Origin of the sequence: Kosakonia sp. 1610 (assembly GCF_050435845.1) — a bacterium.
Taxonomy (GTDB): Bacteria; Pseudomonadota; Gammaproteobacteria; order Enterobacterales; family Enterobacteriaceae; genus Kosakonia; species Kosakonia cowanii.
Genome location: NZ_JBNDKZ010000012.1, coordinates 56,153 through 106,106, shown reverse-complemented (window position 1 = coordinate 106,106; position 49,954 = coordinate 56,153). Strand labels below are relative to the sequence as shown.

46 protein-coding genes and 5 pseudogenes are annotated in these 49,954 nt (G+C 48.5%); 26 read left to right on the top strand and 25 right to left on the bottom strand.

Features of this window, described 5'->3' with window-relative positions; all coding sequences use genetic code 11:
* The 4 genes and pseudogenes from ABIC80_RS22085 to ABIC80_RS22070 form a co-directional block, all read left to right on the top strand.
* Positions 1 to 184: pseudogene (locus tag ABIC80_RS22085) on the top strand (hypothetical protein); the annotation flags it as partial.
* A 3-nt stretch (positions 185 to 187) separates the two neighbouring features.
* Positions 188 to 764 (top strand): annotated as a pseudogene (locus ABIC80_RS22080) (RHS repeat-associated core domain-containing protein); the annotation flags it as partial.
* A gap of 17 nt (positions 765 to 781) precedes the next feature.
* Entirely contained in the window at positions 782 to 1,120 is a 339-nt protein-coding gene (locus ABIC80_RS22075) for a hypothetical protein (RefSeq protein WP_429178585.1), read from the top strand.
* Between the two features lies 1 nt (position 1,121).
* A complete protein-coding gene (locus tag ABIC80_RS22070; RefSeq protein ID WP_429178580.1) occupies positions 1,122 to 1,673 on the top strand; it encodes a hypothetical protein in 552 nt (183 codons plus the stop codon).
* A 448-nt stretch (positions 1,674 to 2,121) separates the two neighbouring features.
* Here ABIC80_RS22070 and ABIC80_RS22065 read toward each other — a convergent pair whose 3' ends face one another.
* The 6 genes from ABIC80_RS22065 to ABIC80_RS22040 all read right to left on the bottom strand — a co-directional run bounded on the left by ABIC80_RS22065 (position 2,122) and on the right by ABIC80_RS22040 (position 7,263).
* On the bottom strand, positions 2,122 to 2,682 hold the full coding sequence (locus ABIC80_RS22065) for a pentapeptide repeat-containing protein (RefSeq protein WP_429178579.1): 561 nt from the start codon (positions 2,680 to 2,682) through the stop codon (positions 2,122 to 2,124).
* A 3-nt stretch (positions 2,683 to 2,685) separates the two neighbouring features.
* The gene (locus ABIC80_RS22060; RefSeq protein ID WP_429178578.1) at positions 2,686 to 3,414 is read right to left on the bottom strand and encodes an ATP-binding cassette domain-containing protein; all 729 of its coding nucleotides are present in this window, start codon (positions 3,412 to 3,414) and stop codon (positions 2,686 to 2,688) included.
* A 731-nt stretch (positions 3,415 to 4,145) separates the two neighbouring features.
* Entirely contained in the window at positions 4,146 to 5,333 is a 1,188-nt protein-coding gene (locus tag ABIC80_RS22055) for a YcaO-like family protein (protein ID WP_429178577.1), read from the bottom strand.
* Positions 5,326 to 6,132, bottom strand: coding sequence for a SagB/ThcOx family dehydrogenase (locus tag ABIC80_RS22050; RefSeq protein WP_277170595.1), 807 nt, complete (start codon positions 6,130 to 6,132; stop codon positions 5,326 to 5,328). The genes ABIC80_RS22055 and ABIC80_RS22050 overlap by 8 nt, the downstream gene beginning before the upstream one ends.
* 1 nt (position 6,133) lies before the next feature.
* A complete protein-coding gene (locus ABIC80_RS22045; RefSeq protein ID WP_277170594.1) occupies positions 6,134 to 6,988 on the bottom strand; it encodes an McbB family protein in 855 nt (284 codons plus the stop codon).
* A 62-nt stretch (positions 6,989 to 7,050) separates the two neighbouring features.
* Complete coding sequence (locus ABIC80_RS22040; protein WP_429178576.1) at positions 7,051 to 7,263, bottom strand: microcin B17 family TOMM; 213 nt, start codon at positions 7,261 to 7,263, stop codon at positions 7,051 to 7,053.
* A gap of 240 nt (positions 7,264 to 7,503) precedes the next feature.
* Here ABIC80_RS22040 and ABIC80_RS22035 point away from each other — a divergent pair.
* A pseudogene (locus ABIC80_RS22035) lies at positions 7,504 to 8,622 on the top strand (RHS repeat domain-containing protein); the annotation flags it as partial.
* On the top strand, positions 8,619 to 8,987 hold the full coding sequence (locus tag ABIC80_RS22030) for a hypothetical protein (RefSeq protein ID WP_429178575.1): 369 nt from the start codon (positions 8,619 to 8,621) through the stop codon (positions 8,985 to 8,987). The pseudogene ABIC80_RS22035 and the gene ABIC80_RS22030, both read left to right, overlap by 4 nt.
* A gap of 850 nt (positions 8,988 to 9,837) precedes the next feature.
* Here the strand turns inward: ABIC80_RS22030 and ABIC80_RS22025 are convergent.
* Both ABIC80_RS22025 and ABIC80_RS22020 read right to left on the bottom strand, forming a co-directional pair.
* Positions 9,838 to 11,160, bottom strand: a complete 1,323-nt coding sequence (locus tag ABIC80_RS22025) for a 6-phospho-alpha-glucosidase (RefSeq protein WP_429178574.1) — start codon at positions 11,158 to 11,160, stop codon at positions 9,838 to 9,840.
* On the bottom strand, positions 11,157 to 12,779 hold the full coding sequence (locus ABIC80_RS22020; RefSeq protein WP_429178573.1) for an alpha-glucoside-specific PTS transporter subunit IIBC: 1,623 nt from the start codon (positions 12,777 to 12,779) through the stop codon (positions 11,157 to 11,159). The genes ABIC80_RS22025 and ABIC80_RS22020 overlap by 4 nt, the downstream gene beginning before the upstream one ends.
* Before the next feature lie 222 nt (positions 12,780 to 13,001).
* Here ABIC80_RS22020 and ABIC80_RS22015 point away from each other — a divergent pair, with 222 nt between their 5' ends.
* Positions 13,002 to 13,706, top strand: a complete 705-nt coding sequence (locus ABIC80_RS22015) for a GntR family transcriptional regulator (protein WP_429178572.1) — start codon at positions 13,002 to 13,004, stop codon at positions 13,704 to 13,706.
* Between the two features lie 103 nt (positions 13,707 to 13,809).
* Here the strand turns inward: ABIC80_RS22015 and ABIC80_RS22010 are convergent, their stop codons facing one another.
* Both ABIC80_RS22010 and ABIC80_RS22005 read right to left on the bottom strand, forming a co-directional pair.
* Positions 13,810 to 14,748 carry a GGDEF domain-containing protein gene (locus ABIC80_RS22010; protein WP_429178571.1) on the bottom strand — a complete coding sequence of 313 codons (939 nt, stop codon included), beginning with the start codon at positions 14,746 to 14,748 and terminating at the stop codon, positions 13,810 to 13,812.
* A 307-nt stretch (positions 14,749 to 15,055) separates the two neighbouring features.
* On the bottom strand, positions 15,056 to 16,855 hold the full coding sequence (locus ABIC80_RS22005; protein WP_429178570.1) for a glycoside hydrolase family 13 protein: 1,800 nt from the start codon (positions 16,853 to 16,855) through the stop codon (positions 15,056 to 15,058).
* 1,192 nt (positions 16,856 to 18,047) lie between these two features.
* On the opposite strand from ABIC80_RS22005, the gene ABIC80_RS22000 reads away from it, so the two are divergent.
* Positions 18,048 to 18,260, top strand: coding sequence for a hypothetical protein (locus ABIC80_RS22000; RefSeq protein ID WP_429178569.1), 213 nt, complete (start codon positions 18,048 to 18,050; stop codon positions 18,258 to 18,260).
* Between the two features lie 773 nt (positions 18,261 to 19,033).
* Here the strand turns inward: ABIC80_RS22000 and ABIC80_RS21995 are convergent.
* The 7 genes from ABIC80_RS21995 to ABIC80_RS21965 form a co-directional block, all read right to left on the bottom strand.
* Complete coding sequence (locus tag ABIC80_RS21995; protein ID WP_429178568.1) at positions 19,034 to 19,222, bottom strand: hypothetical protein; 189 nt, start codon at positions 19,220 to 19,222, stop codon at positions 19,034 to 19,036.
* Between the two features lie 74 nt (positions 19,223 to 19,296).
* Positions 19,297 to 20,076, bottom strand: a complete 780-nt coding sequence (locus ABIC80_RS21990) for a TraX family protein (RefSeq protein WP_429178567.1) — start codon at positions 20,074 to 20,076, stop codon at positions 19,297 to 19,299.
* A 385-nt stretch (positions 20,077 to 20,461) separates the two neighbouring features.
* Positions 20,462 to 21,142, bottom strand: coding sequence for an SOS response-associated peptidase family protein (locus ABIC80_RS21985; RefSeq protein WP_429178566.1), 681 nt, complete (start codon positions 21,140 to 21,142; stop codon positions 20,462 to 20,464).
* 522 nt (positions 21,143 to 21,664) lie between these two features.
* Complete coding sequence (locus tag ABIC80_RS21980) at positions 21,665 to 22,150, bottom strand: hypothetical protein (protein WP_429178565.1); 486 nt, start codon at positions 22,148 to 22,150, stop codon at positions 21,665 to 21,667.
* An 84-nt stretch (positions 22,151 to 22,234) separates the two neighbouring features.
* Positions 22,235 to 22,651, bottom strand: coding sequence for a type II toxin-antitoxin system VapC family toxin (locus ABIC80_RS21975; protein ID WP_200134435.1), 417 nt, complete (start codon positions 22,649 to 22,651; stop codon positions 22,235 to 22,237).
* The gene (gene vapB, locus ABIC80_RS21970) at positions 22,648 to 22,878 is read right to left on the bottom strand and encodes a type II toxin-antitoxin system VapB family antitoxin (RefSeq protein WP_429178564.1); all 231 of its coding nucleotides are present in this window, start codon (positions 22,876 to 22,878) and stop codon (positions 22,648 to 22,650) included. The genes ABIC80_RS21975 and vapB overlap by 4 nt, the downstream gene beginning before the upstream one ends.
* A 154-nt stretch (positions 22,879 to 23,032) precedes the next feature.
* A complete protein-coding gene (locus ABIC80_RS21965) occupies positions 23,033 to 23,668 on the bottom strand; it encodes a DUF6884 domain-containing protein (protein WP_429178563.1) in 636 nt (211 codons plus the stop codon).
* A 158-nt stretch (positions 23,669 to 23,826) separates the two neighbouring features.
* On the opposite strand from ABIC80_RS21965, the gene ABIC80_RS21960 reads away from it, so the two are divergent.
* Complete coding sequence (locus ABIC80_RS21960) at positions 23,827 to 24,180, top strand: YebF family protein (protein ID WP_429178562.1); 354 nt, start codon at positions 23,827 to 23,829, stop codon at positions 24,178 to 24,180.
* Positions 24,181 to 24,204: 24 nt separating this feature from the next.
* Here the strand turns inward: ABIC80_RS21960 and ABIC80_RS21955 are convergent, their stop codons facing one another.
* Entirely contained in the window at positions 24,205 to 25,020 is an 816-nt protein-coding gene (locus ABIC80_RS21955) for a lipid II-degrading bacteriocin (protein WP_429178561.1), read from the bottom strand.
* 338 nt (positions 25,021 to 25,358) lie between these two features.
* On the opposite strand from ABIC80_RS21955, the gene ABIC80_RS21950 reads away from it, so the two are divergent.
* On the top strand, positions 25,359 to 25,571 hold the full coding sequence (locus ABIC80_RS21950; RefSeq protein ID WP_429178560.1) for a hypothetical protein: 213 nt from the start codon (positions 25,359 to 25,361) through the stop codon (positions 25,569 to 25,571).
* A gap of 163 nt (positions 25,572 to 25,734) precedes the next feature.
* Here the strand turns inward: ABIC80_RS21950 and ABIC80_RS21945 are convergent.
* Positions 25,735 to 25,862, bottom strand: a pseudogene (locus tag ABIC80_RS21945) (type II toxin-antitoxin system VapB family antitoxin); the annotation flags it as partial.
* Positions 25,863 to 26,232: 370 nt separating this feature from the next.
* Here ABIC80_RS21945 and ppl point away from each other — a divergent pair.
* Positions 26,233 to 28,914 carry an anti-phage protein Ppl gene (gene ppl, locus ABIC80_RS21940; RefSeq protein WP_429178559.1) on the top strand — a complete coding sequence of 894 codons (2,682 nt, stop codon included), beginning with the start codon at positions 26,233 to 26,235 and terminating at the stop codon, positions 28,912 to 28,914.
* Between the two features lie 128 nt (positions 28,915 to 29,042).
* On the opposite strand, the gene ABIC80_RS21935 is transcribed toward ppl, so the two are convergent.
* The gene (locus tag ABIC80_RS21935) at positions 29,043 to 31,310 is read right to left on the bottom strand and encodes a KAP family P-loop NTPase fold protein (RefSeq protein ID WP_429178558.1); all 2,268 of its coding nucleotides are present in this window, start codon (positions 31,308 to 31,310) and stop codon (positions 29,043 to 29,045) included.
* A 1-nt stretch (position 31,311) separates the two neighbouring features.
* The gene (gene pifC, locus ABIC80_RS21930) at positions 31,312 to 32,400 is read right to left on the bottom strand and encodes a transcriptional repressor PifC (protein WP_429178584.1); all 1,089 of its coding nucleotides are present in this window, start codon (positions 32,398 to 32,400) and stop codon (positions 31,312 to 31,314) included.
* Between the two features lie 565 nt (positions 32,401 to 32,965).
* Between pifC and ABIC80_RS21925 the strand changes: the two genes are divergently transcribed.
* The 7 genes and pseudogenes from ABIC80_RS21925 to ABIC80_RS21895 all read left to right on the top strand — a co-directional run bounded on the left by ABIC80_RS21925 (position 32,966) and on the right by ABIC80_RS21895 (position 35,782).
* Positions 32,966 to 33,268, top strand: coding sequence for a hypothetical protein (locus tag ABIC80_RS21925; protein ID WP_429178557.1), 303 nt, complete (start codon positions 32,966 to 32,968; stop codon positions 33,266 to 33,268).
* 62 nt (positions 33,269 to 33,330) lie between these two features.
* Complete coding sequence (locus ABIC80_RS21920) at positions 33,331 to 33,702, top strand: hypothetical protein (protein WP_429178556.1); 372 nt, start codon at positions 33,331 to 33,333, stop codon at positions 33,700 to 33,702.
* Positions 33,702 to 33,895 (top strand): annotated as a pseudogene (locus ABIC80_RS21915) (hypothetical protein); the annotation flags it as partial. The gene ABIC80_RS21920 and the pseudogene ABIC80_RS21915, both read left to right, overlap by 1 nt.
* A 30-nt stretch (positions 33,896 to 33,925) precedes the next feature.
* Entirely contained in the window at positions 33,926 to 34,261 is a 336-nt protein-coding gene (locus ABIC80_RS21910; protein ID WP_429178555.1) for a hypothetical protein, read from the top strand.
* Between the two features lie 66 nt (positions 34,262 to 34,327).
* Complete coding sequence (locus tag ABIC80_RS21905) at positions 34,328 to 34,630, top strand: hypothetical protein (protein WP_429178554.1); 303 nt, start codon at positions 34,328 to 34,330, stop codon at positions 34,628 to 34,630.
* A gap of 38 nt (positions 34,631 to 34,668) precedes the next feature.
* Positions 34,669 to 34,935, top strand: coding sequence for a hypothetical protein (locus tag ABIC80_RS21900; protein ID WP_429178553.1), 267 nt, complete (start codon positions 34,669 to 34,671; stop codon positions 34,933 to 34,935).
* A gap of 61 nt (positions 34,936 to 34,996) precedes the next feature.
* Positions 34,997 to 35,782 (top strand): site-specific integrase, encoded by a 786-nt coding sequence (locus ABIC80_RS21895; protein WP_429178552.1) that lies wholly within the window; start codon positions 34,997 to 34,999, stop codon positions 35,780 to 35,782.
* A gap of 76 nt (positions 35,783 to 35,858) precedes the next feature.
* On the opposite strand, the gene ABIC80_RS21890 is transcribed toward ABIC80_RS21895, so the two are convergent.
* Positions 35,859 to 36,302 carry a DUF6386 family protein gene (locus ABIC80_RS21890; RefSeq protein ID WP_429178551.1) on the bottom strand — a complete coding sequence of 148 codons (444 nt, stop codon included), beginning with the start codon at positions 36,300 to 36,302 and terminating at the stop codon, positions 35,859 to 35,861.
* 143 nt (positions 36,303 to 36,445) lie between these two features.
* On the opposite strand from ABIC80_RS21890, the gene ABIC80_RS21885 reads away from it, so the two are divergent.
* Positions 36,446 to 37,777, top strand: a complete 1,332-nt coding sequence (locus ABIC80_RS21885) for a hypothetical protein (protein ID WP_429178550.1) — start codon at positions 36,446 to 36,448, stop codon at positions 37,775 to 37,777.
* Between the two features lie 755 nt (positions 37,778 to 38,532).
* Here ABIC80_RS21885 and ABIC80_RS21880 read toward each other — a convergent pair.
* Positions 38,533 to 39,513 carry a RepB family plasmid replication initiator protein gene (locus ABIC80_RS21880; RefSeq protein ID WP_042716117.1) on the bottom strand — a complete coding sequence of 327 codons (981 nt, stop codon included), beginning with the start codon at positions 39,511 to 39,513 and terminating at the stop codon, positions 38,533 to 38,535.
* A gap of 669 nt (positions 39,514 to 40,182) precedes the next feature.
* Between ABIC80_RS21880 and ABIC80_RS21875 the strand changes: the two genes are divergently transcribed.
* Positions 40,183 to 41,379 (top strand): AAA family ATPase, encoded by a 1,197-nt coding sequence (locus ABIC80_RS21875; RefSeq protein WP_369811801.1) that lies wholly within the window; start codon positions 40,183 to 40,185, stop codon positions 41,377 to 41,379.
* Between the two features lie 7 nt (positions 41,380 to 41,386).
* Positions 41,387 to 42,364 carry a ParB family protein gene (locus ABIC80_RS21870; protein WP_429178549.1) on the top strand — a complete coding sequence of 326 codons (978 nt, stop codon included), beginning with the start codon at positions 41,387 to 41,389 and terminating at the stop codon, positions 42,362 to 42,364.
* Positions 42,365 to 43,344: 980 nt separating this feature from the next.
* Here ABIC80_RS21870 and umuC read toward each other — a convergent pair.
* Both umuC and umuD read right to left on the bottom strand, forming a co-directional pair.
* Positions 43,345 to 44,619, bottom strand: a complete 1,275-nt coding sequence (umuC, locus tag ABIC80_RS21865; RefSeq protein WP_429178548.1) for a translesion error-prone DNA polymerase V subunit UmuC — start codon at positions 44,617 to 44,619, stop codon at positions 43,345 to 43,347.
* Complete coding sequence (gene umuD, locus ABIC80_RS21860) at positions 44,607 to 45,050, bottom strand: translesion error-prone DNA polymerase V autoproteolytic subunit (protein WP_232045628.1); 444 nt, start codon at positions 45,048 to 45,050, stop codon at positions 44,607 to 44,609. Before umuD ends, umuC begins: the two co-directional genes overlap by 13 nt.
* A 233-nt stretch (positions 45,051 to 45,283) precedes the next feature.
* Here umuD and parM point away from each other — a divergent pair, with 233 nt between their 5' ends.
* The 5 genes from parM (at position 45,284) to ABIC80_RS21835 (ending at position 49,699) form a co-directional block, all read left to right on the top strand.
* Positions 45,284 to 46,255, top strand: a complete 972-nt coding sequence (parM, locus tag ABIC80_RS21855; RefSeq protein WP_429178547.1) for a plasmid segregation protein ParM domain-containing protein — start codon at positions 45,284 to 45,286, stop codon at positions 46,253 to 46,255.
* Positions 46,256 to 46,257: 2 nt separating this feature from the next.
* The gene (locus tag ABIC80_RS21850) at positions 46,258 to 46,932 is read left to right on the top strand and encodes a plasmid partitioning/stability family protein (protein WP_429178546.1); all 675 of its coding nucleotides are present in this window, start codon (positions 46,258 to 46,260) and stop codon (positions 46,930 to 46,932) included.
* A gap of 8 nt (positions 46,933 to 46,940) precedes the next feature.
* The gene (locus tag ABIC80_RS21845) at positions 46,941 to 47,204 is read left to right on the top strand and encodes a hypothetical protein (protein WP_429178545.1); all 264 of its coding nucleotides are present in this window, start codon (positions 46,941 to 46,943) and stop codon (positions 47,202 to 47,204) included.
* A gap of 1,191 nt (positions 47,205 to 48,395) precedes the next feature.
* Positions 48,396 to 48,932, top strand: coding sequence for a type II toxin-antitoxin system RelB/DinJ family antitoxin (locus ABIC80_RS21840; protein WP_429178544.1), 537 nt, complete (start codon positions 48,396 to 48,398; stop codon positions 48,930 to 48,932).
* Between the two features lie 299 nt (positions 48,933 to 49,231).
* On the top strand, positions 49,232 to 49,699 hold the full coding sequence (locus tag ABIC80_RS21835) for a hypothetical protein (RefSeq protein WP_429178543.1): 468 nt from the start codon (positions 49,232 to 49,234) through the stop codon (positions 49,697 to 49,699).
* Positions 49,700 to 49,954: the final 255 nt, after the last annotated feature.

Here is a 49,954-nt window from a genome sequence, read left to right as displayed (position 1 = left end):
TCGTCAGGGAGGAGAACGAAATCAACGGTTACATCAAATCTGCAGTGGCAGCGTGGCTATCTACGACGGGATTATGATGATGACCACCATGACTCAGCTGGGCGTGCTTAGTGGCACTATCATTATAGTTAATGGCGTTAACACCATTTCCTGTGCAGCTGCACGCACCCTACTTGCCCGCTGAACGGGGCCGCAGGGACGCTTTGAAGCTCACTATGATTATGACGCGCTCGGCAGGCGCATCCGCAAGACGGTCACCACCGGGCACGGCACCCGTGAAACGCGTTTTCTCTGGCAGGGTTACCGCCTGTTGCAGGAGCAGCATGAAGGCGGGCAGTGCAGCACCTGTATTTATGACCCGAATGAGGCCTGGAGCCCGCTGGCGCGGATTGACCATCTGCGTGAGGACAGGACCGGGGAGATATTCTGGTTCAGTACCGACCTGAACGGCGCACCGCTGGAACTGACAGACGAAGAAGGCAGCCTCCGCTGGAGCGGGCAGTACGGCAGCTTCGGCGAAGTTCGGCATCAGACCGACGGCTTCACGCGGCTGGCACAGCACACCACGCTTACGCACCAGCCCCTGCGCTATGCCGGGCAGTATGCTGACAGCGAAACCGGCCTGCACTACAATTTGTTCCGCTATTAAGACACACAGACCGGACGGTTCATCGTTCAGGACCCGATTGGATTAAGTGGTGGGTGGAATCTGTACCAGTACGCGCCAAATCCACTAGGGTGGATTGATGCGTTAGGCCTGACACTGACAAAATTTCAGGAAATGGTCAGGGAAGTACACAGCTTGCTTGATGAATATGTCCAGGGTCGTAAAACTACTGCTATAGGTGTAGACAGCAGCGGTAACTATCATCTCGCATCCAGCGAACGTATTGTACCTCCTGTGCAGCGTGTATGGGCGAAAGAAAATAACGTGAATGTTATCAGAGGCGATGCACATGCCGAGGAGACTACAATGAAAAATGTCTCCGACATTGAGCATATCGACGCATCAAGAAGAGTCTGCCTTGATTGCGAAGGATTAATGCATGAGCATGGTGTGACAACCGATACACCGAAATCAGGAAAACGCAGCCGCAACAGGCTTAAAGGGTGTCCTTAACATGATTCTTGATAAATATATCCCTGAATATATCAATATCCTGAAAGGATTTTCAGAAAGAGAGAAGATTATTGTCGCGCTCTGTAACCTCCAGCGGCAGGTAATTTGCTTAGAAAAATTCGATAAATATTACAATGAAAATCTGTCGAGCGATTTCAGAACCAGTCTGGACAGACTGGTCAATTATCTTTCAGGTGCGAGCATTGATCTGGAAGACGTGAAAAAAAAGGCAATGCTTGGCCCAGACAGTGATGATTACCCAGAAACTGAAGGCAATGTTGCTCAAAATGCATTCGGTGCGTTGTATTACTTATGTAAATACATTAGTAGTACAAATGACATGGATTTATTCCAGTCACTTGATAAGTCCTTTGAGAGCACAGACGTCCTTAAGTATGATGAGGGAACACAAGAAGAGGAAGATGAATATTTCGGTGAAGAAGCTACAAACCTTGAGTTACTTATCGAAAAGGTAAAGCAAAGCCCGACAGCGTCTATTGAAAATATAAAAGACCTTATGGTTTTTGCACAGCAGAAAAGTATAAAGATCTAAATAGGTTTAACTACCTGTTTACAGTCATGCTTTTTCTTTAAAGTGCATTATCGAGAGCGCGAGATTTTGTCTTATTGCAATAGCGAAGCCTGTTCAAAAAACAGGCTTAACGTACATTCATTATGTCCAGCGTCATTTGTGACCTTTGATGACCAAGAGCGCAATGAGCGCAGCGACTGAAGACAATCGTCCTAGTGGTTGTATGAATAAACGTTGCCAGCGAGAAAGCCAGAACCAATCTGGACAGGCCGTAACTGGTGAAATACAGGAGCCAGCTCATCTCATTTGAAATAGATAAATTGTCTATTAATCTTACATAAAAATATTTGTACAATTAACTTAAATTTGTTAATCAACCTTCTTAATATCATCATTTATGACGATGATTGAAAGTGTAAACAGCTTAAGTAAATGTCGCACCGAGTGAATTCGCAATATCCAACCAGAATCATGAAATAACAATCCCCATCCTTTTGAGGATTTTTGAGCCTGCATCTTGAGGGATCCTTATAGAAATAATCTTATTTATTTCGTGATTTAAGTCAAGACCATCAGTCAATGAAAAATCACAATTAGATAGATCACAATGCCTGAACTCGGTATTGCAAAACTCCGAACCGGTAAAATAAGATTTACGAAGATCGGTTTCTTCAAACAAGCAATCCCTGAAGCTGGTAGATAAAAAGCTCGATTTCTGCAGTCGCAAGCCGACTAACTCAATAAATCTCACTTCGCAGTTATTAAGAGAAAATGTACAGGGAAACATAATGTCAGATGCGTTAATCCCCTGCAGTAAGCATTTTTCAAACTCACAATCGAGAAGTTTAAAAAAATCGAGCTTCAGGCTTTTCAATGAACAGTTTATAAAACGACACTTTTCAAACTCACAATCACGAAGATTTACATTATCTAATTGAATACGTTCAAATATACAATTATAGTAGCTAGCATTCAAAACTCTTGTCTCATTCAGTTGTCGCTTTGTTATTTTCTTACCAGTAATCTCCATCAATTAACTCCTTGGCCCCATGATTTCTTTGATAAAAGCCTTTTCTGGCGTAGATTCGTTGTTCGCTTGAATGAAAGCGTCCATATCAGTATACCGCTTAATACTATTCTTCGACAACATGTAGAATGGAATACACCCTCTGGTAAGCTCATCAAATATATGTGTTGAGAAAAAAACAGTTTTCCCATCAGCGGTAATTTCGTTAATAAGATCCCACAGCATCATCCTGTATTGAATGTCAATACCAACAGTTGGTTCATCAAGCAAAAAGAAGCGGGCATTCTTACAGAGAGTTAACATTAGTGATATTATCAACCATCTTTTTTCACCATAACTCACCGTATATGTCCTTTTATGCCTTATTTTTTCATACCGGATAAAAAAATCATCATTCCACTTACTGTTAAGTTGTGCCCACGCCTGCTTTTTTGTCAATTTATTAAAACAGCAAATTAAATCGAAAACTTCTTCATTCCTGAGCGTCCCGGAAAGATTTATTACCTGAGGCAGGCTTACCATTTCATCACCAGCAAAGTAACGTTTGACAGTTCCTTCATAATCGCCGATCCCCCCCTTGATTATGTTAAAGAGAGTGGTTTTTCCAGCTCCATTTTCTCCAAGCAGACCTATCAGCCCCCCCTGCTCTATTTCAAGCGACAAGTTATTGAATATGGGGGGATGGCCTTTATATGAAAAGTTAAGGGAGTTAATCTCTAAAAGTGGTATGGTCATTGAGAGCTCCACACAGGTTCTGTTTTGAAGGTCAGAGCTGAAATCAGACTTATAATGAACATTAGACTATAGACGAAAATAGTGATAAAAGATAACTCAAGGTTAGGCTGGAGAAGTGTGGAGTATATGGTAATCGGATTTATGAGGTTAATCCAGTAAACGAGTCCGTCATTATATCTTAATGATACGATCCCTAAAACCATACACACCGTTATCAACACGGAATAGATAGTACTGGCCGTCTGAAAAGTCACACGTAATGATGCCATAAACGTCAAGGAAATCATCATTATCACATTTATGCATATTGTTTTTAAAATTAGTACAGCCGTCTGAGAGTCTGGCAGCGCCTGGAAGCCAATGAGTACGACTGTAATAAAAAATAATATATATAGAACTGACATGATAAGGGAGGCCATCAACTGAGAACGGATAAACAATAACCGGCCTTCCATACTGTGCACAAACGTAGCAATAAAACCACTTTCTCTTCTGCCTGTCAGATACAGACAGTAATTAAAAAGAACAACAGAAAATGAAATATAACCTAAGAACCAAGATACCTGGTGCCCCAGCCATAAGGTATCGCCGAAATGCCGTTCAATTTCGTCAAAATGAAGAAAAAAGAACAATACGGTAGGAGACATAATTGTCCATATTATGCTAAAAGGTGTTCTAATTTGTTCCATTAGAAAAATAACTGTCATTCTTAATGTCGCCACAATATATCCTTATGGAAAGGGAACCATTTTAGACTCTCTTTTTTTAATACCGTTTCCGGCACGGTATAGTTTATTGTTAAGATTTATTGCTCCTGAACCATTCATATGAAGGAAAAAGTCAGGACTTATTATCTTTGTATACCAGACAAGATGGTCGCTCATTCTTTCTCTTGCATAGTATACAAAAATATTACCAGATATTTTCTCGAGATAGCTAAGCAAGTCATCTTCTAAAGTATGGTTTTCAAGAGACATTATGACACCCGGATGCCGCAGCGTGGTATTTTCGCACAAATCAGTAAATGACTCATATTTATTGCATGACATAAAATGGCGCTGATAGCTGTCAATGATATCCTCATCGGTATAGCCCCCAATAAGGAAGTTGTGCATACATATATATGATTGCCATAGCTCTGTTACAGATTTACACAGGGCTTTTTCCAGACTACCGGCATAGGATAATCCGGTACTATATTTTATCTGACTGACTTTATTTGTTGTACCATAAAGCGTCAGAACTGCGTGTCCTGGTGCTCCGGGTAGGGTGATGTCGAAAATTTTCAGTTTGCCTTCGGATCTGAGGGCTAATAAAATTTCGTCTATATAATTGATCCCTGTTTTAATTTCTCCGTAAATTTCATTATTTGCTGTTCCCTGCAACCAATATAGCAGTAACGATTGCCTTTCCATAAACTCGCATAGGGCACCGTCCATAGCATCGTTTAAATTACCATGAAAGCTACATCCGCATGTATCTCTGTCAGGATAAAATATCAGGTCATCAGCGGCTGTAATATTGTCGAGAGCAATAATAACTGCTGGTATTTCTTGTGTCTCCAGACTAAACAGATTGAAGGCGCGAGTGGTCTTGAATCTGTGGGTTCTGACCGCCTCCTCTGTCAATGAGGAAGTCTGAACAAACGCTTCTGTAAAAGCATCTGCTGCTGAAGGAGCCATCATTTCGCTTAATGTTTTTTCATCTCCAGCTACGATCTCATTAAAAAAATGGCGGCGTTCAAAGTATTCACCTATGGCTCCCTGTATCGACTTCAGTGTTTCACCAGCAGCACTGGCTGGCGCAATTCGCTCGTAGTCCCATACCTGGGAAAAGGTGGGCATGTTTCGGTTCAGCTTTGGACTCATCACCATTGTGGCGGGCCATGCAGACATCAGGTTACTATAGACATTAATCATCGATGACATCTCCAAAAAACTGAACAATCAGCGGTGCGGCTGTCCTCTGGTCAACATTCATGGTTTTTGCTACGTATGAATCAGTAAATCCCGCCCATACGCGGTTCCTCAGCCCTATTTGATCTGCAACCAATCCCGCGTTCTGATACATTGAACCTGCTTCCATTAAGGCCATTCTGTAACCTCTGTACCGATACTTAAACAAAGCTTTTTCAAAAATGACGTAATAGACAAGAGCAAAATGGGGTCTGCCGAGACGTTCTGCATCTCCACCGGACAAGCTTCGGTAAAGCTCCTGAGTATCACACGCAGCGACCTGCTCTAATGCCCGGCTTAGTGGCAAATAGTGATAAACGTTAGTTCCGGTCTGCCAGTTTTCTGTGTTTTCAGACAATCGGCATAAAAAAACCTCAACCGGGTACTGAGCACCTCCTGAAGGATAAGGTCGCCTGACAGAGGCTGGATCAGGAGAACTGAACGCATTAATGAGCAGCTTTTCAATAGTGCGAACAGAACATTTATTTCTGTCGTCAAAGCCGATTCCGGATAGATATCTTTCCCTGCTGAAATGAAGTGAAGGGGAGATATTCACTGCTGAACTGAAGCCTGGCCTGAAAAGAATTTCTTTATTTTCAAATTTCTCAAGATGGGCCGTCGGTACTGCGGAAACAAAAGTTCTTTCAGAGAATTCTGGGAGGGAGGCAAAATTCCCTCTGACATGAAAATCCTTCACATTATCCAGAACTTCAGGGTCAGTGTAATGTGTTACTTCCACCAAAGAGAGTTCATGTTTTGACATTTTATCTCTCCACGCAACCACAAGCCTGCCAGTGAATAACCGGCTCTTTACTCAGAACGCAGGTAATTAAATCTGCACTCACAGAGGACATGAAGGTGTCTACATGACTTTTAACGAGTGAGGTGCCTATCAGTTCCTGAAGCCGACGTTTGATCAAATGCTGGCTGAACCCTCGTTCTGACTCACTTAAAGCCAGAGCTGGCAGCGCCATTTGGTGTTTTTTCATTAATTTAAGTAGATTGGCCCAAGACATTTCATTGCGCCTGAAACTTTTTTCTTCCCTGTTTAACCACCTCTCAATGTGGCAAAAATGACATGGAGTTCCAAGCTCTGGCGAATATACCCCATCTATTCTGAACGACTCTTTAAGGTAATAGCTTTGTATGAACGCAACCCCATGATTTTTTTCTAATTTCTTGTAAACGGACTGGATAATCTCTGGATCATATTTTTCAAAGTGCATCCAGATTAATGTTGAGGTGGGTAAAACAAAATCTAGTTCTTGTACGTCCAGGACATGAGAAAGCAAAATCCCATCAGCTTCCCATTGGTTGTGTGAATTCCTGAAAAGGTGTGGAACATCGCTTATTATGACTGAATGTTCCCAGAGAGCCGATGATTTAGTTTTGTTTATCACGCCAGTTGTTACAAGGAATTCTTTGCCTTTGTCTTTGTCTATACCCTCATAATCCAGTAGTTCGTTAAGGTAGGATTCAGAGATAATACCCCGCCGGGTATGCAGGTTTTCGAGGATTTTTTTCATTCCCTCATGGGAAATGTCTACCGAAGAAATGTAGGTGATGAGTAAAGTTTTTGTATTTCTGGAAATTATCTCAAATGGCAGAATATTCAGCATATTAATCCCTTTTGAATATCAGGGAGCACCATGCTCCCTGACCGGTTAATTCAGCGCGTTAATTAGGGGTTATGTGTACCACTTCCGCCGCTGCCACCGTTTCCACCACTACAACCGTTGCTGCAACCGCCACAGCCACCGCCTTGGCCGCCACTGCTTCCGCCGCCGCCACCGCCGCCACCAATACCAATCCCAATCCCTAACGGGGACTGTCGGGACAGTTTGAGAGCATCGACTGACAGAACTACACCGAATTCACTAGCTTCTAATTCCATAAGAACTCCGTTTTAATGAAAATTAATGCTTATGACATCTGGATAGTATGTTGGCCAACAGTATTTTCATGCCCTAATTCTCTTTTTTTGACAATGTCGGTTTTACTTACTACAAATTTTAAAATTAAAATAAAGCAATTAAATCAAAGAAGTAAGACAACCTTTTGATTTAATTCTTAACATAAATTTACATAAAATTCACATTTAACCATTTTTGAACATGAAGTTTGTCTTGACGCCCCGGTCACGGATAACCGCCTGCAGCACTGGCAGAACCTGTTTATGCAGTACGATGCCTGGGGCAACATGACCCGCAGGCGCAGCGGGCTGTATGAACAACACTACGCGTATGACGCTGAAAATCGCCTTCTGTCCGCGCGCGGAACGGGGCCGCAGGGGCGCTTCGAAGCGCACTACCATTATGACGCGCTTGGCCGGCGCATCCGCAAGACAATCACCACCGGACACGGCATCAGTGAAACGCGTTTTCTCTGGCAGGGTTACCGCCTGTTGCAGGAGCAGCATCAAGGCGGGCAGTGCAGCACCTATATTTACGACCCGAACGAGGTCTGGAGCCCGCTGGCGCGGGTCGACCATCTGCGGGAGGACAGGACCGGGGAAATCTACTGGTTCAGTACCGACCTGAACGGTGCGCCGCTGGAAGTGACAGATGTGGAAGGCAACCTCCGCTGGAGCGGTCAGTATGGCAGTTTCGGAGAGGTCCGCCACCAGACAGACGGCTTCACGCGGCTGGCACGAAATACGACCCTGACGCACCAGCCGCTGCGCTACGCCGGGCAGTATGCAGACAGCGAAACCGGGCTGCACTACAACCTGTTCCGCTATTACGACCCGGCGACCGCGCGGTTCATCGTTCAGGACCCGATAGGGCTAAAAGGTGGGATAAACCTGTATGTTTATGCACCGAATCCGTTAAGTTATATTGATCCGCTGGGATTAATGGATTGCAAAGTAAAAGCCAGAGAATATGAAGAAAAAATACAAAACATGTATGGTGGCAAGCTACCACAATCAGCTAGAGAATATAGTGCTATTGTTAACGGAAATAGAGTTAATGGAATAGCAGATCATGTTGTCAATATAAAGGGTAAAAGTACTGCGATAGAAGCAAAATATGTCGATGATTGGGCTAAGTCTCTACGCAATCCTGAAAGTTCTATTGGCGGGGCACCTTTTGCAATCAAGGAGCAACAAACCATGTTATCTCAGGCTCAAAAATATTCAGAGGCATTTGATGATGTAATTTATCATACGAATAGTCCAGAGCTAGCAGCTCATTACAATGCTATATTTCAGAATGCTGGGTTGAATAATGTATTATTTAAGGCAACACCATGATAAAAGTTGATGAGAGAGAAATTCCCGGTTCAACTCCCGTCGAATGGAGAGAGTATCGCTACATCTCAGATGATGGGCATGACAATTTCTTGGGGAATGGACTATTTAATAAACTGACAAGTCAAATAGAGCCTCCAGTTCCAACGAGTGGTGGTGCCATAACTGAGAATTGTAAGTTATGGCTTCCCTCTGGAGAACTTTTACATGCGTTGTCATATAAGGGGGATATTGATGGTTGGCGAAAACAGATTGAACTGGGTGCAAAAAAACTAGGATTATTTACTGGTAAAATTATAGGAGACAGTATTTTTTTATCGGATGAGCGGAGTTATCAACTGTCTGACTGCCGAATTGAGTTCTATTGAATAAAAAACAGTGAGTAAAATTGTTCATATATTTCGCCGGAAAGACTATCAAATCTTCCCGGCTTTTATATTATTTAACTCTCGTTCAGCACAGTAAATATCCTGCTCTTAATCCCCTTAACCACCTGTTTAGCCTGATAAAGCTGCTCGTGCATTTCCTGCATATCGGTGTTGTCCGCGATGATGGTAAGGCATCGGTCCGTAATCTTCACCGTCACGCCCCGCCAGGTCTCCAATCCCGGCTCTGCCAGCCAGTTACAAGATGATTGTGAAGGATTAATATATGAAGCATGGTGTGACAACATATACAACAGAATTCCATAAGCCCAGCGTCATTCTTCTTTTAAGTCTCCTGAATTTATTAATACTCAAGGGGCCAGTCCATGGCGATGAAACATCAGAGTGCCCCAGCTGGCAGCATGCTCCAGCTCTTCTCTGGTAGGCTCATGATCGCATTCCAGCAGAGTGTCTTCTGTCTGCGTTTCCCCGTTGCTGTTGTACTCATACTTTATTTTGTAGGTTGTCATTCAGGCTAACTCCCGCTTTTAAAATATGTCTGTCGTTCCGGTGATAACGCCTCTTCCGGACATTCAGTTCCGCGTCTACAGCAAGCATAGCCGGGTTATCAACCCAATAGTGAAGAGATGTCCTGCATAAGCTATGTAGAAGAACATCGCTGACATGAATCGCCATTCGCGGCCGTCTGTCAGTGCGCGGACCAGACCGACAGCGGCGGCCGGCAGAAGAAAGGTGTTCAGGATGACCAGCATCGTAATGACTGCCGGATCATACGTATGCTATCAGCACATCTGAAGATAAACCGGACGATTACGTCCGGTTTATGGTGTGGTTAACGCAGTTCAGGCCAGTAATCACGGTTGGCTTCGACCAAATCATCGAGGATCGCCTTAGCTACCGACGCGCTGGGTACTGTTTTGGAAAGTGTAATTGCCTGCCACAGCTTCTGATAAGAACGTTGCTCCCAGGCATCCACGACAAGTTTTTCCACGGCGACCTGCTGTGCCATAAGTCCTTTCTGGAATTGTGGAATATTTCCTACGGTCAGTGGCTCGGGACCGCTTTTACCCACCAGGCAAGGAATTTCAACCATCGCTTCTGGGTCGAAGTTATGAATAGCCCCGTTATTAGGAACAATCAGCAGCATGCGCTCCTGAGTGTTAAAGGCGATGGCTGTGGCCAGGTCGACGATATAGGATGCGTGTTCATCGATTTCCAGCTCACCGGCAGAGGCCTTACCGGCTTTGATGATGGCATTGCAGGAATCGAACACATTTTTTTCACGGTGCTCCATGACTTCATTAGCACGAGTACGCTCGGGATTGGAGTGCGCGACCACATAGTCAGGGAACAGGTAGTATTTGAGATAGGTGTTCGGAAAGGTATCAGGATCCAGTGCCCAAACATCTTTCGCTTTGGCGAAGGTATCGTTCCAGCTTGCTTCAACACCATCCTCCTCCGTAGGAGGCACATAGCCAAATTTAGCAACATGCTCGCGAATTTTTGGCATGAGATCATTACCCTCTTTATCCTCAATTGAGGTCCACCATCCAAAGTGGTTTAAGCCGTAATAACGCACTCGCATTTCTTTGCGGTCTTTGAGGCCAGCAATCTGAGCCATGCGGCTTTCAATGCCGATAGGCATATCGCAGATGTTAAGGATTTTGGCAGACGGGCGCAGACGCCGGGTTGCCTCTGCCACTATCGCTGCCGGGTTGGAATAATTGAGCATCCATGCATTCGGTGAGTATTTTTCCATATAATCAACGAGCTCTAATACCCCACCTATTGAACGCATGCCGTAAGCAATTCCCCCCGGCCCGCATGTTTCCTGCCCTACCACACCATGGCGTAGCGGGATTTTTTCGTCTTTTTCGCGCATCGCGTATTTACCTACGCGGATATGAGCCATAACGAAATCTACATCGGTAAAAGCTTCCTGTGGATCTGTGGTATAGCAGAACTCAATCTCCGGAGCTTGTTCCTTCAGAATGACCTTGCACGCCTCTGCGATGACTTCCTGACGAGCACCGTCGTTATCATAAAATTTCAGGGAGCGCAGCGGGAAACGGTGCTGATTTGCAAGTAACATCAGAACGATACCCGGCGTAAAGGTGCTCCCACCGCCTGCTACGACTACAGAGAATTTTTTCATAGTACTGCCTCCGTCATGGATTTGATTTCGCTAGAAGAAGTTACGTTCATCAGTGTTTCGATTTGGTCACGAACCTGCGGGACATGCAGACCCACAATTACCTGGATACTGTTGCCGTGCCGCACCACTCCGTGGGCTCCCAGCGCTTTAAAAACCTCATCGCTTTGTGTCATCGCAATGTCAGAAACGGTGATACGTAAGCGGGTAGCGCAGTTATTCACGCGAAGTATGTTGCCGGTGCCGCCCAGCGCTTCCAGGAATGCAGCAGCCTGGTCTTGTCTGGCTACTTTTGTGGTCGCTGCGGTAGTCTGGTTGCGGGAAGCCTTGTAGTCAGCCTTGCTGTAAAGCTTCACGTCTATCTCTGCACGGCCCGGCGTTTTCAGGTCGAAGCGCAGAATCAGCATCCTGAAAAGCAGGAAGTAGATGCCGGTGAAGGCCATGCCGATACCAATCTGAGTCAGTACCATTGAGGAATGGTTATGGAACATGGGTATCCAGTTTTGAGGCAGAAACTGGTCAAGTAGCCCCCCGCCCATGTTACCGACCACACCACACATGTACATTAATGTCACCATGGAAGCGGCGAGAAAGGCGTGAACAGCAAACAACACAGGTGAAATAAACAGGAATGTGAATTCCAGCGGCTCGGTAATACCTACCAGCATGGCGGTCAGTGTTGCTGGTATTAACAGCCCTGCAATCCTGGCCCGGTTTTCAGGCGCGGCAGTGGAGTAAAGTGCCAGCGCAATACCCAGACAGCCAAACACTTTAGAATTTCCATGAAGCGCGAATCCGCCTTCCGGAAATAAAGACTTAAGCGGCATTGTGCTCTGGCTAAACTCCTGGAGATGCTGTGCCCAGTAAAGCTGTATGCCGCCTTCTACTACCGCAGGGCCAAAGACAAAGGGACCATAGATAAAGTGGTGCAGGCCGGTTGGAATGAGAATACGTTCAAGGAAGGTATAAACCCAGACTCCCAGCGCGCCGGCATTACGCAGGAATATTTGCAGGGACTCAATCCCCATCTGAACCTTTGGCCAGCCAAATAGCGTAAGCCAGGCGCAGGGGATCATCGCCAGGAAAGCCATAATGACCACAAACGAGCTCCCCTGGAAAATCCCCAGGAACACCGGAAGCTGCTTTTCGTAAAAGTGGTTATGGATAGCGGTGACAAATCCGGAGATAACAATCGCGCCGACGATACTGGTATCGAGTGTCTTTATACCTGCAACCATAGTTAAGCCGCTGCCCGCGATCGGCTCGGCGTTGAAATCGACGCCAAAGTAGTGGCCCCAGGTTACCCCCATCGCATTGATAAAATAGTTCCAGGTCAGGAAGCTGACTAACACAGCTAAACAGGCTCGCCCGTGAGCCTGCCTGGCGAGTCCAACAGGCAAACCGACAGCAAAAATCAGCGGCATGTTGCGAAACACTGTCCAGCCACCTTCTTCGATAATATGTACAACTTGCGCAAATAAGTTATCGGGAGTTGTCAGGGTTTCACCAACGAACAAAGGGTTCTGCAGCATAATGGCGATGCCTACCACAATCCCGGCGAATGGAAACAACAAGACCGGTGTAAACATTGCGCCACCAAAACGTTGTATATGACTGAGCATTTTTTAATCCTCATGTGACAACCTGTAGGGTAAGTGACCTTGTTTTTTTGAGTCTGGTCTGAGAGGGAGAGTAGGTATACGGGGAGGGTTTAACTTTAACAGGGACATCAATTCGTGATCACTTTCATGGTTTTATTTCTCTCAATGAGGTCTACTTTTACTGAATTTTATGGACATCTGAAAACCAAATGAAACAGCTGACATGCATTAAGAGGTCTAGAGGTGATCTATAAATCTATTGCGGATAAATTGCGCCTGCGGCTTAATTCTCCGGAATATCCGGTGGGAAGCCCGCTACCGGCTGAAAAAAAACTGGCACTTGAGTTCGGTGTGGCGCGAATGACTATTCGTAAGGCTATCGAATTGTTAATAACGTGGGGCCTGGTGATACGACGCCACGGAAGTGGCACTTATGTCGCTCGTAAGGATGTGCACCATGAGACAGCCAATCTCACCGGATTAGTGGAAGTGCTGCGCCAGCAGGGCAGAACAGTCACAAGTAAAGTTCTTATTTTCAAGCTAATGAGTGCGCCGCCCGCTATCGCCACCCAGTTGCGAATACTCCCGGGTGAATGCATCTACTTTTCTCAGCGGCTGCGCTTTGTTGATGGCAAACCACTCATCCTGGAGGACAGCTATATGCCCGTGAAGTTGTTCAAAAATCTTTCTTTGTTACATCTGGAGGGGTCGAAGTTCGATTATATTGAGAAAGAATGCGGTATCAGAATTAGCGGCAACTATGAAAGCCTGACGCCGGTACTGGCGGACAAACAGCTGGCTCAGCAGATGAATGTCCCCGAAAAAACGCCATTACTGCGTATCACATCTGTTTCGTATAGCGACAGTGGGGAGTTTCTTAATTATTCGGTGATGTTCCGAAATGCCAACGAATACCAGGTTGATTATCACCTGCGGCGCCTTCATTAGTATTGATAACATAACAGCATGTCAGCATTAACGTTATCTCTTTATTCAATGGGCGTATTAATGTTCCTGAAAAATGAAAAAAGATGATTCGCATCAATACCAGTCAATTAAATACGATACGATTCTTTCCTGAGTTTTTTGCCTGATATAAGGCTGCATCCGCTCTTTCCATGACCCACGAAGACATTTCATTAGCCTCTTTAGTAGCCGCTCCAACGCTAAGGGTAATATTTACCCCCCCGTTACACCCCCCCTCAAGGAACGCGCAAATATTTCTGATTTGAGCAGTCGCATCAGTAGCCTCTGTGATGATTATACAAAATTCCTCACCTCCAGACCTTGCGATGAAGAGATTATCACTGCTCAGGTTCATTAGCCTGAGCCCTACAGAAGCCAGAATCTTGTCACCCATTTCGTGACCCCATGTATCGTTAATATTTTTGAAGTAATCTATATCTGCTATGCATATTGTACATCTTTTATTCTCGATCTCTTTTAACTTAAAGTTGAGATGCCTCCTGTTAGGCAAGCCTGTAAGCTCATCAGTAAAGGCCAGGGAAACGGCCGACAGGTAGTTACTGTTTACAGCTGTGATATATTTATTGAAGCTGTGAGCAATAATAGTTATTGCAGGAGCATATAACATAGCTGCGACTACAGACGTTGTACTGTTGTCGAGAACATTTAAGCCTCCGGCCATAGAAATAAGCGTTGAATTAAGCAACAGAAATAACCCGATCCTTAAGGATGCGACATACGACGCCCGTGAAATAATATTGAAAGACTTTCTTATGAACCATGCCAGAATGATTACTGTGAAAAAGTTTACGACAAAATAGAAGTTAATGTGTTCATGGTTGCTTTGTGCCAGAGCAGTAGTAAAAATTACCAGAATAGCTAAACACGTGTACGCAATTACCATCCGGTAAAGGAGGCCACTGGAACTTTCAGCCTGCTGTATAAGCGTATCCTGAACTCTCAAGTTCATTTTCATCCTTATCATTATCTCATCTGGAACATTGATGCACAGCCCCACTGGCATGGGTGTCGTGTCGTCAGTTGCGTGAGTAAAAAACGACCTGCCACAGTTTAACGACTCTACCTCACATTATACATGACTATAACACTACTGGCTCCGGTCAAAATCGCCAGGCATTCGTACACACCAGTAAGCGATCGAAAAAAAGGAACTCTCAACTGAGTAATTGAGAATTCCTTCAGATACCTCTTCCTAAGCAGGCTTTACAGTCATTTTTAAAGATAGCTATTCAAGCGCGGCTGTATCAATAAACAATCCCTTTATGCCTGCACAATCCCGGAAGTGAAAAACCAGTAAATTGTATAATGAATCACTGGAGTTCATAAACCCCAGCCTGCCAGGGACTCAATGTTAAGACTGCACTCTGTTTTTCAGCGATTTTCTTCTGATTGGCCTCAATTAAGATGCTTTTAATAACATTATTTTTCGGCAGAGTATAACGAACTGTCTTTTCGGTAAAATTTATTACGACAAGATAGCGTTCCTTTCCAAGGGTTCTGGTATAGGCATAGACAGTATCATCTTCAGGACTGATGTCTTTATAGGTGCCGTATATTAGCGCAGGGGTTTTATGCCGCAACTGAATCATTTCCTTATAATAATTGAGCACAGAGTCATTACGGATTAATTCTTTGTCAGCGTTGATTTCAACATAGTTTGGATTAATTCTGAACCAGGGCTTTCCACTCGTAAAACCGGCGTTCTTACGGTCATTCCACTGAAAAGGGGTCCTGCTGTTATCACGGCTTGTCAGGCGTACGTTATCAAGAAATTCTTCAGCCGACACTTTTCCGGTCTGGACATAATCCTGCCAGAAACCTTTGACTTCAATATCATCAAATTCATTCAGCTTTTTAAAGGGATAATTGGTCATTCCCAGTTCTGACCCCTGAAAAATGAAAGGTGTCGCACGCTGGGTCAGAATGATTGTCGCTAATGCCTTAGCGGAAGGCTCTCTCCACTGAGGGCTGTCATCCCCAAAATGAGACACTGCCCGCGGGTTATCATGATTGTCCAAAAAGAAGGTGTTCCATCCATACTCTCCGGCGTTAGAGTCCATTTTGTTGATAATCTGACGAAACTGAGAAAGCGACCATTTTTTATGACGCCAGCGTTCATTGCTGTCGCGATCGAGACGGATTAAGTCAAACATAAACGACATATCCAGTTCATTGCGACGACGGTCAAAAAAATCAGAGGAGCGTTCGAGAGGAACACCGAATATTTCGCCTGCCGTCACTACATCATACCGGGAAAGGACTTCCTGTTTCATTTCTTGTAGATAACGATGGATATTCGGCCCCATTGTGTACTGCTCTGCAAAATTTTTCTGCTGCTCTGGCGTCAGGTCGGGGAACCCCGGAATTTTAGAATACGTTGCAACGGTGTCAAACCGCATCCCGGACACGCCCTTATCAAGCCAGAAGCGGAGCATGGCGTAAAGATCGCCTCGCACCTTCGGATTATCCCAGTTAAGGTCAGGCTGCTGTCTGGCAAAATAATGGAGATAATATTGTCCCGTTTTATCATCTTTTTGCCATGCAGAGCCGCCAAAGAATGAGGGGTAATTATTGGGTGGCTGATTATTCTTACCGTCACGCCAGAAATAATATTCACGATATGGGTTTTGTTTACTGCTTTTACTTTGAATAAACCAGGGGTGTTGATCGCTTGTATGATTAATTACCACGTCTATCATTAACCGCATATTGCGCTTTTTCATTTCTGAAATTAATGCGTCAAAATCCTCCATAGTTCCGTACTCTTGCATAATTTTTTCGTAGTCTCTGATATCATAACCATTATCAGTGTTTGGTGAGTCGTAATGTGGATTAATCCAGATTGCATCTATCCCTAATGATTTAAGATAGTCCAGTTTTTCTATAATACCGCGAATGTCACCTATCCCATCCCCGTTCGTATCTTTAAATGAGCGGGGATAGATTTGATAAAATACAGCTTCTTTCCACCATAAAGGAAGTGTACTCTCCTTCTGAGTCTGTATACTCTGAGGGACGGAAGTTTCTGCACTATACGCTGCGGGAGCGAATGTCATAAACAAGGATGAAAACGTGACAGCAACCCCTGTTAATTTTTTAATAAACGACATAAATTTTCCTTTTTTGAGTGAGCCATGAATGTGTTAAATAACACTCATTTACAGTTAACAATAACATCCATGAAAGTTACGTTACTAAAGAAAACATGAGGGTACTGGTAAAATAGTTATCAGTTGAATATACTCTTGAGAGTTTGTATTGTTACTTTCAGACACGGCGGCTTTAAATCCAGTAAATAACGATCAACTCAACTGGCAGGATTTAATAAAAAAACAACCTGTAAAACCGGCGCCTGATTTAATGTTTTAGTGGGTGCTTTGTTGAAGTGGTTTTTTAATAATCCAGTCAGACTGACCATGTTTACTGTAGTGCAAATTGGTATGGTTACACTGCATCAGATTTTCTGAATTTGATCCGTACGACAGAAAAATAAATCCTGTAGAGTTACAACGCACCACTCTGGAAACCGGTCGCAATGCGCATATTCCTTTTGCTGTATACCCTGGCACTGAGTTGTACTTCATAATATGTGATATATTGAGGAGTATTTTAATATTAAAGGGAAAGAATATTGTTAACAGGTTAGGCATGCTGACTCCTTGCATTTATATAAACCGTATGACCGATGGTAACCGTATTTTTTTGATTGTTTCAATATTTTTTTACAAAAATAATTGAGATTTTAAATTTACCCTTTAAATATCAATGGGTTGCGGAGCGATCCGGTCAGAACATTGAGTTACATATTAATATAAGAATACTGGGAATAATTACATGTAATTTGCCGTGCAGAAGATGAAAACGATTCTGAATTTACTAATGGTTATATTTCATAGCATCAAACAGTCAGGCTTATAATTTTATGTAATTGTATTAACCTGGCCTTTGACAGGATCGCTCCTCATCATCCCTGACCTGCTTCCCCCTTGATCAACATACCGCGATGTCAGTAAAGTCTTCATAAGCCACATGAGGACGTTCCCATGAATAAGCCTGTATTCTCCTGGAAGCGAGTAACGAGGCTTTCGAAATCCTAGGCAACCTGCCATCGATGTCCTTGTGCGAGACGTCAGCAGAGAGGTCAGACCTCTTTAGCAACGCGAACACAGCCAGGCAGTAAAAAAAGATTCAGGACTGATTATGTGACAGGTCTGCAGGGATTAGCTAAAGGCTCCGAGTCCAATATGGTGTACTCGGCTGTGATAAAATTGGTCGAAACCTTTTTAATGAGGAAACGCGGCCGTGACACAGTTCGAAACGGTTACCAAGATCATCATTGAAGCAGCTAAATCATCATATCCAGAATGGAAGACATTCGAGGTGAAAGATGACTTTCCTGACTTCAAGGAGTCATTTGTATGGGACTCAGTCGAAGCATTGAAAGATTTGAGAATTGAGGGGTTAGAAATCCGGAATTCCAACGATCTCGATTTCAGCGTTAGATGTAAGCCATAACTTAGACATTGACCTATATGTTAAAGGCCACCGGGGATTAGCCGGTGGCCTTACTTACGTTTGCGTCATCATGGGAACATGAGGCGCATCAGCTCTAAAAGCGCTATACACGCCTTCAGAACAGTGATCGCTTTCTCGATGAGAGCTTTCACTCGTTCGGTATCTCCATAAGGAGAGCGCAGGTGTCCAGCCGTTGTTCTTACATTGCCTGTCAGGCTAAGCCCACATGTTAGATGATAAGCACCACACTCATTTGGCCAGAACGCCGGGTCAGCACCACCTGTTACCCAACCAGGACTTCGAAATCGTTTGTGTCCGCAAAATGTGCCAGTTCGCATGGGTCTATCCAACGAAATTGATTATACGAAGGGATATCTGGCGGAGCAACCATACAAGATATGGGAAGCTGACAAAGTTGTGTCATAAAAAAACCCGACTGGTGAGGTCGGGTTTTTTCATTTGCGCTGCCGACAAATTTAATCGGGTTACGCGGTGATGCTTATCATCTAACAATCAAATTCTATGAAACAGCTGACGATGTCGTCAAGTAATGATAGTGAATAGTCACGAATAGATATGAGGTAGGTGAAACCGTCCTGTTTTTGCAATCAATTTTGCGAAGTAGAGCGTGGGACCATGTTCACACCATGTCTCTCACAGGAGACAAACCCGGCAACGCATTCGCAAGATTGTAGATAGCACTCGATGTTGGCTTAATTTATTACTTGATGATGACACGTTGAAAGTGGCATCTGTTCAGCTTAGTTACCGCTTTATGCCAGCGAAATTACCGAGATGATTACCCAGGTGGCCGCCCCCTGACGACGAAACGTGAGCATGTCCCAGCTGACGGCATGCTCCAGCTCTTCTGTGGTAGGCTCATGATCGCATTCCAGAAGAGTGTCTTCTGTCTGCGTTTCCCCGTTGCTGCTGTGCTCATACGTTATTTTGTAGGTCGTCATCCTGGCTCAGTCCCGCTTTTAAATATGTCTGTCGTTCCGGTGATAACGCCTAATCCGGACATGCAGTTCCGCGTCTACAGCAAGCATAGCCGGGTTATCAGCCCAAGAATACAGAGGTGACCGGCATAAGCCATGTAGAAGAATATCGCCGGCATGAATCGCCGTTCGTGGCCGTCTGTCAGTGTGCGGACCAGACCGACAGCGGCGGCCGGCAGAAAACACGTTGGCAGGATGGACAGCATCACCACCACTGCCGGTGCCTGTGTGACATGCTGACTGTTGATAACCAGAAGTGCGACAATCGCCATCAGGGCAACTGCTCCGGACAGGCGTCCAGGTGATGAATGCAGGAATGTTGCCAGCGAGAGAGCCAGAACCAGCCCGGACAGACCGTAACTGGCGAAGGACAGCGGCCAGACCATCAGGCTGAGCAACACCAGACCAGCAATCAGACCGCGCATCCGGAAGCGGTGATACCACGCCAGTAGCTGCGTCGCGCCGGCAAAGACGAACAGAATGTTGAGGGCATACCACGGGTCGTGCCCGGCAAAGGCGAAGGAAAAGACCGGCTGCGTGACGATCGCCCACAGCCACATCCTGTTTGCCCGCGTTTGGAGCCGGTGCGGATTGTGAAGCACGTTGCGCGCCCAGATGAGCACGAACAGGGGGAAGGCCATGCGTCCCAGCGCGTAAAGTTCCGGCTGCAGGTGTGGCAGCAGCAGTGTGTTCGTGTGATCGACCAGCATGGCCAGCAGGGCGAGCACTTTCAGCCAGTCCGCCGCTGCGGGGCTTAAATTCAGTCCGGCCCTGACCTGTTCCGGTAATGCCTGTATTTTCGCACTCAGTGTGTGCATGATATTTATCCCGTGATGAATCAGGCCGGCAGGCACGGATAATATAATCCTGTGCCCACTTCCAGAATGCTCGGCCTTTATAAGGCGGAACAGCCGCGCCGGATTTCTCCAGTATTTTACGGGCAACGGATTCTGGCTTATCCCGTAGTATCAACATGGCCTTCATTTTATCTTTGTTATCAATTGCTGTTCTCAGTAACCAGAAACTATTCATAATGCACTAAATAGAAAATTAATAATAACAATTTTCGGCATGCAGGTTAAAAACTTTAACGAAAATTTTAATGATAACGAATATGAAAGCACCTTGTTTAGGCAGTATTTATCTTACTTCGCATATTCGTGAGAATACTGAGGAATAATATTGAGAGCTTATTAAAAGGCTTCACGCCAGCGGGTTTTCAACCGGGGAAATAAGTTGTTCACCCTGATTTCGGGGGTTCCCCATTCCGGCCGCCACAGGATGCCAGCTGAAGGCGGTCTCAGGCAGGGCGGCACCGGCAATGATATGTTCTGCATTCTCGGCTGACGTGCCGGCATGAAGCCATTCCAGCGCAGCGTCTGCATCGAGCACGACAGGCCGGCGATCGTGAACGTCGAGCAGGCCTTCGTCACTGGCGGCCGTGAGAATGACAAACCCTTCCCCGCCGTGGTCAGCGTCAAAAGGGGCATGACCCAGTGCAGCCATAAATAATGGCCTGGAATCCTTGCGGTAGATGAAGTAAGGCTGTTTACGGGAACCGACTTTCTTCCACTCATACCAGCCATCCGCAGGCACAATGGCACGCCCGTTTTGCCAGTGTTTGCTGAACATTTTACCGCTGGCCGCGGTTTCGCTGCGGGCGTTAATCAGGGGGGATTTTGTCCACCATTCCGGACTGTAGCCCCACAGAACCGGATCAAGAGCGAACCCACCTTCGCGCTCACTCAGTATCAGAACACGGGTACCCGGTGCCACGTTGTAACGGTCAAGTGGCTGAGGATCATACGCTATGGTTTCCCCGTTTATACCGAGTGTCTGCAGGTATTCATCCCTGCTGCTGAACTGCGCGAACCGGCCACACATAGCGCTCTCCTCTCATACACTGTGATATAGACAGTATGGCTCAGCCGGTCGATTTTTCACTCAGCAGCTGCCAGTTAATCTTCTGCCCTATATTCAGCGGCTCATACAGAGGTTTACCAGCTGGTTATCGTTAAGATAAATCCAGAGCGTATCTCCGCCGGGAGATGTTGCATATCCGTTCAGTTTTTCGTGTTCCCTGAAATTTGGCTCATCGTGGGTAATCAAATCATTTCTGAGGTCATCAAATGTCAGGGCAGAATGCCTCTACCTGGTTAAAGACTGGGTAAGAATGCCGCCCTGCTGCACACCGCCAACAGAGGGCAACATTTCATCGAAAAATGCATTTATGGCTGACAGTTTTTCATCGCGGGATATATGTTTTCTCGGGAACAAAATTTTCCACATATATACTTCAGCACTCATAAAACCAGCGTTGCTCCGGAATATAAAACCCACTGGTCGTGTTCCATAATAATCTCCACATTATTTAACCCGGCAATCTGTTGTTAATATGTACGTTTATTATTCGGACTGTATATCGCCCTGCTGCGCGGTCTGCTCCCGGATTTTCATAGCCGTCGTTCTCCACTTCTCAGCCCATTCCTTGTCGAGTCGCCCCTCAGCAACAATTCTCTGCGCAATGGCATAAGGGGTGCGTTGCTGCTGACCGGAAAGAAAAATAACATGATTATCGATTTCAGCATCCGGAAGGTCATCAATGATGGAGTGTATCAGTTCCAGATCCTCTTCCGACCATTTGCTCCCGGAGCGTGGGAACACCGGATCAGGCTCCCGGGGTTTCTTTGCTGGCTTCTCAGCCCTTGCCTGCCTGAAGGCTTCCTTCTGCGCCTGGGTGAGACGAACCCTTTCACCCAGTCCGCCAAGTGTGGCCACCGTTCTGACCATGTTTTCCCGCTGCTCACGGGTCAGCAACTGTTCCTCGCAGATGAGGGCATTGAGGGTATCAATAAGGGACTCAACTTTTGCTTCTGTCAGTTTGATGCTCATTATTCTTCTCTTCCCTGTAAAGGGTCGCAATGTGCCGGAGTGAGGCACCGACGTCACAACGTAAAATTGACCTGAAACGGCGTGTTAACGGCTCCAGTCCTCAGACTCGAGTCCGGGGACGCGGGCAAATTCCCGGGTGTTGTTGGTGACCAGAATGGCGCCGGCCGCGATGGCGTGCCCTGCAATCGCCGTGTCATTCGGCCCGATAGGTGTCCCGGCTGCGGCCAGGGCGACCTTAATTTCAGTCGTGGCATCCACTGCTGCACGATCCCAGGCGAGAACCGCATCGAGGCGGGCGCAGAACGCATCGACCAGCTGTGCATGACGCGGCGAGGCTTTCTTACCGACCGCACCGAAGCGCATCTCAGCATAGGTGATCGCCGACACCACGATACGGTGGTTACGCAGGACGGCCTGCTCCAGGCGTTTCAGTACCGCTTCAGGCTGCTCACGCATGATGAAGGAGCAGATATTGGTGTCGAGCATGTAAGTCCTGCTCATAGCTCAATGCGCCCTTCATCGCTGACCACATCCCCGCGCTCTGTCAGGAAGTCGGCATCAGCCTTCTCCAGCTGAGAAAAAGAGCCCCACGTCGGACGGACGGGACGCAGGATAATGCTGTCACCTTCTCGGACGATCTCCAGCTCACTCACCCCTTCAAAATCCAGATCACGGGGCAGACGTATGGCGCGGTTATTGCCGTTCTTGAAAATTGACACTGTTCGCATGCTTTCTCCTCGGGTATCAGCTGCGCCTGACACACTCAGGCATATGTAAAGTATATGCCTTTAGTGTTGCGCTGTATATGTCTGGCATATGCACATGCTGATTTTTTTCCGTAGGGGAAGATAAAATGTCCGGAGATCTCATTTCTCCGGTCATTCAGGGCGCCAGCAGCGTCACGGCCTGGCTGATATTCAGCCCCGTCATGTTGGTGTTCAGCGTCTTCACCATGGCCGTACTGGTGAGGGTCAGGCTTTCGCGCAGACGGCCCCGGTACCCTTTCGAACTGACGATCGTCAGCTGTGCCGGTGAGGCCAGCGCCTCCCTGCCCGCATACAGATCGTCCTCCACTGCCTGCAGGTACGCGGGCGACGCGGCGACAATAAAGTGGTCATGTGGCCTGTCACGCATCAGTGCCGTGAGAGAGGGGCAGCGGCATTCTGTCGGCGGCCGGGTCGTCAGCCGTTCCCACACGGCGCGATGGCAGCACGGCATCGAGGCGAAGGTGGCGTCATACGGAACCACCCGGTCAGAGGCGTGCAGGAAGTCAAGCCCGGCAGATATGATCCACAGTTCGGCACCGGCACGTGCCGCCGCTGCGGCAGTCCTGTTCCAGTGCTGACCCGTATATAACCCGCCGGCTGTCACCGTGAGCGATGCGCTCCCGGCCTTCGTCAGCCTTTCCAGCCAGGTGCCGTAAGCTTTTCCCGCGTCGTGCTCATCCGGAAAGACGGTTTCACCGGCAGGCAAGGGTTTGCGGCGTGTGCATGTCACGATCAGATGAACACTGCTCATGGAAGCCCGTTCAAGCGGGCTGACATTCTTAGATAGAGCAAAAATTAAGCTATCAGGTTTCTCAGGAGTGAAACGTAGCTTTTGAAATGTAAAACTTCACATAGAGCACACATTCAAGAGCTATGTTATTGAGATTCGGAATAATACAAGGAGCAGTTATGAAAGCATCAAAAATGAAAATTTTCTTTAGCGTGGCAGTCATTGCCGTCTTGGCATGGATAGTATGGCCTGTAGACGAAGGGAAAGACTGCTTTCAGACAAGCGACAATGAGGTTATAGAAGCTGTTAAAAAGGATTTTTTACAAAGGATGAACAGATGGGAAAGTGATGAAAAGGAACTTGGTACAAAGACGCCTAAAATGGAGTGGGGCAGGATTGAAAGAAGTAATTCAAATCCTCAAAGCGAAGAAGTTCTTGTGGTGCCTTTTAAGGCAACAGGAACATTAGCATCCAAAAATTATTTTGGAATGTATGAATGCAAAAAAAATAGTGTTGAATACGCTAAAAAGTAAAGGCCGATTCCTCGGCCTCATAAATTAGCGCTTACCGCTTCCTTTTATTGCAATTTGACCAGGGATGGAGATTTCATAAGCCTTCCCTGAATAAATGCCACCCAAACGTGTGAGGGATTCAGCAATTACTCCACGATGAGTACTGGGGTTAAAGTCAAATTTGTCATTATATGCACGACCAACGCCATTGTAAGACCAATTACCACCGGCTGAAATAGTTAATGTGCCTTCAGTACGCATGGTGATATTACCCAAGTATCCACCAGTAATGACACTGTCTTTAAAAGTATCCCGCGCGAAGTCTGACGCGATAGGGAACGTGCCAACGACACCAGAATTAACAATATTCATGATTGCCGGGATTTCAGACGGAGAAATTTTCAAGCCCAACTTAGCGATACTTACACTTCTCTCCTGGCCTTCACCCCAAAGATAGTGGGCAAACGCAACAAGGGGCGTCACCGATTCGCCGCTCATTTGTTTAATGTTCATAGAACGGTAATCATACTTGTTTGGTGCAGGCTTCGAAGTGTGGTATGCGAAATAAACGTTTAGGCCCGGGTGCAGAACTAAATTACGGTCTGCGTGGCAGGCGTAGCGGAGGTTATTTGCAACAACTTGCAGAGTTAAAGGATCTTTTGCACCATGTTCTTTGATGAACTTTTCAAGAAATGCCAGAGTGGTATAACAAAAACTTGCGGTTTGGTAATAACCCATACCAGACTGAGCAAATATTGTTCCTGCGTCTTGTTGCGAGTGAGGAGCTGAGGGGAAAAATCCACCACCGTAACTTGGTAAATCAGTCGCTGGATTTGGTGCAGTAACTACTATCGTATCCATATTTAGATCCCTTATCTTGTATAACTTACATTAAATAAATTGATTTGAATTAAGCCTTTTAATTACACATGCATTAACAGTTTCGTTCACGCATGTTTTAATAATAGAGAGGCCATTTATTCGAAGCAATGTTATTCCCAAAACTCTTGTTGTATAGGAGATAAATAAAAATACAGGGATAAATTAAGCAGTCTCGCTATTTTCGGCGGGATTACGATGATTGCCACCATGACACCACTGGGCGTGATTGTCGGCGCAATCATTATTGTTAATGGCGTCAATTTGCTCGCACCTTACTTGATGATAAACAGAGTTAAGGTATTTTCACTGATGGATCTATGGAAGTCGCTGAATATATGTGTTTCAGTCGTCAACAGGGACTGAGTGCCTATAAGGCCGTAACACTTATTACTGACGTTTATGGCATGTACGGGCTTCGCTTCAGGCCACGGGCACAGCGTCTATGTACTGGACACGACCGAATTTTTCAGAAAAGTATCGAATACCTCATGTCAGGAACTGGCCCTGAAAATTGCAGGATGGGGACTTAACGCCAGCGTGGTGCTGTGCTCATAGGTTATTTGTAGGTTGTCATCCAGGCTAACTCCCGTTTTTAGAAAACGTCGGTCATTCCGGTGATACCGCCTCTTCCGATCATTCACTTCCGCGTCTACAGCAAGCATAGCCGGGTTATCAGCCCAAGAATGAAGAGATGACCGGCATAAGCCATGTAGAAGAACATTCCCGGACGATTTCCAGTTCGCTCACCCCCTCAAAATCCAGATCGCGAGGAAGACGGATGGCGCGGTTGTTGCCGTTTTTAAAATGGATACGGTTCTCATTATTCTCTCCCGGGTAAGTGTGGATATGTGATGCATATCTGGAATGATGTTCATTGCACCTGGTGTGTGCATATGTTCAGTATATGCAGATGTTCAGCATATGTATATATGAAGCATATGCAGATGCAGGACATATGGATATGTTCTGCCTATGTTAGTTTCTCTCTTTTTCCGCGCAGATCCGATTTCTGTCAAAGTAGGATCCTTAGCCAATATTGGTTCATAGCTATGAATTAAAGGAGGGTGATGTATACCGTGACTTAGGTTGTTGGGGCATAATAACCCTGGAATATATGAGTAAAAATTTCATTCTCTGGGTACAAAATCTCTTATAGTTGGGAGACTTCTAAAGCGCCATGGAAAAGGAACAATGATGGTAGGATCTCGCTGGTATAAATTTGATTTTCATAACCATACTCCGGCTTCACATGATTACAGAATGCTTGATATCACTCCAAGAGAATGGCTTCTTGCTTACATGCGGCAGCAGGTTGATTGTGTTGTCATCAGCGACCATAACAGTGGTGCCTGGATCGACATCCTGAAAGATGAGTTGGCTAAAATGTTTCAGGATGCGAGTACCGGCGAGCTGCCTGAATTCCGACCGCTGACACTTTTTCCTGGGGTGGAGCTGACAGCAACCGGCAACGTCCACATTCTGGCAGTTCTTCACACGCACAGCACCACTGCCGATGTGGAAAGGCTTCTGGCCCAGTGCAATAACAACTGCCCCATTCCACGCAATGCCCAAAATCACCAGCTGGTCCTCCAACTGGGGCCAGCCGGTATCATTAACAATATTCGCCGTAACCCTGAGGCGGTCTGTATTCTTGCCCATATAGATGCGGTTAAAGGCATTCTTCAAAGCCTGACCAATCAGGGTGAATTGACTGCCGCTTTTCAGGAAAAACCCCATGCGGTTGAGATCAGGAATCAGGTGGAAAATATTACCGATGGAACCCATCGGCGGCTTATTGATGGTTTGCCGTGGCTACGGGGCTCAGACGCTCACCATCCTGAACAGGCCGGTGCACGCACTTGCTGGTTAAAAATGTCGTCCCCTGATTTTGACGGGCTCCGTCATGCCCTACTTGATCCGGATAACTGTGTTCTTTTCGATCAGCTTCCTCCGGAGGAACCCGCTTCGCATTTACGTAGTCTGAAGCTCAGAACCCGTTACTGCCAGCCAGCAGATCAGGACGCAGCGTCGGTAGAATTCAGTCCTTTTTATAACGCCGTAATTGGCTCCAGGGGCAGCGGTAAGTCCACGCTCATCGAAAGTATTCGTCTTGCGATGCGCAAGACCGGGGGACTCACTGCGTCCCAGAACCGGAATCTGAGCCAGTTCAGTGAGTCGGGGATGACAGAAGATTCCTTCATCGAATGTGTGTTTCATAAAGAGGGCACCGATTTCAGGCTCAGCTGGCGACCGGGTGGTAACCATGAATTACACATCTTCAGTGACGGCGAGTGGATACCTGATAGCTACTGGTCGGCCGACCGTTTCCCGCTCTCGATCTACAGTCAAAAAATGCTTTACGAGCTGGCTTCAGACACCGGTGCATTCCTGCGCGTCTGTGACGAGAGTCCGGTGGTCGATAAACGGGCCTGGAAAGAACGATGGAATGAGCTGGAACGGGAATATCTGAACGAACAAATCACCCTGCGTGGCCTCCGGGCAAGACAGGTGACAGCCGACTCGCTGCAGGGAGAATTATCTGATGCATTGCGTGCCATCAGCCAGCTGCAGTCAAGCGCCTACTATCCCGTCTGCAGCCTGCTGGCTCTGGCCAAAAGTGAGCTTTCTGCTGCAACCTACCCACTGGAGCTCTACGAGCAGCATATTGCAGCCATTCAGTCTCTGGCAGCAGAACCGCAGCAGATACCTGCCATTCCACAGGATCCGTCCGGCCCACTGACGGAATTCATTGCACGCCTGTCGTCTGTACAACAGCATTACGACCAGCGACTTAATGCACTCCTGGCAGAATGTGCTGCAGAGCTCATAGACATCAGGCAGGAACAGGCGTTCACAGCCCTAGGAACTGCAGTCAGTAGCCAGGAGGCTGCAGTGGAAGCTGAAGCTGTTGCCCTCCGGGCCCAGGGACTAAATCCCGATGTCCTCAACGAACTGATGGCGCGTTGTGAAGCACTGCAACATGAACTGAGAAGTTACGACGGCCTTGACGGAATGATTACCGCCTCGCAGGCGCGGTCTGAGCTGTTGCTGTCTGATATGCGTGCTCACCGAATGACTCTGACACATAACCGGAAAGCATTTCTGTCTTCCCTGTCGCTTAACGATCTGGACATCAAGATCCTTCCCCTTTGTGCCCCACATGAAGAGATCGTGTCTGGTTATCAGACGGTGACTGGCATCAGTAATTTTGCCGAACGTATCTACGATCATAGTGATGGGAGTGGCTTACTGCATGCCTTTGTCAGCCAGCGTCCGTTCAGCCCCCAGCCTGCGGCAACAGAGCAAAAATACAGGGCGCTGGACGAACTGAAAGCGCTGCACCAGGAAATCAGTCAGAATAACCCCGGGGCCGGGGCCTCGCTTCATGGTGCTTTCCGGAATCGCCTCAGAGGTCTGAATGACCAGCAGATGGATGCACTGCAATGCTGGTATCCCGATGATGGCATTCACATCCGGTATCGTGCACCCGGAGGACAAATGGAGGATATTTCGTCCGCTTCTCCGGGACAGAAAGGGGCGAGCATGCTGCAGTTCCTTTTATCTTATGGCACTGATCCACTCCTGCTGGACCAACCTGAGGATGACTTGGACTGTTTGATGTTGAGCATGAGCGTAATACCCGCAATTATGTCTAACAAGAAGCGCCGGCAGCTTATTATTGTGTCGCATTCTGCCCCTATCGTGGTTAACGGAGATGCAGAATACGTTATTAGTATGCTGCACGATCGTACCGGCCTGTATCCGGGACTCTGCGGCGCGCTTCAGGAAGCCCCGATGAAGGCTCTGATATGTAGGCAAATGGAGGGAGGCGAAAAAGCGTTTCGTTCGCGATATGAGCGTATTCTGAGCTGAAGAACTGGAAACGAAAGCTATTGAACGAGCTGGCGTATGCCGGTGTTCCTTTTGATAAAGAAAAAACTTAACACGCATAAGCCCCTAAATGTTATGAAAAAAGGCCGCATTGCGGCCTTTTCTTTCTGTCAGTCCGACTTTAAGGCAGGGGTGTCCGTTTGGATAGGGTCAATCAAATTTACTTCCATGTCACTTTTAAGTTTCAGCTGTTCCGGATCTAACATTTTATCCTCTAACACCTGTTTGACACGCTGTCTGACTCCATCCCAGTCATCAAAAAAGTCCTTAACCTGCTCATGATCAATTCGCCTGTATGCGCCTTTATCTGAACTGAATACGTTAGTTCGTAAGCTCATTAATAAGTCGATAAGCCCATGATCAGTCGAAGAAACCTCTTGCACCCAGTCTCTGACCGTTTCCAGCGAACTCATCTCTTTCCATGCATACAGATATCCCAGGAGTGACTGACGTGAAAGTAACTGACTCCGCATTTCCTCCTGGTTCATACGGGCAGCAAATCTGTCGCGGAGCTGTTCGGTAATCTCACGACTCAGCAGAACCTCAGAAGGACTGGAAACCCTGTTCTGAGCCAGACCGTGTTCCCAGATAAGATCCCGCATAAAATCTGCTGTCCAGAATGGCGAAGTTCCACTGCTGACGAACGTCTCCAGTAGCGCAGCCGTTCTGGCTTCGTCGAGTTCCAGCATATGCTCCAGCAAGTGCCTTACAACCTGATTAATGCCCGTTTCACGCAGCGAAAACCATGTGTTACGGGTTCGGAAGCGAGTGCTGACCTCATCCGTGTAATCGAAGAAAAACTTAACAAGCCCTGCACACTCTTCGAAATTATGTTCTCTTATCAGGCTCGAAGTCAGCCTGCTAAGAATATGTTCGAACCAGGTGCCGGTCATGCTGCCTTCACTGCTTATTTTCGACAGTAGCAGTTCAGACAGTTGCGACTCCTTTTCTGGTAGAGCGGCCAGTACAAAAAGTCGATCGAAAAACTCAGACGGCAATACATTCTGAGGCGCAGAAAAAGCAAAATAATATCGCCAGTGCGTCACGCTGCTGAGTCGCTTAGCGGTCGTCTGGTTATGGCGAAAATCCTCACTGACCGGCTCAAAGAGATTCAGATGTTCATCATCATGCCCGTTGATCCCCGGTATCCAGTTTGCGAGCGTCAAGAATGAGCTTGCTCCGGACGCCCGAAATCTCTTCAGCAGGGTGACAAGCTCCTGCTGAAACAGTTCTTTTTCTCCGTCAGCAAGTGCCCCGTGACCTGTCTCTACCACTGCCCGCTCCGTAAGATAATGCTCGGTCCAGTCATACAGGGCTGGATTAGTCACCCTGATAAGCTGAAGCAGGCACAAATCAGGAAAATACACAAAATCGCGCATTCCCGGATAAAGGAAAATGAGGGAATTCATAGCCTGGTGTATCTCACGGGGAGTGGATAATGCTGCACCATATGTATCGGACACCTTGGCAAGATCATCTAACATTGCGGCATCCGGCCGTTGATGATTTATTTGCTCATATAAATCGGTAGCCCGCTTTCCAAATTCATAGCGGAGATCGAAAGTTTCGGGTCGTGGCATTTTGAAACTGAGCTGAATAATCTTCTGCAGATAACGGTTCCCGTCCCCAACATGCAATGCATGCTCAACAGCATGCGTGATAATGTTCCTGTCATAGCAAAGAATATGCGTAAAGCGCGGAAGATCGGCCACAGCGCGTACCAGCCTGAACACTTCTGCAATCTGGGACGGTTCAAGACGATCTAGGTCATCCATAACGACAATGAATTTCAGATCTAGACTGACCAGTTGTTGTGCAATTTCCGCCCGCAGTTTAGTGGTTGTTTTTTGATCCACTGCGAAATGCGTCCCGGTAAAGACTTTTATCCCGCCAGCTATTCCGTTAACAATACGGGAAAACTGCCCGATATACTCTACCAGCGGAAGGACTCGTGACGACGTATCCTGAGCATATTCAATCACTTTCTGCGCTTCCGGCGACAGCAGATATTTACGCCAGAGTTTTTTGAAACCCTTTGGAGGATAGCGTCTTTCCATTTCCTGCTGGATAACCGTGGCAACAGGAAGAAAGAGCGCTTCGACCGGGCTGCTGCCGCTCAGCCAGGGGGAAATATGTAGCACATGCGTGTGGCCATCCTTTGTCTGATTAAGGCTTTTTAATATCAGATTCAGCAAGCTGGTTTTACCCGATCCCCATGCCCCTTCAATTCCAATGACGCTCGAAGTGTCCTGCGGGAGGGAAAGGACGCTTCGGGTAATATTTTCAGCAATGGTTTTGAATCCGTAACGGTCATCAGCCGCAGATTCGACTGCCGCATCAAGCCCTTTCTGGTTCCACAACTGCCTCAGTATTTTCATACTACAGATCTCCGTACAGGCAGCGCAGCCCGGTCAGGGCCTCCGCCAGTGTACCTTCAGCACATTTCGTTGTGAGTTTCCTGACCAGCGATTCAAACGCCTCTGCCGGGAGAAAAATCCGCAGCCCGTCGATGCCGAAGAATCCCTCCGGCGTGACGTTTCCCGGCGGAGAAAACATCACGCGTTCCCCCTGGTGCCCGTGCGCAAGGGCTGACGGATGGCGGGCGTACAGGGTAAACAGGCCCAGCAGTTCGGAGAACGCTTCCCAGCCGTACGGCACCACGAAGTCCTGGCCGGTGATGAGCAGGTGCAGACGCGGGGTGTTATACCAGGCCCCCGGGCGCTCGCCGGGCTGCTGACCATCGGTGCGGATATCGAGGCGCAGGGTACCGGCTTCAATGGTCTGCGTGACGGCCGGGATCACCGGACGCAGATCCTGTGCCAGGGCTGCCGCTTTTTGTCCGGTCCAGTCCAGGCCGCGCAGAACCAGGGGGAAAATGGCTTTCAGCCGCGGCAGGGTGAAGATTTCCGCCAGCACGGCGTCCGGCACCTCCGCCAGGCCAAAACAGTCGCTCTCCAGCGGGCGCAGCAGATGCTCCGCATACATCTGATCCACAACGGGACGCAGCGCCGCCAGGAAGGCATCAAATTCCGCCGTCCAGTTCTCCCCCGCCAGGCGGAAGATCCCCTTCAGGTAGTGGCCGTCCACCGGACGGTCGTTCTCAGCCTGCCAGGCCAGCAGGTCCCGGGTGATGTCCAGCAGGGTACGCAGGGCCGGGAGCGTGGCCACCCTGTTCCGGCCGCAGAGAAAGGCTTCCCGGGCATACGCCAGGATAAAGCGCAGCTCGTCCCGGGAGACGGGCGCGGTGCCGAAGGTCTGGCCGAGAATGATATGCCGGTACAGTTGCCGGACCGTGGCCTCCGGATCGGCGACCAGCTGAAAATAGCCGTCGCCGGGCGCGACCGTTTTCAGGCCGTCATCGAGGAAGCGTTCGGCCAGGGCGTTGACCGAAGTATTTTCGCGACCGGCGCGTACTTTCAGCGCCTCGATCAGCTTTTTGTGAAAACGCAGGTTAAGCTGGCTGAGCATCATCGTTCCTTTCATGTTTGTTTTATTTGTAATGCTAACCTAGCATTACAAATATAACTAAATAATTTTATCATTTAACGCTGTGATTTGTGATGTAAGCTCAATAAATGAAAGTGATGCCGGGATCGCTACGCCTTCTGTGCTCTCATCTTATTTCTCTTGAGATCCGAAAAAAGTAAGTTCCGGATCTGCCGGTTACCGCCACGAAAATTCTCGTGAAACGTTTTCAAAAGATGTCCTATACTCCCGTTGCACAAGGGCTGCGCGGTGTTTTACGCGCCCGCACCCTGCCGCTGCGGCACCGTGATTTATGCCGCATTGTTTATTCCGTGCGCGTGCTACCCTTCCGGAAATCTCGAAATAGCCAAAAAATCGGATCACACCGGAACGGCCATCCGGTAATTTACCTGTGTGGTTATGTGGCTGCTTATTATCAGGTAGGGGATGATTGCGTCAGGGGAAAATCATCTTGCGTGACCGTTAGGTACGTTATTGGCGGGATGGATAATTACCGTGGGTGATTATTTACGTGATTGTCTCTTCAGAGTTTCAAGAGGAGCTTTGTATGCAGGTATCGAAATACAGAACAGCTGACGCGTTGATTCAGGAACTCCATGATGAAGGACACGATGTCATCTATGAGCGAACTACTGAATATCCGGTTCTGAAAGGGGTCGGCCAGATCCCACCGGCAAAACATTTACTCACTCAGGAAGGATACGTCGTCGGGATCTTCGTTGAACCTATGGGAGGATGGCGCCGGCGTGAGAGCGATGACTGCGTTAGTGATGAACCTGGTATTGAAGACAACCCTTTCAAGGTGAAGCACGATGTTAATGCGCCCCGGAAAATAATCCGGCGCCTGTAGGAATACGCTTTCAGCAAGGCGGGATTTCTCAACAATGCAGTTTGACCAGTAAGGAGTTAAGAGTGGGACGATCAATACCAGTCAAAATTGGCGGCAGGGAATTCAAATCCAAAAAAGCCGCCGTGGACCATTTTATGAATCAGCGAGAGGCCGTGAAAAAGTCAGGCCTGGTTCGTGATGGGCAGTTATTTGAGGAGCTCACGGAGCTCTACACACTCTATTGTGAACTTACAGAGTGGGATTTGAGTAGCCGGGAAATTTACGCCTTCAGCGTGGACTATGAACCCCGTCATACCAACCAGAACTACGGCTCACATCTGTGTTACTGGGTGCAGTTTTCACCAGAACAGAAATGGTCATTTTCGGTCAGTGAAGCAGTGGATGAGATCGCCAAAGCTGCGGCACAACACCGATTGGATGACGGGAGGCAGTGATGCACAACATGATGAAAGAAATGCACGACCATTTTCCGGTGCTGAATGTGCTGATTCAGCAGTCGCTGGATATGTTTGGCGTCAGACGGGATGATGACGGGAAAATCATTTTCCCCCGCAACTCCGATAACCGTTTTCCGGTGGGCCGGATCCGCAAACGACTAGCGGCCTGGGCTGGCGCGAAGAACGCCTGATTATTGGGTAAGTATTGAGGAGGGCAGAAATGGACGAGACGGAACTTTTTCGTGAACTGATGGATAGTGGTCACGACTTCGTCTGGTATCTCCGTGAATTAGGCGTCAGCAATCCGGATGGTAACTCTCCTGACGTTCAGCTTATTGTCGACCTGGACGGCAAAGAACTGGCCCGTCGCATTGATATTCCGGAAACGCCAGAAAATGGCTGGCGCATCGATTCGTGGCACGCGCGAGATTTTGGGGGGCTGCCGGAAAGTGCTCTGAAGGTGGATTTGCATCTGCTGTTAACCCGGCATCTTCTCGGAGAAACGGGTTCGATGTTTTCGCCGCCCTTTTTCCTCTCCGCTGAGCAGTGTTTATAACAGCGGGCGGGGTTTCAGCACTACAGACCGGGGTCGGGACTGCTATGAAAAGATTATGGAGCTGAAATGAAAAAGAAAAAAACCTCAGAACCGGGGCTACTGGCCAGCGGCAGCGACTGGCAGAATAATGCTTGCCTTAATTACATGCCGGATCATGGCACAGCTTATACCGAAGGTTACAGACGGGCTGCCGATATTCTTATTAACCACATTGATGAAACCGGGCGAGACCAGGATTTTCTGGTTTATCCCGTGATGTTTCTTTACAGGCATCACATTGAGCTCCTGATTAAACAAATTATCGAACTGGCGCTAAAACAGTCAGACGATCCAGGTAAACACCCTTACAAAAAAATAACCATAACCTGACCAGTCTCTGGCCAGTAGCCGAAAAACTCATTCTTGAAGTGGATGACACTTCAAGAAAATCAGACTTTCATCTGATCAAGGAAGTGGTAAATGAGCTTCAAAAGGTCGATGCGCCAGCTACCGATTTTCGCTATGCACGCCGGAACGACGGTACCCGTAGTCTCGAGGGGATAAAATATGTCAACACCCGTCGCTTTGGTGAAAAAATGGGAGCCGCTTCCGATTTATTGGACGCGATAGACACCGGCCTTAGATACCTGCTGGATCAAAAATCGGAATGGAATGACATCCTGAACAGCTACTGAATTTCAGATAGTGCGCTGTACGGCACACTGTACACAGACCTGCCACACCGAGATACATACTATGACCGGGCTTATTCCTTACGTTTCTTCTTCTGTCCACATGGGCACACTTCCTGTACCTATTGACTATCCGGCGGCTCTGACTCTGCGTCAGATGGCCCTGGTTCAGGAGGAACTACCAAAGTACCTTCTGGCCCCGGAAGTCAGTGCCCTGCTTCATTACGTGCCGGATCTTCACCGGAGGATGCTGCTTTCAACCCTCTGGAATACCGGTGCACGCATAAACGAGGCGCTGGCCCTGACGCGCGCTGATTTTAACCTGGCGTCCCCCACTCCGTTTGTGCAGCTGGCCACACTGAAACAGCGCAAGGAAAAAGCCGCGCGGACAGCGGGTCGTGCGCCGGCCGGCAGCACAAGTCACAGGATTGTCCCTCTGTCCGACAGCCACTACCTCAGTCAGCTGGAGATGATGGTGGCCACGCTGAAGATCCCATTTGAGCGGAGAAATAAGCGCACCGGCAGAATGGAGAAGGCCCGCATATGGGAGATCACCGACAGGACAGTCCGGACCTGGCTGAATGAGGCAGTTGAGGCCGCTGCGGAAGACGGTGTGATCTTTTCCGTGCCGGTGACGCCGCACACGTTCCGGCACAGTTATGCCATGCACATGCTGTACGCCGGCATCCCCCTCAAGATCCTGCAGACCCTGATGGGGCACAAATCCGTCAGCTCGACTGAGGTATACACGAAAGTCTTTGCTCTGGATGTCGCCGCACGCCACCGCGTCCGGTTTGAAATGCCGGGTGAAGAGGCTGTTGCCTTACTCAGGGGCATTCACAGGGGCTGACATACGTTAACGGCTCCCTGCGTCAGCGCAATTTAAATGGAGCTATGACCTGTCAATGGAAATAAGGCTCCATCTTTTATATCCGGACAGGCTCTTCTACAGAATTATATCTTTCCCGGGTCGGCTCAAAGCAAAGTTCTATTACATTTCCTGCGCGAGAATATTTCATGCTGTAGTAGCCAGGCGCAAAGCTCAAGGTTTCTCCTTCGATGACATCAGATCCGTCGGGCTCCAGATCGCCTCCGGACGTGTCCTCGCCTGCCCCGATAAAAACGTTGCCTGACGGGAAGTGCAGATTCAGTGTACCTGCTTCACCTTCAACAGATTCCGACACCTTAACGATGTAGTCACCATCAGCGCCCAACCCAAGAAAAGCGATGTTGCCCTTGTTCACTTCAAGGATCTCATTATCCTCAATGGTCCACCAGTCAGGTGAATCAGGAACTCTGTGCTTAACCGCATCAATGTCAAATACTGAAAGCGTTGCAGTGTCAGTGAAAACTGAGAATTCTTTTAACATACAGATCTCATTTAAATATTTACGAACTAATTATAATGGTCATGTACAACTGGCTCGCTCCTTACTGAGCAGCTCAATGTGTTAATCTCCAGTACATCAATCCTATCAGTGACTTACTCACACAGAAAAGGAAACTGTTCTGTATGGCCATGAAACTTGTCCGTAAGAAATCACCTCGGGGTGGTCTCATCCGCTGGCTGGACAAGGACGAAGAAACCGCCCTAAAGAACGTGTCCGGACGGCGGATTTTTACCGGGCGTGATCAGTACGTGCTGGCAGAAAAGATCCTCCTGGAAATGCGGCAAAGGGAAGCCTGGCTGCAGTGTGATTGTGTGCCGGGCGATTCACCGGCGATGAACAGCGCTAACCTGATGCAGGGCACTGGTACTCTTTTTCTGGCCGGATTTAACCATGAGCATGCGCCTGACTGCGCGATGTTCCGTCCGTTCAGTGGAGATACTGATGCTACATCTTCTGGAACCCGTAAAACAGCAGGCAGCAAGCGTATCAGTTACCGAAGTTTTTTGCCGCCTGACGACTCCGAAAACAGGATTAAGTCTCCGGGGCGTCTGGTCGCTCCGGCGGGTGAGCGTACTCGACGTTCGCGTATTGCACGCCTGCTGCTTTCGCTGATAGAGGACGCAGGACTTAACCGTCTGGCCACGCTACACCCCCTCCCTGTGACTGGAGTGATGGAATCCATTAATGCACTTCGGGCTGTCGCCGAAAATATCCAATTTATCCACGCTCGCAGACTCTCGGAGATTGTACGTTTTTCGCCAGCGATGAGTGAGAACGGCAAGGAAAAGCTAATGCAGGAACTGGAGCGTCCAGACACTCACTGGCCAGCAGGCAAAACGCGGATGTTCTTTCAGATTTTTATGTCCGATCAGGTAACCCGCGATGAAGTCTCGTTTTGTTGGCCGGGCGGAGAGCTGCAGTTTCGTCCGGAGCGCGGCGTAAGTATTAATGGCGAATCGCAGGACGGTGCGCGCCCCCCCTACTGGGTCATTCTGGCCTTTCGCCGGGGGATGGATGGCAGGGTTATCTGCAGCGAAGGATATGCACATGCCTTATTCCGCCGTGGATGTCCGGTACCAGTCGACAGCGGACTTGAGCGCACTACCATCGAAAGCTTGGCTGAAGTTGCGGGCTGGGTTGCAAAAAAACCGGATGCGCCGGCTCTGAGTCTGGAAAAACCGCTTTTTGATCTAGAAGTGACCCTGAACGGCGAAAAAGGGTTTGTTCTGCCGGATTTCATAGTTACAGCCAGCAAGCCGAGCGGAAAACATCATACTGTGGTGATCGAAACGATGGGATATACCGACGATGATTACTGCGAGCGAAAGGCGGAACAGCACAAAGGCATGCGTGAGTTGGGTTTGCTGCAGACTGATCCTCCCCGCTGGCCACAGGAACTGGATAAAACTTTCTCGAGACATGTTTTTGGCATCTTCATGAATCTTATCGATTAAGGGGGTCAAGCCTCCGGTTAACAGCGCGCAGACCACGGGTGCATAGAGATTAGTCTGCCAGGATACTAGCGCTATCCAAGTTCAGTAAAGTATTACCTCATCCATGCTGCCCACCTCTTCTCCCTTATCTCGCGCAAAGGTCGATGCAGAACAACATCAGCATCACTACGTGCTCGCGTTCTCTCAATGCTTACCAGTGAGTAAATTCAGCCGAAAGATAGGCTGCTCATTCCGATACAAATGGAGGCATTTTGCTTGCATCTGGATGATTACCTTCTTATTTCCTGCATTTGTCTTAATGAAAATATAAACTGTAGCAAGCATGTGCTTACTACAGTTTATGTCATAAGTTATGGCGAGTGAGATGAACCCCAGGCCGAGAAGTATAAACTATAGCAAGTTACTATCTCGCTATAGTTTATGTTATTCAATAGATATCACTCCCTTCCCTAACGTAAGCCACGCATTCATTAGGCACCTAGGTAAGCAAGCACTTACAAACATCGAAAAATAAGCTATAGGAAGCAGAGCTACTTCTGGCATGTTGATACATAAGCTATAGTGAGGATTATCACCTAATGATGAGTGAAACATAAACTATAGCGACTAAATAGCAGCCAGGATCGGCTGACCGAAGAACAGGATTAGCAAAAGTACTCGCCAAATAATATGTATAAGCTGTAGTGAGCACTGACCTCGTCGGTACTCACTGGCGATGAGAATTGAATTGTGATTAATCGCTCTCGCTTATTCGATTACTTATTACGGAAGAGTTTTTCCAAGTCGTCCATGGTGATGCCAAGCTTTTCAAGGAGCTGGAGTTTTTCGGTAAGCTCTTGATCGGGAGGACTTGCGGGACTGCCAGTCAGCTTAGGATTCTCTTCGCTAGCGTCTTTAGGTGCTTTGAGCTTGGGACGACGGTAATGTACGTTAAACAGCACGCTGCGTCCGCGCTGCATCTCGGTGTAATCAAGGTAACCAATCTCTTTGAGCTGCTCCATAGCCCGGCGAACGGTCTGATTTTGTGAGAATACTGGTGATTTCAGGCTTAATCTTGCTCTTAAGCGTGCCAGCGATATAGGGGCAGGATCTTTTGGCAGACTCTCTATAAAGGTATATAGCGCCTGAGCAGACTCGCGGCGCTTCAACGCGTTTATAGCCTTAAGCTGAAGAAGTACTTTTTTATCAAATTCATAGAGTTCGAATAACCGCGGATCCGCCTGCAGAACCACGATATCACGTTCGGTATCATAGAATGCAGACTGTACCAGATGAGTTATATACTCTTTGGTATGCTTTTCAGTGGTGCGGGAGAATGATATTACCGTGCCTGCTATACGCTTCAATGAGGGGCTGATGCGCTCCCTGAGTTTGCGTGAGGACTGGCTCGATGGTATCCCACAGAGTTTGGCGAATTCAACAAATGATAGCTGAACCTTATCGCCTATCACTTTATGTTTGGCAAAGGAGTGGATAATACCCACCCAGGTTTTAAAGTCATTATCCATATCCAGCCTCGGACCTGTGATCTCGACTTTGTCGAAACCCTCCGCTTTGGCCAAGGACAAACGCGTCAGCTCTTCGGTCGCATCAGTTTTTGATAACGTATTCTTTTTACTATTTTTCAGGGACTTGAGTGTTGGAACGAAAACACCAAGTCGCATTAGCGCGACTGGCTGAACCGTATTATTAGAATTTGGAGTGAGGGTAATAAGTTCACCAGTAGACTTATCCATCTCTTCAAACAGGGTTTTAAGATCTTTATTTTCGTTTTCCAAGACGAGCTCCAGATCTGTGGATCGTTGAGCAACGAAATCTTTCTGATGTAATAAAACACATCGTAGCTCAATGAAAAATAGAGTGGTTTTTAGACACAAGTTATACAGCCGCTTACCGCTGCTATCTGACTATAGCTTATATTGTTTACTGTCTACAGCATAGAGTTATCTCATTGTAGTTTATATGGTGCTTATCATAGCTTATCTTCTTCTCTTTATAGCTTATGTCAATCCCCTCCCAGCCCAGTACTGGCGCGGCTCTCAGCGATCGGGGATCTATTTGGATCTTATAGTTGATCTACTTAGGATCATTATTGTTTGGATCTACTCGGTGGATAAGTGGATAACGCCATAGAGTTACAGTATTTTTTTGTCTTCTGTGGTCTTATCCAATGGTAAAACAGAGGATCTGCTTTTTAATCAAACTATGCTCAGCCTCAGATTATCTGCGCACAATTAGCTGCACTAACTATTTCACTCTGCAACTAATTCAGAAACTCGATCACCAATCCCAATGAGAGCAAACATCTGATCTTTACGCTAAAATTTTGGGTTATATGTTTACTTTGTTTCTTATGTGTAGCATTCTTGATTAAATTCATTAATCCTGCATAAAGGGAACTTTTGATGAACAACTCATCACAGTTACTTAAAGTAGCGCAACGTTCTGAAAAAATGCTCATTGGTCTGACCGAACAGATTCGGGCTCAGAAGGAAGAATTGCAAGAAAATGTTTACTATCAAGTATATGCGAAAGCAGCATTGGCTAAACTGCCAAAGCTCACCAGAGCAAACGTGGATTACGCAGTAAATGAAATGGAAGAAAAAGGCTATGTCTTTGATAAACGACCAGCCGGGACATCCTCCAAATATGCAATGTCCATTCAGAACATTATCGATATTTATCATCACCGCGGAGTCCCGAAATACAGGGACAGACATCAGGAAGCCTTTACCGTTTTTGTAGGAAATTTAAAAGGTGGGGTTTCAAAAACCGTATCTACCGTTTCTCTGGCACATGCCCTACGTACGCATCCTCATTTGCTCTTTGAAGATCTGCGGATTCTAGTTATTGATTTGGATCCCCAGTCATCTGCAACGATGTTTTTAAATCATACGCAGGCTGTTGGCATAGTCGAAACTACCGCAGCGCAGGCAATGCTGCAGAATGTTACGCGGGAAGAACTACTTGATGAGTTTATCGTATCTTCTATTGTCCCGGGTGTGGATGTTCTCCCTGCTTCCATCGACGATGCGTTTATAGCATCAGCATGGACAGAACTATGTGCCCAACATCTACCTGCTCAGAACGAACATGCTGTCCTGAAAGAAAATCTAATAGCTAAGCTCAAGAACGATTATGATTTCATTTTCATCGATAGCGGACCCCATCTTGATGCCTTTTTGAAAAATGCAATTGCCGCAGCGGATTTACTTCTGACTCCAGTGCCACCTGCACAGGTAGATTTTCACTCGACACTGAAGTATTTGACCCGTCTACCTGAACTGGTGGATATCATCACAGAATCAGGTTATCCATGTCACCTTGTTGGCAACATTGGCTTCATGTCCAAGCTTTCAAATAAACCAGACCATAAATTGTGCCATAGCCTTGCGAAAGAAATTTTTGGCGGTGACATGCTGGATGTCGCCCTGCCCCGCCTGGACGGTTTTGAAAGATGTGGGGAGTCTTTTGATACTGTCATATCTGCTAATCCATCGACTTATATTGGCAGCAACGAAGCTCTGAGAAATGCCCGATTGGCAGCAGAAGATTTTGCAAAAGCTGTATTTGATCGTATTGAATTTATCCGAGCAAATTGAGGGACTTATGAGCACGAAAAGAGCAACCATTGGTCGGACCTTTAACCCGTCTGCAATGACTAATAACTTATCAGACAGTGCGCTTGAGCAAATTTTTACCCTTTCTACTGGACGGAAAGCCGTCTTCACTTTGCAAACCATTCCTGCAAATGAAGTAGAAGGCAAGACATACGTATTGCAGGAGACGAATGGCCGCGATCAATCTAGTCTGACACCTGAATCCCTGAAGGACATTACATCCACTCTTCGATTGCAGCAGTTCTTCCCGTGTATTGGTATTAAGCGTGAAGAAGGCATTGAGATAATCGATGGTTCCAGACGGCGAGCATCCGCTATCCTTTGCCATACCGCGTTAAATATCATGGTGACGAAGTCGCCTATATCTACCGATGAAGCGCGGAAACTGGCTAGAGATATCCAGACTGCCAAAGAGCACAATATCCGTGAGATCGGGTTACGTCTTTTAACGCTCAAAAACACGGGCATGAGCCAGAAAGATATTGCCAGGTTGGAAGGATTGTCGGAAGCAAAAGTTACGCGCGCTATTCAGGCTGCATCTGTATCAGCTTTGTTAGTTTCGATATTCCCGGTTCAGTCGGAACTAGGATTTACAGATTACAAGGCGTTAGGTGCGCTGGAAGAAATGCTCAAGGCTAAAGACCTTTCTATTGAGGCCTTGCTCGAAACAACTGCACCGGAAATTAATATCATCCTGGCTAATGCCTCGCTTGCTGAAGACGAAGTTAAAAACAGGATTATCAAGATCCTGACCCGTGAAACCGCAGCTATGGCTTCTCTTAAAGGCAAAGACAAAGCGGTTGTAACGAACCTGTGGTCTTTCCCGGACAAAGACAGATTTGCCAGAAAGCGTAATAAAGGGCGCATGTTTGTTTACGAATTCAATCGATTATCGAAAGAACTGCAGGACGAGATCGATGAGGCTGTAGCGAAAACTCTTCAAAAACATCTTTCTCATGATGCGTAAAGGTGATTCTTCGCCAGCGAAATTACGTAGTTAATTGTCTGATTTAAAATATTTTTTCTTCATAATTTCACTCTGAAATCGCCACAATTTCATGATGTTTTTCCCAAACCGAGCCCGGATTTTCCGGGCTTGCCAAACCCTTCAAACCCGAAATAAAGCCTGCCCAGTTGTTCCTATTTTTCAGTTTTAGTTTTCATTATTAGCGGATACTCAGGCTAAGCTTCTCGCCCTCAGCGTTCAGATAATGATAACGGAATAAGCTGCAGCTGACATGCAACGCAAAACATAGCTTCCGCTCTGTGGACTCATAATGTGCCTGTAACACGGGGACTCATTATTCACGCAGTCGTGCCAGCATGTACTCTTTTTTACTGTAGGTCATGGAACATAGCCTTGTTGAGGTTCAACTCGGCCGCCAGTTTTCCGGCCGCAGACTTTCGTCTTACAGCTGACGTATATGCTTCAGCTCTGCGGGAAAAATACCGTCTTATTTCTTACGCCATCTAAAAATATGGCATCCGGACCCCTGCTTACGGAAGACTTACGACACTGAGTTGCCCAATTCAGACTGCTGTGGGTCAAGAGGATTTGCTGTCCGATGAATCGAATTTTTTTCATCAGCACAACTAGCGTTCAGTGAAATATGGATAATGCCTGAATCTTTTTTCTGAACGGAACAGGATTTTGGTTCAGGGCCAATCCGGTGAGAGGGCCGTACGGGAAAAACTAAAGAAGTAAAAGAGCGATATATCTGATGCAACAGGACTTAACTCTGCGTGGGAAATACCTGAGGTAACCGCCTGCATAAATCTTACTGCCGCGCCCGGAATCCTCCGGGCTTGCCCAACCCGTCCCACCCGGACTGAAAGGCCTGTCCGGCTGCACCGGGTTACCGGTTGTGGCCTGTGCGGTTAATCAGATCGGAGCTTCGCACGGCGTCCTGCCGTGCTTGTGTGAGCAGGGTGCCGGAACCACCTGGCTTATCCAATCCGGGCCAGGGGGATCTCTTTCCAGCGTGTGGTGTAGGCAGGACTGAGCATTTCCCGTTTCATTTTCCACTGCGGGGCGATGCCACGGCCGGCAAACCACAGCTGACCGAGGCCGGACTGATTTATGCCGTCCAGGACGTTCATCAGTTCCTGGCTGTGCGGGCGGGGCGGCTGCTCATCGAACAGGGACAGCTGGGCCACGCCGGTGGCGGTAAAGTCATTCAGCATGACACCGGCTTTGGCATACCGGTGGCCCTCGCGCCAGATACGCGCCAGGCCGCGCATGGCGGCCGCAATGATATCGCGGGTGTCCTGGGTGGACGTCACCAGCTTTTCAACCGCCACGTTACCGTAGTAAGGCTCTGAAGCAGCATAGGGTGAGGTCTTGATGAATACTGAGATATGCCGGCAGTACTGACGCTCTGTGCGCAGTTTCTCGGCTGCGCGCTCTGCATACTGGCAGACAGCCTGCCGCATGTCTTCGGGGGTGACAATTCTCTCCCCGAAAGAGCGGGAGCAGACAATCTGCTGCTTCGCCGGTGGCGCTTCTTCCAGCGGAATACAGGATTCGCCGTTGAGTTCCCGCACGGTGCGCTCAAGCACCACACTGAAATTCTTCCGGATGAAGGCCGGGTTTGTGCGGGCCAGCTGCAGGGCCGTGGTGATCCCCATTGTGTTCAGGGTGCGGGCAATACGGCTGCCGACGCCCCAGAGCTCCTGGACAGGCTGCAGGGCGAGCAGTTTTTCCGTCCGGGCGGGGTTGCCCGGTGTCAGCGCCAGGACGCCCCGGAAAGCGGGCCATTCCTTGGAGGCCCACTGCGCAGATTTGGCCAGCGTTTTAGTCGGTCCCATCCCGACGCCGATGGTGAGCCGGGTGCAGGCCTGAACATGCGCGCGCAGCTGCGCCCCGAATGTTTCATAGCCGGTGGCCGTTTCCAGCCCCCGCAGATCGAGAAACATCTCGTCGATGGAATACTGCTCGACGCGGGGTGCCATCTCCTCGAGGCAGGACATGACCCGGTTACTCATACTCGCGTAAAGCTCATAGTTACTTGAAAATACGTGTATTTTCTCTGCGAAGGTTTGTTCGCGGATTTTGAACCACGGATCGCCCATTTTTATGTCCAGGCGTTTTGCTTCCGGGGAACGGGCGATGCAGCATCCGTCATTGTTCGACAGCACCACCACCGGGCAGCCCTTCAGGTCGGGGCGAAAGACCTTCTCGCAGGAGGCATAAAATGAGTTGACGTCAGCTAGTCCAAACACTTCATCACCTCGCGGGTGCGGTGGATGATGTGGGTGACCACGCCGAAAATCTGCAGCTCATCCGGATCGGGATAAATGGGCGGGAACGCGGGGTTCATGGGCTGCAGACACAGTTTCGGCCGTGTCTGCAGCCGCTTTACGGTAAATTCGGCCCCCATACCGGCCACGACGATATCGCCGTGCTCCGGCTTCATGGCGCTGTCGACAACCAGCAGATCCCCGCTGAAGAGGAAACCATCCCGCATGCTGTCGCCGTGGGCGCGCAGGTAGTAGGTCGCGCTGCGGTGTCTGATGCAGTACTCATTGAGATCCAGCTCCTTTTCCACATAGTCCTGGGCGGGAGACGGAAAACCACAGGGCACCATCTCCAGAAACAACGGCAGAGCCAGGGCCTGCGCGCTTTCGGTCGGGGTCAGCATTATCAGATCCATAACGCCACTCCTTGTTATAAATATACTGTATGTTTAAACAGTATATTTACCGGTTTACGAAATGCGCAAGGTGAATTCCCGTCCGGCGCGCCAGCGTGCTGTTAAACGGACAAAAATAAATCACATGGATAATAAAGAGCACATTAATATACTCATTATGAGTATTTACTATTGCATTTTGATTGATGGTGATTATGATATTCTCAAATTGAGCACAATAAAGGATGCAATAAATGAATATCAACTGTGACGACGGTTCCACCAACGTTAAACTGGCCTGGTTTGATGCTGACGGCCTGAAGACGCACCTGTCTGCCAACTCATTCCGTCATGGCTGGAAAGTAGCCGATTTTGGCGCAAACGCGTTCAACTACCAGATTGGTACCCTGAAATATACCTGGGACAGCGTCAGCCGTGACGTCATGCCGACCACCAATGTGGAATACCAGTATGGCGATCTTAACCTGCTGGCTGTTCACCATGCACTGCTGAACAGCGGTCTGGCGCCACAGGACGTGACGGTGACAGTAACCCTCCCGCTGAGTGAATATTACGATCAGGACTGCCAGAAGAACGAAACCAACATCCGCCGTAAGCGTGAGAACCTGCTGCGCGACATTACGGTGAACAAGCGGGAACGCTTTGTCATCACCGACGTCATTGTCATGCCTGAATCCCTGCCGGCGGCCTACACCCGGTTGTCGGAACTGAAGCCCGGCGTATCCGAGACCACGCTCATCATCGATCTGGGAGGCACCACGCTGGATGCCGGCGTGATTGTGGGGCAGTTTGATGACATCAGCGCCGTGCAGGGTAACCCTTCAGTCGGGGTGTCGATGGTCACGCGGGCGGCCCAGGCAGCACTGCGCGCAGCAGACAGTGAAACCAGCCCCCTGGTGGCTGACAGCGTGGTCCGTCACCGGAAAGATCGTGCATTTCTGAACCGCATCATTAATGATGGGAGCAGGATTGATTATGTTACTGACAAAATTGAAGAAGCTATCGACACCCTGAGTGCCAAAGTGGTCAGCGAACTGGCCGGCTACCGGAATGTGAACCGCATTTTCCTGGTCGGCGGCGGGGCTGAACTGATTGAACCTGCTGTACGCCGGGCATGGCCGCTGGCCGCTGAGCGTATTGAAGTGATCAGCGATCCGCAGATGGCGCTCGCAAGGGAGATAGCCCGTTATCAACGTGAGGGCTGACCGTGCCTGCAGGCAAATACTCCTTTTATCTCCACACTGACGACCGCACTGACATGCTGGCCGCCGGCACGCTGGAAACCATATCACAGCCGCTGCGGGGAGATTTTCTCCGCACGGCCGCCGCTGCCGGCAGCGTGCTGTATCACGCCGATAACCGTCTCCCCGCTCTGGTGACAGAGCTTTTTGACGGAAGGCTGCGCTATGGTCAGCTGGCCAGTCTGCTGGCGGCGTTATCGGGGGAGTATCAGACCGGTGCAGCACCGGAGCCGGAGGGACTGCCTGCCGTGACGGGATCGCAGGCTGAATGTAGCGGTAATGCTGCCCGCAGACGTTTCACGCTTCAGCTGACGGATTCTCAGGAGTCCCGGCGCGTTGCTGACCTGCTGGAAGGCACCACCTCCCGGCAGCGTGGCGTGCTGCTGCGAAACCTGATCATTGCCGGTTTCGCCCTGCACACGCTCGATGCCCGCCTCCCGCGCCTGCTGACCAGTATGCCGGTTCCGCCGGACAGCATTCCTGCGCTCCGGGCGCTCACCGGGCAGATTGCCGGTGTGACCGCGCCCGCTCAGGACACTCGTTCAGAGCCTGTGAAGCCTGCCGGCAGGGCTGACGTCAGCGATGCGCAGCCGGCAGCACCGGCGTCAGCTGTCCGTGACAATATGAAAAAACTCTTTTAACAGGTGGCATGATGGGACGTATTAAACAGAAAGCGGAAGGCGTGACGACGGACCTGCTGCGCCGCGCAGGTGTGCCGGAACAGCAGCTGCATGCCCGGATGCGTAAAACCGGTCGCGGTTTTCTGCTGGGCAGTATCCTCTTCCTCATCCCGCTGGTTGCGCTGGATAATGTGCCGGTCGCCGCAAAGGTGGGGCTGCAGATATGCTACGGTCTGATGGTTATCGCGGGCGTCCTGCTGGCATTTGACGAAGAAAAGCCGCCCCGTCGGTGATAAAACCCCTGTGTCCCTGAACCCGCTCCGGCGGGTTTTTTTATGCGCTTACGTAAATCTTGAGTGAGGTAGCTTCATGTTACCGGGTCCAATATTGCTCACAGATATGAGGTATAATCCATCTGGACAGTTCCGAACTGCATGAGAACCGAGGGTGATTCGCTCCGAAACATACAATTCATGTTGCATCATCAGCGACGCGAGTGGGTGTGGATTTCAGCGATGTAAGTGTTTTACCGAACGACAGAAAAAAAGCCGCATTTTGACGCCAAAACAATTAGGGGAATAAATGGAGTTCGCTTAGGATCTGTCTTGTGCCGGAAACGGCCTTTGTGAGGCGAAAAAAAACCCGGTCTGGTAAACCGAGTTAATTTTCTGTATCTGCGGCGGCTGGTGACCGCTGCTGATACGGTGCTACTTGTACCTGCTAACTATGTTCAATATTAACGCTGATTGACGATCCGGTCAACGTTGTGAACAGAGCTGAACGACCTTATACTCGTCTCAGTTAGCAGCGCTACGCCGTTGCAGCCTCTCAGAAGTGGGTAAAAGCTCAGTCGCGCGGAGATTTACCCCGACCGGAAACAGGTGGTGCTGTCCGGTTTGCTTCCACCTAAAAGAGTGCTGCTTGTACCTGCTAACTACCGGTATGCGGCGCAGGGGGGAACCCAAAAGCACCTGCGACGTGTGGCGCTCTCCTTAACAGGAGGCTGCCTAAGTGATAAGTCTGACTACTATCCTTGTAACGCTGAATATAATTCACGTTACACTGCAGATTGTCGTTGTCATCAAGCAACTGACCGGACGCTCTTAAGGGCAGAAGGAACTTGAACAAAGGCGGGGCTAACCACCCCGCCTTTTTTCGTCTCTGCGCTGAGGTTCAGCTGAATGGGTGGCTTTTTCCATAGCCCAGCCAGCGAAAATTGCCGGTGCCTGATGCAGTATGAATTAAATAATAACCTCGTTTTTAGCATTCTGAACTGGTTACCCGGTTTTGAGAGTGCATAACAGTCTCCTCCTCCCCAGAGCCACTTAAGCGGTTTCTTTAACTTACGCAGCAATGCTGGTTAGAAAGCTGAAAAAGCACTGAAGATTTTACAACGCTGTCTTTACAAGTAAAGATAGAGTTGTAGTATTCAGAGACGCGAGAGTTTTTTACTCCGCTTAAAGTGTCAACTCAGGAGAACTCACATGCCACTGGTAAATATTCGAATTGAAGATGAACTAAAAACCGAAGCTGATGCGGTGTATAAGGAACTGAATATTACGGCTACGGACGCTATCACCCAGCTCTATCAGTATGTGGTACAGAACCGCAGGTTACCTTTTACCGATCCATACCATGTTCTGCTCGAATTAAAGGACGCTGTCAGTAACGCGGCTGACATGGCATTGGGACTCAACAATGCATATTTACAGCACAAGGCTATCAGTAATATAACCATTGAAAGAGCTAAGGCCTGCTTTGATTCCACAGTAAGGCTGCTTGAGGATAATTATGGTGTCGTTAAATCTGTATGGCGTGGCTATACGCCAAAACCCTGGGTAGACGTGGCTAATGCAATGAAAGGGCTTAGCTACATGGTATCGATGAACACTATTGAACAAAAAAATGGGGTCTCTATCAATGCTGATCTGGACACGGCATATGAAGCTTTACAAAATAACTATATAGAAATCAGTTTGTTAATCGAGTCTCTGGAAGCCCGGCGTAATCTTGTCCGGTAACCTCTGCAACAGGGACTATCCGGCCCTGAGAGTCTGCTTCTTGTGTGAAGCAGACTGCCGCATTATGAAATTCTCCTGACAAAGCAACCACACCGTGCCTTCACGCTGGCCCGGCCGCTGCGTCCTGAAGGGTACACTTCGTCCTCATCCTCATCCTCACCCGTTCCCCGTCGTTCACGGTGCATTCAGCCCGCTCACGCCGGCGCATGCGGCTTCCGGTGATGCCCTTCGTCCTCCGCTTTTCGCCGGGCTTTTGTGTCGGCACGGCGCAACGGGTGCCGCATCAGAGGAGATACAACATGCAGAAATTAACGCGCGTCACGCTCAGTACCGGTGAAATGGCCATCTATCTTGATGGCTGGTACCTGACCAGTACCGGAGCCGACGAGCACGCACAGGGACTCGATGACGTGGTGACAGGCCTGCTGAATATGCCCGGCATGCGCCTGGAGGATATTGAGGCTGAGTGTCCGGCACAGGCGGACTGGTGCTGGAATGATGTCGCCGCCGTCGTGTTTGCAGGGCCGCAACCGCGTCCCGGTGACTGCACCGTGGCGGCATTCATTGCACGGCTTTCACAGTATCCGGCAGACGCCCTGTGCTGCGGCACGTTCTGGCTGCAGGAGGATTTCCTCACGCTCGATGCACAGCTGACGGAGGAGCAGGTGGGGCTGGCGATGGAAGTGGCAGAGGACAGTCATGATGCTGACATCGGGTTTAACTGGGAGCACCTGCGCTACGCCATCGATGCGGTGAAACGCCCTTAACCCGTTCCCTCCGTGTTCTCCGGGCGGGGTTCCCGGTGAATGCGGAGGCCGCCGGCGCGGGCGGCAGGGAGCCCGCTGCCAGTGCAGCGCGCTGGCCACCGCTTCAGTGCCTGAAGGACGTCGCTGCGCTCCACCTCTCTGCCACTGTCCGTCCTGACGTCCGGCCCGTGGCGGGCAGAAAGTGCCGTGCCCTCACGGTAGCCGGGCTGGCTCGCCGGCAAGGGTTCGCTGTCGCCGTCATGCTCGCCCGTTCCC

What these genes read in the sequence shown, in the direction of transcription:
- ABIC80_RS21870 (WP_429178549.1), top strand. Translation starts at nt 41,387, where the DNA reads ATGAGCACGAAAAGAGCAACCATTGGTCGGACCTTTAACCCGTCTGCA.
- ABIC80_RS21885 (WP_429178550.1), top strand. Translation starts at nt 36,446, where the DNA reads ATGGCCATGAAACTTGTCCGTAAGAAATCACCTCGGGGTGGTCTCATC.
- ABIC80_RS21950 (WP_429178560.1), top strand. Translation starts at nt 25,359, where the DNA reads ATGGAAGTCGCTGAATATATGTGTTTCAGTCGTCAACAGGGACTGAGT.
- ABIC80_RS21935 (WP_429178558.1), bottom strand. Translation starts at nt 31,310, where the DNA reads ATGAAAATACTGAGGCAGTTGTGGAACCAGAAAGGGCTTGATGCGGCA.
- ABIC80_RS21980 (WP_429178565.1), bottom strand. Translation starts at nt 22,150, where the DNA reads ATGAGCATCAAACTGACAGAAGCAAAAGTTGAGTCCCTTATTGATACC.
- ABIC80_RS21875 (WP_369811801.1), top strand. Translation starts at nt 40,183, where the DNA reads ATGAACAACTCATCACAGTTACTTAAAGTAGCGCAACGTTCTGAAAAA.
- ABIC80_RS22030 (WP_429178575.1), top strand. Translation starts at nt 8,619, where the DNA reads ATGATAAAAGTTGATGAGAGAGAAATTCCCGGTTCAACTCCCGTCGAA.
- ABIC80_RS22055 (WP_429178577.1), bottom strand. Translation starts at nt 5,333, where the DNA reads ATGATTAATGTCTATAGTAACCTGATGTCTGCATGGCCCGCCACAATG.
- parM (WP_429178547.1), top strand. Translation starts at nt 45,284, where the DNA reads ATGAATATCAACTGTGACGACGGTTCCACCAACGTTAAACTGGCCTGG.
- ABIC80_RS22065 (WP_429178579.1), bottom strand. Translation starts at nt 2,682, where the DNA reads ATGGAGATTACTGGTAAGAAAATAACAAAGCGACAACTGAATGAGACA.
- vapB (WP_429178564.1), bottom strand. Translation starts at nt 22,878, where the DNA reads ATGCGAACAGTGTCAATTTTCAAGAACGGCAATAACCGCGCCATACGT.
- ABIC80_RS21965 (WP_429178563.1), bottom strand. Translation starts at nt 23,668, where the DNA reads ATGAGCAGTGTTCATCTGATCGTGACATGCACACGCCGCAAACCCTTG.
- ABIC80_RS21895 (WP_429178552.1), top strand. Translation starts at nt 34,997, where the DNA reads ATGACCGGGCTTATTCCTTACGTTTCTTCTTCTGTCCACATGGGCACA.
- ABIC80_RS21910 (WP_429178555.1), top strand. Translation starts at nt 33,926, where the DNA reads ATGGACGAGACGGAACTTTTTCGTGAACTGATGGATAGTGGTCACGAC.
- ABIC80_RS21985 (WP_429178566.1), bottom strand. Translation starts at nt 21,142, where the DNA reads ATGTGTGGCCGGTTCGCGCAGTTCAGCAGCAGGGATGAATACCTGCAG.
- ABIC80_RS21955 (WP_429178561.1), bottom strand. Translation starts at nt 25,020, where the DNA reads ATGGATACGATAGTAGTTACTGCACCAAATCCAGCGACTGATTTACCA.
- ABIC80_RS21890 (WP_429178551.1), bottom strand. Translation starts at nt 36,302, where the DNA reads ATGTTAAAAGAATTCTCAGTTTTCACTGACACTGCAACGCTTTCAGTA.
- umuD (WP_232045628.1), bottom strand. Translation starts at nt 45,050, where the DNA reads ATGGATCTGATAATGCTGACCCCGACCGAAAGCGCGCAGGCCCTGGCT.
- ABIC80_RS22070 (WP_429178580.1), top strand. Translation starts at nt 1,122, where the DNA reads ATGATTCTTGATAAATATATCCCTGAATATATCAATATCCTGAAAGGA.
- ABIC80_RS21845 (WP_429178545.1), top strand. Translation starts at nt 46,941, where the DNA reads ATGATGGGACGTATTAAACAGAAAGCGGAAGGCGTGACGACGGACCTG.
- ABIC80_RS21990 (WP_429178567.1), bottom strand. Translation starts at nt 20,076, where the DNA reads ATGCACACACTGAGTGCGAAAATACAGGCATTACCGGAACAGGTCAGG.
- pifC (WP_429178584.1), bottom strand. Translation starts at nt 32,400, where the DNA reads ATGCTCAGCCAGCTTAACCTGCGTTTTCACAAAAAGCTGATCGAGGCG.
- ABIC80_RS22010 (WP_429178571.1), bottom strand. Translation starts at nt 14,748, where the DNA reads ATGCCAGTGGGGCTGTGCATCAATGTTCCAGATGAGATAATGATAAGG.
- ABIC80_RS21995 (WP_429178568.1), bottom strand. Translation starts at nt 19,222, where the DNA reads ATGACGACCTACAAAATAACGTATGAGCACAGCAGCAACGGGGAAACG.
- ABIC80_RS21880 (WP_042716117.1), bottom strand. Translation starts at nt 39,513, where the DNA reads ATGGATAAGTCTACTGGTGAACTTATTACCCTCACTCCAAATTCTAAT.
- ABIC80_RS21905 (WP_429178554.1), top strand. Translation starts at nt 34,328, where the DNA reads ATGAAAAAGAAAAAAACCTCAGAACCGGGGCTACTGGCCAGCGGCAGC.
- ABIC80_RS21925 (WP_429178557.1), top strand. Translation starts at nt 32,966, where the DNA reads ATGCAGGTATCGAAATACAGAACAGCTGACGCGTTGATTCAGGAACTC.
- ABIC80_RS22020 (WP_429178573.1), bottom strand. Translation starts at nt 12,779, where the DNA reads ATGCTCAGTCATATACAACGTTTTGGTGGCGCAATGTTTACACCGGTC.
- ABIC80_RS22075 (WP_429178585.1), top strand. Translation starts at nt 782, where the DNA reads ATGGTCAGGGAAGTACACAGCTTGCTTGATGAATATGTCCAGGGTCGT.
- ABIC80_RS22050 (WP_277170595.1), bottom strand. Translation starts at nt 6,132, where the DNA reads ATGTCAAAACATGAACTCTCTTTGGTGGAAGTAACACATTACACTGAC.
- ABIC80_RS21960 (WP_429178562.1), top strand. Translation starts at nt 23,827, where the DNA reads ATGAAAGCATCAAAAATGAAAATTTTCTTTAGCGTGGCAGTCATTGCC.
- ABIC80_RS22045 (WP_277170594.1), bottom strand. Translation starts at nt 6,988, where the DNA reads ATGCTGAATATTCTGCCATTTGAGATAATTTCCAGAAATACAAAAACT.
- ABIC80_RS21840 (WP_429178544.1), top strand. Translation starts at nt 48,396, where the DNA reads ATGCCACTGGTAAATATTCGAATTGAAGATGAACTAAAAACCGAAGCT.
- ABIC80_RS22060 (WP_429178578.1), bottom strand. Translation starts at nt 3,414, where the DNA reads ATGACCATACCACTTTTAGAGATTAACTCCCTTAACTTTTCATATAAA.
- ABIC80_RS22025 (WP_429178574.1), bottom strand. Translation starts at nt 11,160, where the DNA reads ATGAAAAAATTCTCTGTAGTCGTAGCAGGCGGTGGGAGCACCTTTACG.
- ABIC80_RS21835 (WP_429178543.1), top strand. Translation starts at nt 49,232, where the DNA reads ATGCAGAAATTAACGCGCGTCACGCTCAGTACCGGTGAAATGGCCATC.
- ppl (WP_429178559.1), top strand. Translation starts at nt 26,233, where the DNA reads ATGATGGTAGGATCTCGCTGGTATAAATTTGATTTTCATAACCATACT.
- ABIC80_RS21975 (WP_200134435.1), bottom strand. Translation starts at nt 22,651, where the DNA reads ATGAGCAGGACTTACATGCTCGACACCAATATCTGCTCCTTCATCATG.
- ABIC80_RS22005 (WP_429178570.1), bottom strand. Translation starts at nt 16,855, where the DNA reads ATGTCGTTTATTAAAAAATTAACAGGGGTTGCTGTCACGTTTTCATCC.
- ABIC80_RS22040 (WP_429178576.1), bottom strand. Translation starts at nt 7,263, where the DNA reads ATGGAATTAGAAGCTAGTGAATTCGGTGTAGTTCTGTCAGTCGATGCT.